This is a genomic window from Oceanospirillum sanctuarii (genome assembly GCF_002150805.1).
GTDB lineage: Bacteria > Pseudomonadota > Gammaproteobacteria > Pseudomonadales > Halomonadaceae > Oceanospirillum > Oceanospirillum sanctuarii.
The window spans coordinates 1-57022 of record NZ_MTBA01000007.1 but is presented as its reverse complement, the minus strand read 5'-3'; the positions used below and the strand labels follow the sequence as shown (position 1 = coordinate 57022).

Below are 57022 nucleotides of genomic sequence, written 5' to 3'. Positions count from 1 at the left end.
ATATAGCCTTTGTGACCTCAAATATCGATGCCGTCATCGCACGGCTAGCAGAGGCTGGTTTCGAGATCAGTAAAGATGGCGCTGATGAACCTCACCGACGCAATGTCTACTTTCTCGACCCGGATGGTTACGAAATCGAGTTTGTGCAATACCTGAGCGACCTGCCGGAAGAGCGCAATGCCGCACCAAAATCTGTCACAGAAGAAGCGGAAGCCTTCAGTAAAGCCGTCTATCGGTAACACATTGAAAAGCGGTTTATTCGGCAAATTCTACCTACCAGTAGACACCCTAAGCGAGACCAGAAATGCTCGCTTAGGGTGCGCCAAAACAAACCGAGGGAGATGGAAAGAAAGAGTGAAAACCGAGCAATCAGAAAGCCAGTTCCGGGCTCTGAAGTTGGCTCTGGTGACATTTACGCTGCCAGTTACGCTCAAAGAAGTAGTAGGCCACGGTATTAAAACAAGGCTCCACAGCAGCAACCAAACCACCCACCAAAAAGTCACCGGACAACAGGTAACCCACAGTGAAAGCTACGCCAAAGTGAACCACGGCAAAACTACCGGTTTTGATACGGGCTGATGCTGCCAGCTTTAACATCTGAAAACGGCTCCAGACCTTTTCGTGGAAGTAGAAAGCAACCGTGTTAACAGCCGGTTCCAGCAAAGCAATTAAACTACCGATGATGATGTCACCGGTCAGCACAAACGCCACGGTGAACGCAATCGTGAAGTGAATCGCCGCAAAATTCAGTGCCTTTTTCATGTCGCCCGCCTTGCCCGGTGAACCGGAGCTATCATTGAATACAAGTGTATTATTGATAAAGCTTCTTATTTGCGACACTCGATAGTTTCGATGGGGCTGATAGGTTTTAGCTATTTTCGAATTTTAATTCTATAGGCCATATCAGAGGCCTCAAAACGCTGAATAGGCCAGCCAGAAAACATAAACACAGGAAAACCAGCCTGCGGCAAAAGCCAAACTACGTGGCATAGCAAAGTTAGCGATATAAAAAATGGAGTGCAGGATTCGGGCAGCCAGGAACAGGTAAGCAGGCACCGTAAGGGAGTTCAGATCCAACGGAGAAGCCACCGCGATCAGGGTCACAACGGCAAATACCAGAAGTGCTTCCCAGGCATTTTTCTGGGCTGCCACGACCCGCGCACCAGCTCCGGTGACCGCCGCCTGCTGCATCCTTGGGTTGTGGTTATCAAACTTACCTAATTCAGCCACACGAAAGTGAATAGCCACTCCGGCCAGAACAATCGGCAACAGCGAAACGATGAAAAGTACTAACAGAATATCGGGCATAGTTATGTCCTTAGTGACAGTGCCTTGAGGTGTTCAGGCATTTTAACCTAGCCAGTGGAGAGGTGAAGGTAATTAGCAGATCCAAAAACCGATCCTCCACCATTCCCAAACCACAAAAAAAAGCGGCTTAACTTGCGTTAAGCCGCTTTTAGAACCCCTCAGTTCTTTCGCTGTAAGTAACGGGTACTTAAAGCGCCTGCTGTGTTTTCAGCTCGTCACGTACCTGAGTCAGTTTACCGCTGAGGTAATTCAGCAGTACGCCGTACATAGGCACAAACAGGAATAGGGAGATCAGGATCTTGAACACGTAATCCACCATGGCGATCTCAGTCCAGTGCTCAGCCATAAAGGCGTCCGGGCTGTTGTAGAAGGCGATGGCGAAGAAGGCCAGTGTATCCAATGCGTTACCCAGAATGGTGGACAGGGTTGGTGCCACCCACCAAGGGCCCGCCTGACGCAGGCGATTGAAAACGTGAACGTCCAGAATCTGTCCCAGCACATAAGCCATAAAGCTTGCGATGGCGATTCGGGCAACAAACAGGTTGAACTCGGTCAGCTGAGCAAAGCCCTGAAACGCGCCTTCAAAGAAGAGTACCGACAAACCATAAGAGACCAGCAGCGCAGGCAGCATCACTTTGAAGATGATCTTACGTGCCATCTGAGCACCAAAGATGCGGACGGTTAAGTCAGTTGCCAGAAAGATAAAGGGAAAACTGAACGCACCCCAGGTGGTGTGAAAACCAAACAGGGTGAACGGCAGCTGCACCAGATAGTTACTTGAGGTAATGATCAGCAGGTGGAAACCCACCAGCCAGGTCAGCGCTTTGCGCTGTTGAGCAGATGTGAATGCACTCATCAGTGACACCTTTTTATTAGTTGGGGTGAGGGAACCCAAGTGAACTTGTACCGGACAGAAAGAACTCGGCTAACCTGATCAGGTTGTGCATAACAGGTATCGCTTGCGGGGCTGTTGATAAGTCATCATTTACCCTGCAGCGCCCATGGCTGTTCAGTTCTGCCTTCGGCTATAACGGCCGCGCATTATACAGAAGTGAGCCTGAGACAAAAGTCTTAATCGAATCTTTTTTCGCTTTTTCTCTCAACCACCCAGTTTAGCTGTACCGCATTTTTGCCATGCGCTTTCAGAAGCCGTACCGATTAATTTTTCTGACTTTCAGGCAAAAGGATTCACCTTTTTAGGCTGGTATGTCTGTGTGATTGCTCTATCATTCTCGCCTCCCTCCTGTGTCGGCGACGACTCAAAAAGAATCCAACAGACAGTTCAATACGAGTACGGCTATGTTTGCATTTTTCGAACGCCTGATTGCCGCTTTTCCCAAGGAAGAGCCCCAACAACCACCGGCAAAACTGCTGCAGTTTGTACTGCATTACACCAAAGGCATGGGTCTGCCGCTGATTCTGATGGCGGTACTGACTGCAGGTGTTGCGGTGCTTGAAGTGACCCTGTTTGGCTTTATGGGTCAGCTGGTGGACTGGCTGTCGGCACAGGATCCGAAAACCTTTCTGGAGAAGGAAGCCTCAACGCTGTTCTGGATGGCGCTGGTGCCTTTGGTTGCGCTGCCGCTAACCGGGTTGCTGCACTCTCTGGTTGTGCATCAGAGTCTTTTGGGTAACTTCCCGATGGCGATCCGCTGGCAGGCACACCGCTATCTGCTGAAGCAGAGTGTTTCTTTCTACTCCAACGATTTTGCCGGCCGTATCGCCACCAAGGTGATGCAGACCGCACTTGCCGTACGCGAATCGGTCATGAAGCTGCTGAACGTGCTGGTTTATATCGCGGTCTCCTTTATCGCCATGCTGGTACTGGTGGCACAGGCGGACTGGCGTCTGATGATGCCGGTACTGGTCTGGCTGGTTCTCTATATCGCCATTCAGGTTTATTTCGTGCCTAAACTGAAGGCGATCTCCACCGAGCAGGCGGATGCGCGCTCCATCATGAGCGGTCGTATTGTCGACTCCTACACCAATATCGCCACGGTAAAACTTTTCTCCCATACCAATCGTGAAGCGGATTTTGCCCGCGAAGGGATGGATCAGTTTATGGACACCGTGTACGTACAGATGCGTCTGGTGACCTGGCTGAACTTCTGCGTGCAGGGCATCAACCACCTGCTGGCCTTCTCCATTGCCGCACTGTCGATCTGGCTGTGGATGGAAGAGCTGGTGGGCGTGGGCGCGATTGCTATCTCTATTGCGCTGGCGCTGCGTCTTAACGGCATGTCCCACTGGGTAATGTGGGAGATCAGCGCGCTGTTCGAGAATATCGGTACCGCTGTCGATGGCATGAACACCCTGTCCAAGCCACTGCAGGTGCAGGACGAACCGGAAGCCAAACAGCTAACCGTGGATAAAGGCGGCATCGATTATCAGGATGTGATCTTCCACTACGGCGAAGACAAACCTGTGATCCCGCAGCTGAATCTGAATATTCAGCCCGGTGAAAAAGTCGGTCTAGTCGGCCGTTCCGGTGCCGGTAAATCGACATTGGTAAACCTGCTGATGCGCTTCTTCGATGTGGAGTCAGGCCAGATCAAAGTGGATGGTCAGGATGTGCGTGAAGTGACTCAGGATAGCCTGCGCGCCCAGATCGGTATGGTGACGCAGGATACCTCTCTGCTGCACCGCTCCGTGCGGGATAACATTCTCTACGGCCGCCCGGATGCCACCGAAGAAGAGATGATCGCTGCGGCCAAGAAGGCCGAAGCCCATGAGTTTATTCTGGGACTTACCGACCCGAACGGCCGCAAAGGTTACGATGCCCATGTGGGTGAACGGGGCGTAAAGCTCTCCGGTGGTCAGCGCCAGCGTATCGCCATCGCCCGGGTGCTGCTGAAAGATGCGCCGATTCTGCTGCTGGATGAAGCCACCTCCGCACTGGATTCCGAAGTGGAAGCCGCCATTCAGGCCAGCCTCTACACCCTGATGGAAGGCAAAACCGTGATCGCTATCGCCCACCGCCTCTCCACCATCGCCGCCCTTGATCGTCTGGTGGTACTGGATAAAGGCGAGATTGTGGAACAGGGCAGCCATGCTGAGCTGATCCGGCAGGATGGTATCTACGCTCAGCTTTGGGCGCACCAGACTGGTGGCTTTTTGGGTGAAGAGTAGGGAGAAGAGTAGATCGAGGAATAAGCCGCTCGATAAACCTGTTTAGCCCCAACAACAAAGCCCCTTGTCACCGAACGTGACAAGGGGCTTTTTGTTTGCACCGTATCAGCGATCGGTCAGAAACCTTCCAGTACGATCTTGCCGATGGTTCGCCCTGCTTCCAGATCCGCATGAGCACGCTTCAGATTATCCGCATTGATTGCGCCATAGTGCTCGCCCAGCGTGGTGTTCAGCACGCCGTTATCGATCAGTTCAGCAACCTCATTCAGCAGCTCCCGCTGCTTGTGCATATCTGCGGTCTGATACATGGAGCGGGTGTACATAAACTCCCAGTGCAGAGAGACCGATTTGGTTTTCAGCAGACCGATATCCAAAGGTTCAGCCGGATCATCAATCAGAGCAAATTTACCCTGCGGGGCGACTACCTTGGCGATCTCAGCGAAATGCTGTTCGGTAGCATTCAGACTGATCACATGGCTCACCTCCGACACACCAATACGCGCCAACTCTTCACTAAGCGGTTTGCTGTGATCAATCACATAATCAGCCCCCAGTGCACTCACCCATTGCTGGCTTTCGCGGCGTGATGCCGTACCTATCACCAGCGCACCGGTCAGCTTTGCCGCCAGCTGAACCAGAATCGAACCAACACCACCGGCGGCACCAATAATCAGAATCTGCTGCCGGGCTGAGTCGGGCTTGGCGGAGGCCGTCTTACTGCTAGCGGCATAGTCTTTTGCAAAACCCAGACGATCAAACAGCAGCTCCCACGCGGTAATTGCTGTTAAAGGCACGGCTGCCGCCTGGGCGTTCGTCAGTTTGGCCGGTTTACGTCCGGCGATACGCTCATCCACCAGCTGAAACTCGGCATTACTGCCGGGGCGGGTCAGGTCTCCGGCATACCAGACAATATCACCTGCTTTATAGGCGGTAACCTCATCGCCAACGGCAACCACTTCACCGACAGCATCCCAACCCAGAACCTTATAACCGCTTTCAGGTGCAACCCGGGTGCGGATTTTGGTATCCACCGGATTCACCGAGATAGCAGCCACCTGCACCAGCAGATCATGGCCTGTGGCTTCCGGTACAGGCAGCTCAATATTTAACAGGGATTCAGGATGGCTGATATCGTGGGTCTGCTGATAACCGATCGCTTTCATGGGGTTGTCCTCCGTTCTATGTACAAATCTTGTAGGGGTTAACAAAACTCGGGACATTGTGCGCGGGCTTAAATAAACTAAAAACAGGACAAACCTTTAATCACTTTCAAAATAAATTTGATAATGAACACTCAGGATCTTCTGCTGTTTGCCCGCACCGCAGACACTCTAAGTATTACCGCTTCCGCCAATCAGCTGGAGATGACACCTGCTGCTGCCAGTGCCGCCCTTAAGCGACTGGAAAAACAGCTGGAGACGACTCTTTTTGTTCGCTCCACCCGCCAGCTGCGCCTGACGGCAGAGGGCGAGCGCTTTCTGGTTTACTGCCGACAGGCACTGGATAATCTGGAAGCGGGTAAAGCATCCCTAACAGAGATGCGGGGTGAGATCGCAGGTGAGCTGAGGTTGTCCGTACCCTCCGATCTGGGACGGAACCTGATTCTGCCCTGGCTGGATGAGGCGATGGAGCACTATCCGAATCTGTCTCTGCAGCTGAATATTGGCGATAACCTGTCGGACTTTTATCTCGACCGGATCGATGTCGCGCTGCGCTATGGCGAGCTGGAAGACTCCAGCGCTATCGCGTTTCCTATTATAGAGGTTGAGCGGATTCTGTTTGCGTCCCCTGAGTATCTGACCCAACACGGCACACCACAAACACCGGAAGACCTTAAAGCCCATAACTGCCTGCTCTACCGACTGGGTAATCGGGTATTTGATCTCTGGCAGCTGGCGGATGAAAACAGTCAGTACCGAGTTCAGGTACAGAGCAATCGGGTGAGCAACGATGCCGAAGTGGTACGCCGTTGGGCGCTGAATGGGAAGGGAATCGGCTTTAAATCCAATCTGGATCTGCAACCGGATCTTCTGGCAGGAAGGCTGGTTCAGGTACTGCCGGGTTACAGATCAGAATCAGTACCTTTATGCCTGGTCTGCCCCAGCCGAAAGCAGGTCACACCTGCGGTGCTGATGTTACGGGATCTGTTACGGGAAAAATGCCAACAGGCGCTGCAGCAGCTAAAAAAGGAGGTCTGCTCTGAAGTGACGGCCAGAATGCTCAGGGATTACGATGGGCGTAACCGGAACTGAAGGCCTGCTGTTCAAACTGAGCAATCAGCCCCTCCTGCTTCATTTTCTTCAGCACGAGGGATAATTTAGCCGCCAGCTCTTTATGCTCCGGCTGCAGAAAAGCATGCACGGTAAACTCATCCAGCTGCCCTGCTACAAAAAGCTTCTTGCCCTGAAACTCGGAACGGGTCATGGCAAAACGGACGCCGCCTTCGAACTCGACAAAAATATCCGAGCGATCAGCAAAGAGTTTTCGTAAGCCAAGCGTCCAATCGTTCACCAGAGAGATGGGAGCCAATAACTCCCCCTTTTCCAGCTTCTGCTCAATCAGCGCACTACCTCTCAGGTAGTCCACCCGATACCCCGTCTGTTTCAGATCCTGCCAGCCGGAAATTTTCAGAGTTGGGCTGTTGGTAAAGGCCATAATACGGATTGTCAGCGGGGATTCTGTCACAGGTATAAGATGAGGATGTTCCTGAAGAAAGCTCTTGGTTCGGGCCAGATCGCCATCAATCTCTCCCTCTTTAACCAAAAGACTGCTGCGCTTGGCCGGGTAATAATTTATTTCCAGTTTACGACCAATGCGCCGAAAGGCTTCATCATAGATCAGGCTTACCAGGCGGCCGTAATAATCAGATTTGCTCTGAATAATCCCCATCACCACCGGTTGTTCTGCAGCGACCTTACCACCGGACTGAAACAGAAAAGCAAGAACTAAAGCAGCTAACAGAGTCAGAAATACCGAATGCCGGAAAGATTTCATGCAGTCTCCCCCTTCCGATTGGCACCTAAAAGGCCGCATGAGATTGACGGCCTGTCCTATCGCTAATCTGATTAAACATAGCACAGGCCTGAGAACTGTCCGGTTAATCTAATATGTGCAACGCTTCCTGTTGGTAGCGCTCAATCACACCTTCCTGAGCCATTGCCTTAAGAACATCAGATAACTCTGCAGCTAACTCCCGATGCTTGGGCTGAAGGTAGACATGACCTTCAAAAGCTTCCATAAATCCAGCCCGGTACAACTTCTTCCCGCGGAACTCACTCTTGGCCATCACGTGATTGATGCCTCGTTCCATACCGATAAAGAGATCGGTACGACCGGCAAACAGCTTGCGTAAGCCCAAAGTCAGATTATCAACCTGCGTCAGCTGAGCTGAGGGACCGATATCTTTCAGCCTATACGAGGCCATCAGATCGCCACGCTGATATTCGATTCGTAGTGAACTCCAGCGCAGGCTATCCCAGCTATTTACCTTGATATTGGGTAGTTGGCTGTATGCGTTATAACGCACCGAAACCGTGGCCTCGGACACCCGAATCATCTCTGGAAACTGTTGATGAAAAGCATCGGTGCGCCCTACATCGCCATCCACCATAGCATTTCGGTGCAGTACCTCTGCCCGTCGAAGGGGGGCATATCGGATCTCCAGTTTTCGCCCCAGTCGCTGAAACGCATCCTGATAGATAAGTTCGGCCAGCACGCCAAAGTAGTCGTGTTTCTGATGGGCGGAAACCAGTACTATCGGCAGTCGGTCATCCGGTTTGGAGATCGTGTCATTATCTGAAAAACGGGTAAGTACCGTGGGCTGTCCCGCCTGAGATAAGTCTGGCAAAAGCGGGAACAGAAAAACGAACAACAAAAAAGGTCGAAGCAGAAGATTCATCAGGGTCATCCCTGTGCATGCACTGACTCTAGCGGAAAGAGTGAACACCACAGACTGACGGCAATGCTCAGCCTGTGGTTTTGATTCAATGGCCGGATCAGAAGGTCAGCTTATTTCACCTTCATAATGCCTAACAGTACACAAAGCAGTCCGCCGCCCATGGCCGCATAGGCTTCAATTGGCGTATCGCCACTCAGAGCACGAGTCACTTGTGAACTTGCCGAGTCGTAAACATCGTATCCCCAGAATGCCAGTGCAACGCCGACAATAATCAGAACAATACCGATAATTTTATTATTAGATTTCTTGCTATTGGATCTGCTCATGCTGCTTCCTTATGCGTGATATCAAACAGGTTTAAACCCATCTTTGAGTGATTGCTTTAAAGATAGCACAAGCATAAAAGGCTTATGGGTAAGTGTATTGAACGATTTGGTAACAGCTTTTCGCAGATGCGTTACGCACTTTTTATCTCGCTCTCTTGAAGCCAGACTTCCGTAAACTCACTAATAAAATCCAGCACAGCACGAATAGCGGGTAACTTGCGGTTATCCCTGTGACAAGCCAACCAAAGCGGCACTTCCCTGTGGGCGGGTAATCCAACCTCCTGCAAGCCCTCTATACGAAGACCAAACTGACGCTGCAAACTCATCAGACCATGACCCCGTCGACAGGCATCGATCATAAACTCGATATAGTTACTGCGCAGTGCAACCTCATTATCTTCAAAGTGGCGCAGCTGTTCCGGGCTGGTACGGTAAGCCGGATGTTCAAACTTCAGCAGTTTATGTCCCTTAAGAGGCACCGAGGGGTCAAGGGGATAACGTTCCAGATAATCCGAGCTGGCAAAGTAGTGATACTGAAAGGTGAAGAGCCGCTTCTGCACAATATCCAGCTGTTCCGAGCGGACATAGCGAATCGCAATATCCGCTTCCATGTGCGACAGACTGATCAGGTCATCGCCGGTTAACAATACCAGCTCGATACCGGGATATTGCTGATAGAAGCGCTCCAGCATAGGGGCAATCAGATAACGCAGCACCATATCGGTGGAATGAATAACCACCCGTCCCTGCAAGGTATCCCGGCTTCGGTTAGCCCGCTTTCGGGCGATATCCAGTACATGCTGTTCTATCTTTCTGGCCTGATCGATCAGCAGCTGTGCCTCGGGAGTAAAGGTATATCCGGTACGCTGGCGCTCCAGAAGCGGGACACCATAATCCTCTTCCAGCTGACGCAGACGGCGGGAGATAGTCGTCTGATTCACACCCAGTTGTGAGGCTGCCGCAGACTGGCTACCGGTATCGGCCACTGCCAGCAAAATCCTGAGATCATCCCAATTCATATCATGCATATTTGCAGCACCCTACTGCTTTTTTATCGGCTATTCATGCGTAAACGCATAAATTAAAGTAGCCGGACAAACAGAGCAAGCGCGCCTGCTCCTGAAAACCAAGCCACGATTTCAGGAGAAAGAAGATGTTGAATGTGATCAGACTTATATGGAAAAAACTTTGCGGAAATTTATTTCAGCCGTCGGATGATCGCTGGCAGGATCAGTCTGACCATATCAAGCGGGACAGCTGGCAGGACATATAATTGACTTACCAACGCTTATTGGCTGTGAAGTAATCCCGCAGAAAATCCACAAACGCCACAATACGCGCAGGCAGAAACTGCCGGTGCTGATAGACCGCGTAGACATTAAAGTCATGACCGGGGTAATCCGGAAACAGCTGAACTAATCGCCCCTCTTTGACAAAAGGTGAAGCGATAAAGTCCGGCTGCTGAATCACGCCCATCCCCTGCGCTGCAGCTTCGCAAAGAGCACGGCCGTTATTCGCCGCCAGCGTCCAGTTGATCCGTACCTTCTGACGCTGGCCGTCTTTGTCATGGAATACCCAATAGTTTCTGTCCTGAGTGAGATAGGTGTAGAGCAGGCAACGATGCTGCTGCAGATCCTGTGGGGATTTCGGCGTGCCGTGCTCTTTCAGATACTCCGGTGAGGCGTAAACCCCGCCCTGACATTGGGTCAGCTTACGCGCGACCAGACTGGAGTCCGACAGATTAGCGATGCGGATCGCAACATCAAAGTTATCCGCTGTGAGATTGCGCTGACGGTCATCCAGTTCCAGCTCGATACGCACCAGCGGATAAGCTTTCTGAAACGCCTGAATCGGTTCGATCAGGTGCAACAGGGTAAAGTCCATGGGCGCAGTCAGACGCAACAACCCACGGGGATCATGCCCCTGTTGCGTCACGGAAGATTCCAGTTCCTCAATCTCGCTTAACAGGCTACGACAACGATTGTAGTAATAGAGGCCTTCATCGGTGGGATTGACCCTTCGGGTGGTACGGTTGAGCAGCCGGATACCCAGCTCCTTCTCAAGGGCTGCAATATGTTTACTCACCATCGCGGTGGATATACCCAGACTACGACCGGTGGCGGCAAAGCTTTCCAGCTCGACCACACGGCAATAAACCTGCATAGCTGTATATTTATCCATATATTATTCCTGACCGGTAAAAACTTTACCCCAACGAAACAGAGCAAAAGCCTCGAGAGCCTGCATGATGCGGCCTGTAGCGTCTTTAATCATCACCATGAGTCTTTTAAGTAAAGACGCGACCTGGCTCAAAAAACAGGCAAACGAGAGTAGGACACTTACTTTGCCGAAACATTATTAACCAAAAAGAAACAGTGAATACCTTTTATGAGCCATTATCATAGCAATACTTGTTACCTACAATGGCATCATCAATCGCAGCCCGGCCCATTCCGATCGCTGCCTGTTACTTATCAGCCTTAACCTGTTTAGCTTAATAGCGTTAAGGGTTACTACCGGAATAGACGACCATGATTAAATCTCTGATTAAACCTGCTCTGCTGTCTGCTGCGCTGATCTCAAGCACCGCTTTTGCTGCTGACTACAAAGTAGATCCATCCCACACGGCTATCCTGTTCAAAATTAACCACCTGGGTTTCAGTGAAACTGTAGCGCGTTTCAACACAATGGAAGGCGAGTACAGCTACGATGAGAAAAACCCGACTGCATCCAAGATCTCTGTGACTATCGATGCAGACAGCCTGGACTCTAACCACGAAGCTCGTGACAAGCACATTAAGAGCCCGGACTTCCTGGATACTAAACAGTTCCCGGAAATCACCTTCACCTCTACGGCTTACAAAGGCTCTGCAACTGAAGGCGTTCTGAGTGGCGACCTGACTCTGCACGGCGTAACCAAGAAAGTTGATCTGAACATCGTAAAAATCGGTGAAGGTCAGGATCCTTGGGGTAACTACCGCAGCGGTTTCAACGGCACTGTAACCATCAAGCGTTCTGACTTTGGTGTTGATCAGATGCTGGGCGGTATCGGTGATGAGATCAAAGTTGAGCTGTTCATCGAAGGCATCCGCAAGTAATTTCGGACATGGGTAATCACTGATTACCTTGCCTTAAGAAAGCGCCCACGGGCGCTTTCTCTGTTTAGAGGCACTGAAGCTGTCTCAGGAATACGATCTTAAGCGCAAAACCTGCGCCTCTGTTAAGGACACCCAAGTATGTATGGTGAATCCGTTTCTCCGCTGATGATGCTGCTGCCGATTGTGGTTTATCCCATGCTGGCAGCTCTGGTGATCAGCTTTGGCGTTTTTAAGCTGGAACAATCCGGCAAAGGTAAAATCGCTTACTGGCTGGCACCTCTGGTGATCTGGCTGGCCTGGTTAGCAGCCGCTCAGGGTATTCATACCCGCTGGAACTTCCCACCTCGTCAGGCGATGGACTGGTTGCTGCTGATGCCTCTGATTCCGGCGCTGGCGATTCGCACGCCACGAAATATCCGTATGGCAGGCTTTGGCGTTGCTCTGGTGCTGAGCTTTGCTGTAGTCGCTCAACCGATTGTCGGCCGTATGTCTCTGATTGAGATGATCAGCCATGCTATTGGTGGCCTGCTGGTGGCCGGTATCGCTGTGATGGGCTCTGAACGTCAGAACAACAGCTTCCGCTTCCCGGTCAGTCTGATTGGCATGATGACCATGTCTGCACTGGTGATTGGCATCTCAAGCTCACTGTCGCTGGCGCAAATGGTTGGCGGTATCTGTGCCGCACTGGGTGCAGTCTGGTTGCTGACCCGCGTGGTTAAAGCAGAACAGCGTACTCAGCTGGTCATTGCACAGGGCGCGATGGCGGTTTGGCTGATGGTACTGGCTTACGCCCACTACTACGCTGACGTGAGCATCTGGGCACTTCTGCTGCTGGCTCTGCCGCTGCTGATGAAATGGCCTTCCGCTCAGGACAACAAACAGCCCTGGTGGAAAGCGCTGGCAGAAACTGTGGTTGCCAGTGTGATTCCGGGTCTGTTGGCGATCTGGTTAGTTTGGCCTGAACAGCCACTGTACTGATCCCTAACGCTATACCCGCTTCAAAGATTTACCCGTTTTACTCGCAAAAAACCATTTGGCAGGATCCTGTTCAGTTAGCATCTTTTATGATGCGTTGAGCACCAGATCCTGCTTTTTTTTGCGGCAAATTGTCGCTGCGACACTCTGCCTAATGTGACATCAGGCCACATTTTCATTCTTACTCCGATCTCTAAAATCCTCGCCAACCATTAGCAGTTGCTAATTCCGATTCCTCCCGATACGGATGCACAATCCGCAAATCTAACCTGTGTTCGTATCGGCGGAATTAGCGCGACTTCATAATAAGATCTGGTAAGGATATTTGTTTCATGACTCCCGCACGTTCCCTGCTTTCTCTGGCGATCACTGCCGCTCTGACCGGTACATCTTTCTCTCTGGCTTACGCTGAAACCACTCCGCAAACATCTCCTGTTAAGGCCTCGGAATCCGGTCTTGTTATCGAGATCACCAAAGGTCAACAGCAGGAGATCCTGAGTCAGTCTCTGGAAAGTGTGCAACCAGCTCCAGTGACCGATGGCGGCGAACTGCTGAAGAGTATCAATGGTATCTCCGGCACCCGTATGGGCGGGCGCGCAATCGATCCGATTATTCGCGGCCAGAAACAAACGGCGGTGAATGTTTTACTTGATGGTGCTTATCTGCACGGCGGCTGCCCTAACCGTATGGACCCGCCCACCACTTATACCGCAGTGGACAGTTATGACTGGATCACCGTGATCAAAGGCAACCGCACGGTTCAGTACGGCTCTGGCGGCTCCGGCGGTACGGTGCTGTTTGAGCGAAAATGGCCAAGCTTCTCTGACAAACCGGTTACAGGCTCCGTCAGCAGCAGCTACGAAACCAATGGCGAGAAATGGGAACTGGCAGCGGATGTTGCCGCAGGGAGTGATCAGGGTTATATCCGCGTGATCGGTCATACCGCAGAAGGCGATAACTATGACGATGGTAACGGCGACGAAGTCCGTTCCGCGTATCAGAGCCAGTCCGGCACCCTGATGGCCGGTTACGCCATCAGCAATAACACCCGTCTGCAGGGTAGTTTTGAAAAAACCGAGGAAACCGATGTGCTCTTCGCCGGTGCCGGTATGGACAGCCCCTATGCCCGCGCAGAAAACATTCGCCTGAAGCTGGATCATACCTTTACTGAAGGTAGTCTGAAGACCCTGAAGGCCGAGCTCTACCGCAGCGATGTTGAACACATGATGGACAACTACAGCCTGCGTGAATTTACCGCCAGCATGAAGATGGATGCCCCTTCAACGTCCGACACTCAGGGTGGTCGTCTGGTACTGACCGGCGTGACCAACCGTATCGACTGGCTCGCGGGTTTCGATCTGCAGGACAACACCCGAAACGCCAACCAGCAACTGCCAACCATGATGGATAAGATCGCAGGGATTCAGTGGCCGGATGCCAATATCCGCCAGATCGGAGTCTTTGCTGAAGCAGAAAAAGCCATTAACGGCAGCAACCGACTCAAAGGTGGTCTGCGGGTCGATCAGGTTGAAGCCAGTGCCAGCCGCTCTGATGAAGCCTTTACCGGAGGCGGTTTAGCAGGCAAAACACCGGAAGATCTCTACGGCACCAGCAAGGTGAAGCAGACAGAAACCAATATCGGCGGCTTTGCTCAGTGGAGTCACAACATCAACGCTCTGTTCCAGTGGGACACCATCGTCTCCCGCAGCGTGCGCACCGCTGATGCCACTGAACGCTACATTGCTACCTCAAAATGGATCGGTAATCCTGAACTGGAGCCGGAAAAGCATCACCAGCTGGAAGGTATTCTCTCGGTCAATATGGGAGCCGCCAAAGGCTCGGTCAGCGGTTGGATGAATAAGGTCGATGATTATATTCTGCGCTCTAATGTGACCGGTAAAGATCGCTATACCAATGTGGATGCCACCCTGATGGGCATTGAAGCGGAGGCCAGCCATCGCATCAACGCGAAGTGGCTGTTTAGTACCCAACTGGCCTGGATTCAGGGTGAAAACGATGACAACGGCGAAGCCCTGTCACAGATCTCACCACTGGAGCTGCGGGCTAAAGCACGCTATCTGCAAAACAACTGGCAGGCAGGACTGGAGCTGGTATCCGCAGCCAAACAGACTGATGTCTGCCTTTATGATGACACGGACTGCGGCGGTCAGGATGTGCGTGAAACACCTTCCTACTGGGTAGCGAATCTGGATGCCCGCTATCAGGTGCTGGATAGCCTGACGCTGGATGCCGGTATCAACAACCTGTTCGACAAAGCCTACACCCTGCATGAAAGCCGCAATGACAGCTTTAACCCTGATCCGGTTCAGGTGATGGAGCCGGGGCGCAGCCTGTGGCTGAAGGCGCATTACAGCTTCTGACCCCGGGCTCCTTACCAAAGCGCTGGTATCTCAGGGGCTATCCCACTTTCCTTTTCAACACTCAGCCATGCCGGAAACGGCATGGCTTTTTTTGTTTTCCCTGCTCCCAGAGAAAAATCGACTAATCTTGAAAATAAAACGGCACCCGCTGCACTCATCGTAACCAGCAGGCGGCCTGAGTAAAACAACCACCGAAGGATCTGCCGATGAGCGAGTTGAGCCAATTTTCCTGCGAGGCCTGCCGGGCCGATGCACCCCGGGTTACCGGCGATGAGCTGGAGCATCTGCTAAACGAAATTCCGGAATGGCACCTGATGGTGGATGAGGATATCCGCCAGATCTGTCGCGTTTACACCTTTAAGGATTTCCGAACCGCCCTGAACTTCACCAATGCTGTTGGTGACTTAGCGGAAGCAGAAAACCACCACCCCGAAATCGTCACCGAATGGGGTAAGGTTACCGTCCGCTGGTGGACTCATAAGATTATGGGGCTGCACAAAAACGACTTTATTATGGCCGCCCGTACCGATGAAATTTACGAGCAGGGGTAGCCCTGCTCCCACTTATCAAGCCAGCAAATGTCTACTGTTCACCGAATGACTGTTAACCGCTTTCTATTAATTAACTAGCGGGTTACCAGCCTCCCTAAGGAGCACTTTGTCACAGGTTAGTCAGCCACCGGCAAACCTGATCCGCTTTTGCTCCCCAAGCCACTGAATTTGACGAAAAAGCGCGTGCTCAGAAAATGATGCGGGATCTGTGCCGCAAGGCCAAAACCTACGACCTATCTCTGAGTACAACCCCGTCAAAACCCGTCACAGATCAAAATAAATACCTGTTGATTCAAACGGTTACCCCGAAATTATGCTGACGAAAAATACCGGTATAACGAGGGCAAAAGCAGATGTATTTCGCTACAAAAACAGCGTCTTTGTAACGGTTTAGAGCAAATGTTTTTTAATTGTAATTTAATAGATACATCATAAAGTCATTATTCTATTATTTGACTCAGCCACCCGTTTGACCGCTCAAAAGGCGGAGAGAACGGAACCCCCAAAAATGGATTAGCAGGTGGATATTATGCGTGCGGACTATATCAACCCTGTGCTCTACTCGGTGATGGAAACGCTCAACCGTATCACTCACCACAAACCTCATCCGGGCCGTATTAAGCTTAAAAAGCACGAACTGGCTCAGGGCGCTGTTACCGGTCTGGTGAATATGCAGATCAACAACCATGTTGGCTCATTGGCTTTAAGCTTCAGCCGTGATCTGATTCTGCATATCGCATCGGAACTCAGTCATCATCAGGTACGCCATATCGATAACACTGTACTGAATGTTGCCGGTCGCCTGACTTATCTGGTCTGCAGCGAAGCCCGCCAGTATATGCAGGATAAAGAAGCGCACTTTATGCTGACTGCGCCTCAGGTGTTTCAGGGTTTCCGCCAGCGGATTCACCACGCCAGCCACGACCCAAAGCTGATGATGCAGTTTGAAACTCCTGCCGGTATCTGTTTTTCGGAGTTCAGCATTGCCGGTCTTGGTGAGATACAGCAGGGCGTTCGTCTTCAATAAGACATGTAACCCCTGATAAAAACAAAGCCAGCACATGGCTGGCTTTGAGGGCTATTGGAACCGGTTAGCACATATAGCTCATTAAATGCGTTGAATTAACCGGACACCCGCTCCAGTCGCTTCAGGTTATCCTCTAACCAGAGCGCCAGATTCGCCTTCTCAAAACGGTTTAAGCCGTTCAGTGTCCAGGTATCTTTTGCCTTGTCAGCCTCCTGCTTTTTGCCCTCTTCAATCCAGAGACAACGGAACCCTGTCAGATCTTCAGTCTTGTCCTTAGCGAGCAACGGCAGACTTAAACTCTGCAACATCGGCTGCAACGCTTCATCCTCACTGCAGACACCATCCCAGCCTTGCTGCCATAAGGTTTCATCCAGTTTGAGCGCATAGGCGGTAATGGCATTCAAAGCCTGCTGCTGATTTCGCTGAATCACCGCCTGATGCTGAGGCCAGATGCGGGCATAATCATCCGCCAGAATCGCCGTCATCATCTTAAGGTTGGCACTGTTCAGCCAGAAGAAATCCAGTGCCTGCTCATCGACGGAACGGCTGATTCGTGCCCCCTCCGGTTTGATCTGCACAGCAAAGTCCACCGGAATCACACCAATATTGCGCTGGCGCAGAGTGGGATAAACCGCACCCTGCGGCCAGACCGAAGCCACTTCAGCAACCGCCTGATAGGCGGGCAGAGCAGATAACTCCTCCGGCAGTTTTTTATCGATCCAGTAACCGATACGGCTGACGGGATAGCGTTTGGACGGCAGGTAATCCACCTGCACACCGGTATCGGCCAAGAGAGCACGACTTAACAGATGCGCAACCGGCAAAACCGTTGCCAGATTCTCGGTTTGTTCTGTTTGGGTGAGGGTTCGGGCCTCTGCAGCCCATGATTGACGACTCATCAACAGAGAAGCAGAACCCAGCACCAATACCGCCAGCAACAGCGAAGGCAGATGACGCTGGATCTGCTGCCACAGGGATTTTTCCCGGGCGTCAGGCAGCAGAGTTTCTTTTGTGCGATGAGATGTAGATGCGTGTTCAAACATAAGGACTCCGCTACAAAATGGGCGTATCGGTACGATTAAAAAAGCTCAGTAAAAGATTCAAAAGCTCTCGAAAAACTTAAAAAAGGCTCGAAAAAAACACTCAGGCAAGTCGCTGACTCCAGCCCAGCTGACGAAACAGCACTACCAGCAGAAACACACTACTGGCCAGCAGCACAATGGCCGCTCCGGATGGAATCGGTATCTCCAGCGCCATCGGCAGAACCACACCTGCCACGCAGCAACCGGTTGAGATCATCAGCGTGCGGATAAAGAAACTGCGCAGATTCGAACTGATCAGACGAGCTGTGGTTGCCGGAATCAACAGCAGTGCCCCCACCAGAACCGCCCCGATAATTTTCACGGCAGCAACGGTAATCAGCGCGATCAGCAGCACAAAGCCGTAATCCAGCAGGGTGACGTTGGTTTTGCGGCCACCGGCTCCCTGAACCCGCGCCAAGTCAGGCTGAAGTGCCGACATCAGCGCCTGATTGCCGTAGCGCCAGATCAGCACCCAGCTGATAACACTGATACCACCCAGCAACATCAGGTCAGCTGGTGTGACGGTCAGAATGGAACCAAAGAGCACATTCTCCAGAATATGCACGTTCACCTTCTTGGCGACATAAAGCAGAAGCGCAGCACCCAGGGCGATAGCAAAGGCAAGAAATACACCCACCAAAGCATCGTAAGGCACCTGAGTACGGCTTTTTACCCAGTGCAGAATCAGGGCAAAACTCATACAGAAACCGAACAGTGCGGCCACAGGCTGAGTCGCGGGCTCTCCCAGCAGAATACCAACGGCAACACCGGTAAGCGCACCATGGCCAACCGCTTCGGAGAAAAAGGCCAGCCGCTTTACAACAACCAGCGTGCCTAATGCACCCAATAAAGGCCCCACCATCACCGCAGCGATCAGGGCGTAGGTGACAAAGGGGTACTGAAATACTTCCGGCAGCCAGCCTGCGGCCACAGCATCGGCCAGTAATTGCTGTAGGCTCATAGGGTCACCTTCTTTTTCTGATCGGCTTTCTTATCAACACCGGAAACCGTCATTCGACCATCAAGTACAGCACCTTCAACCTCAGCACCTTCAACCTCAGCACCTTCAACCTCAGGGCCACCAACAACCCGCCCATCAATCACGTGTCCATCAACAACCCGAACCTCATGATCCGCATAGGCTTCTACAAAAGCCGGATCGTGATGCACCATCACCAGAGTGCAGCCATCCGCTTTCAGTTGGAGAATCAGTTGCAGAATCTGCTGCTGTGCTTTCTGGTCAAGACCGTTCATGGGCTCATCCAGAAACCAGAGGCTGGCTCCCTGAGCCAGTGCGCGGGCGAACAGCAGACGCTGGCGTTCTCCACCGGACAACTGACCAATTTTGCGCTGGCTCTTCTGATCCAGCCCAACGGTAGATAGCAAAAGAGCCAGACGCTGCTGCTCCTTGTCCGCTGGGCGACGGAAAAAGACCTTAGGCTGAATGCTCGCCAGCAAATAATCTTCCACCGTGATCGGCAGCGTGGCATCAAAGGCTTCCAGCTGAGGAATATAAGCAACCTTCTGCGATTCCTGCTGAGCCTCACGCAGGTCACGTTCCGAACTACTATCCAAACCGCTATCCAAACCAACAGGCCAATGCCAGAAGATATCCCCCTGATGAGGCATCAGCCCCGCCATACATTTCAGCAGTGATGACTTACCGGCACCGTTGGCTCCGGTCAGCATGTGTAGCTTACCCGCTGCCAACGTCATGCTGACCGGTTGGAACAATTGATGCTCACCAAAGCTGAGACTGAGCTGATCCAGTTCAATGGATGGGCCTTTAACTTCATGCCCTTCGACCATAAAACCGGCATCAGTGGATGCATAAGCGTTCATCAGCCCTCCTTACCGCTTTCTTTACCGGCATCAGACAAGGCCTGATTCAGTGCCTGGGTTAAGGTGATCAGGTTCTGCTCCATCTCCCGGTAGACCTTATCTTTTTCGAATTCACCAAAGGTCATGTGGGAGAAGTGATAAAGACGCACACCAGTGGACGCTTCAATGGTTTTCACATAACGGTTATCCATATCCAGCTCGGTGAACAGCAGATTCACGTTGGCTTCGCGGATGCGTTCGATGGTTTTCTGCAGCTGAGTCGCACTGGGTTCAACCCCATGGGCGGGTTCGATCACGGTATCGATGCTGATACCGAACTCCTGCAGAAAGTAGCCATAAGCGTTGTGGGTACTGGCGATTCGGATACCGCTCAGATCTTTACCCTGAAAAGCTTTCAGATGCTGGTTTTTCAGCTGACGCAGCTTACGGGCAAAGCCCATGGCATTCTTCTGATAGAAACGGGCATTAGCCTGATCCAGTTGCCCCAGTTCACGGGCGATGGTGTAGATCTGGCGGATAGCCGCATCAATAGAAACAAAACTGTGCGGGTTCCAGGCGTTACGGGTATTGGCTGCGGCCAGCAGAGGTACATCTTTGTTGGCGTAGATCAGCGTCAGCTTGTCGGCCAGTGCGGGTTGGCTGGAGACCAGCTTTTCTACCGCGTGAACCGCAAATTCGTCATGGCCAATGCCGTTCAGTACCAGGGCATCCATCTTCATCAGACGATTCAGATCCGATGGCTGCAACTCGTAGCTGTGCGGGTTAAAGCCGGATTCCACCAGCGGCAGGATATCCGCCCGATCACCGACAATTTCCGCCACATAGCTATAGTAGGGATGCAGCGCGATACCCACCTGCAGACGTTTATCGCTGGCTACGGCTGCAGGAGAAAAAATGGCTGCTGCCACCAGAACAAACAGGGTCAACGCAGACATCAGTAGATAAGACAATCGGGAAGCGTTTACAAAGTACACAAGAGGCTCCTGCCGGACGAGGCCGACTAAAATTCTGAAAGTTGATGTTGCCAATGAGAACCCGGATGGCAGGGGTCGCTTTCGGTAGAGAGGTTGCTGTCGTTCGTGGAATTACTGTCAACCGATGGGTTACTGGCGATAGCGGAATGACGACTGAACAGTTGCGCGGGTTGGCTCAGATGCTCCCCCATCAGCAACAAAAAATGGCCGGAGTTTCCGGAAACATTTTCACCGATAAAGCAGCCGGGCTCCGGGTTCAGCCAGCGGAAACTGACGTTGCCACTGCGATTCAGAGAAGAACCGGCAAAGGGCGGAATACCATAGGATTCAAGGGTGGCCAGACTTGGCCATTGCGGATTTTCTTCCGCACTTATCATCCTCTCTTCCGCTGCCACGTCTCCCTCATCCAAAGCACCCTCTACTGAAACACTCTCTCCTGAAACACCCTCTGCCAAAAAGCGTATCTCGCTGGCGGCGGTACTGAGCTGAGTCAGCAGGGCTTTCTGTTCAGTATTCAGTTCAAGATGCGCTGCGGCCTTGGGCACGGGTGCCTGATTCAGCCAGACGCCGCCGGCGCTGATCAGCAGAATCAGCGCCAGCGTCAGGAAAGCCCAAAGGCTTTCCTGTTGGCCGTTATTCGGTCGAACCCGTTGCGATCTCATGCGGGCGCTTTGCATACCGGAATCAGAGCTCGTCATAGTCGATCTCAACCGGTTGTTCGTGGCCGGAATCAAAACGTATGTAGTACTCGCCGGCAGGGGCGCTGAAGGTGACGGAGGATGCGGCATCTGTAGTCAGTTTCAGCAAGACCTGATCATCGTAATCCAGCACAGTCACCGGCTTATTTACACTCAGACTGCCATCACTGAAGCCTGTCTCGCAGTGCACACTACCCGACTGCTGTTCGCAGGTCATAATGGGAAAGTGTGCCTGTGCCAGAGGGCTGACAAGCAGACTGGCAAACAGCGCCGACAGCAGAGTCAAAGCCCCAATAAAGCGGCTTAGGCTTAACCTGATATTCTGACTTAGAGATCTCATCGCTCCGTCTCCTGTTTATGGCAGCTGGGCGTCAAAGGTCAGGTAAAGCAGCGAGCTTTCGCTGTCAGCACGGTCTGACTTGCGGTCATGTTCAATCTTGGCCGCCAGATACCAGGGGCCTACAATCTCCGGAGTAAAGGTCAGCATGCCATTACTGTCGGTTTTCAGTTTCTGCATCATGCGATCGTTGCGGTATTTGGTGCTGTTCGGAGTCAGCTCCACCTCAACACCCTCGGCAGGTTTGCCATCAACAAAAAACTGAAAGCTCACCGCTTCTCCGGCAACCACATCGCTTGGGTGAGTTGGGCCTGCCAGCTCAAGACCTTTTCCGGTCAGCTCCAACACCTTGTTATCCGGTGCCTGCCAGGTGATGTAACTCACGGTGCTGACGTTAAACTGACGGGTAATCACATCCTGTGCGCCATCCGGTAACTGACTCGCTGCCTCTTGCTTATCGGCAAAGATACGCTTGGTAGCGCCACGCTTATTGGTATAGAAGGTGAAGTAAACCGTTGGACGGGCAAGCTCAAGCTTCCAGGTGCCGGGCTGGTCGATCTCAAGATCAAACACACTGCGACGCTGACCTTTGTAGTAACTGCCCAGACGCTGCTTGCCGCCTTCCGGCGTATAGATTGAAAGACGATCCAGACCCAGCGCCTTATCAGGACTGAAAATGGTGTGGGATGCAGAAGCATCGACCGTAATCCATTCCGCTTTTTCACCGGACAGGTTGTACTCATGGGGCAGCAACCACATAGGGTGGGCGTTGGCCAGACTGCTGGCACCCAAAGTCATCAGGGTTGCCAGAGCAGCTTTTTTGCTCCACTTCTTCAGACGTGTATGAAACATGGTGATTCTTCCTTTGCGCTTAATCGGCTTGTTCAATAGATACCGGGCCTAACTCTTTGCCCGCTTTAATGCGATAGGTTTTATTGATGTCCGGCAGCGTGAATTTCTGCTTCAGCAGGGATCGGCTGCCATGCTCGCGGGAAGCTTCCAACACCAGCTGATACTCACCTTCAGCAACAGGGTTACCGGTGCTGTCGGTGCCATCCCAGCTCAGGGAATACTGCCCCGGCCCCTTGGTAGCGCCGGTTGCTCCATCAATATCACCGTCCTGATAACGGCCGGTTTTACGCCACCAGCGGCGCAGGTCTTTCAGCCATTTTTTATCGCCATGCCAGACCGCCAGGGTTTTCACCGCCTTGCCGGATGCATCTTCAACCCAGACGGCGGTATAAGGCCGCTGGTACTGACCGGTCTGAATCTCCGGCAAACTAAAGGTGATCGACAGCGCTTCCGGGCTGTTAGCCTCTGCGGCATGAAGGGGCTGCGCAGTCAGAGACAGGAGTGAAATACCTGCCACGATGCCTGCGAAACCGGCACGCCAACCTTTATTCTGAAAACCCTTGTGTGTCATAAAATGCAATATCCTCTTCGGTTTAAAGCGTGTGCCAGTAGAGAAAGAGAAAGAGAACCAACCCGACACCGCTGACAGAAAAAGCTCTGCGACGGCGTTTCTTCTGCGGCAGCAGTAACCAGAAGCCGCTGAGGGTAAACAGGAGTAACACCAATGCAGAAAAGTCGATAAAGCCGCGCCAGAGATCCCCGGTATGACGGCCTTTGTGCAGGTCATTGAGCTGATGAATAAGGCTGGCGTCTTTGCGCTCCAGCATCAGCGTGCCTGCGGCCAGATCAAACTCGGCAATGCTGTAGCCTCCCGGCTGCTGAATATCAGCAATCAGAAACTGCTCCTCGGCATCCCATTCCAGACGCAACTCCTGCCCCTGAACCTGATAAGCGTCCCGAATCCACTGCAAAAGCGGTATCGCAAGCTGTAACGGCTGTGCTGTTTTAGCCCCTTGCGGATTCTTCTCCGCCTCCAGATCCAGCAGGTGCTGCACCTGATCCAATAAAGCCTCAGGAACATCCGCTTCAATAAGCAGAGCAGGCTCGGAGGAACGAAACCAATCCGGGTGATTCAGCGTGATGCCGGTCAGGGTGAAAAACAGCATGATGAAAAGCATCACCATGGAGCTGTAGATATGAATCACCCGAACGGTGCGGGCAGGAAAGAGGGCAGCGATTTTGTCGAGCACGGAATAGCCTATAACGTCAAATATGCGATTGATAACAATTATCAATTAAAGGCTATTGTGGGGTGAAAGCGGTCACGGGAAAATGAAATTTACACTCTTTACTTTAGCGATTATTGATCAGCAACAGGGCAACGTGACGGTCACTTTCAGACCGGCACCGGGAACATTCTCCGCCTGCAGATGGCCGCCTAAACGCAGCACCTGTTTACGGGCAATCGCCAGCCCCAGACCAAAACCACCGCGTTTGCGGGCGCGGGCTTTATCCAACCGGAAGAAGGGGTGAAAGATTTTATCCAGCTGAGCCTCAGGTACTCCCCTACCCTGATCCGTAATACTGATCTGAATCTGAAGCAGTGTGCCCGCTTCGTCTGATTCTGTTGAGCCCGCGGCTTGTGAGGATTGCGTGGGTTGTAAGCAAACACTGACTTTCAGTGCTCCGCCCTCAGGGCTATGGATCAGACCATTGCGGATAATATTTTCCAGACTCTGACTCAGAGCCAAAGCATTGCTCTGCTTCAGCAGCAAATCATCAGGATAGTCCCGGACGATCTGACGACCGCTGAACTCAAACTCGGCATCATCACAGATCACATCCAACAACCGATCCAGCTGAACCTCTTCCTGCAGATGCTCCGGCAGGTAACGGCGCTGTTCATTGTCCAGCCAGGCAAGGGTCATGGCATCATCGATCAGCTGATTGATCAGATTGATCTCCCGATCCAGCTTTTCTCTGCGCCGCGTCTCCGGCCAGTCACTGTCCTGTACCAGTTTCATCCGCGCCAGCGGGGTACGCAGCTCATGGGACAGATCACCAATCAACTGACGCTGAGAGCTGACCAGCAGCTGAATGCGCTCAGCCATCTCATCGAAAGAGGTCGCCAGCTGCGCCAGCTCATCCTGTCGATTACCCAGCTGCGGTCTAACCGGCTGGGCAAACTCTTTGTAAGCCAGATCCTTAGTGGCGTCTTTCAGGATATTGATCGGACGGATCAGATGGCGATAAAGCCAGTGGGTAAAGATAAAAAGCACACTTAAGGGCAGCAGCCAGACCAGCGCCACATGCCAGAACATCAGATTCGGTCGGGGGTGCATTGCCGATGGCAGGCGAATAACCAGACTGGCAGCATGCTCCTGAAAAGGAATGCCGATCAGCACCTCTTTCCAGACGCCATGTACCGGCCAGGCCAGCTTGCGCTGAAAGCTGAGGCGGGACTGATAAGCCTCCGGCACCCGGGTGCCCAAAGCGGTATGCAGCTCGGGGGTCAGCACCGCAGCCCAGGTTTGATGTTTCGCCTCAATCTCATCTATCAGCTGATGCATACCGGCCTGATCCTGCTGGCGATAAAAGACCTCAGCCCGAAGGGCATAATCCTTGAGCACCTGCTGATCAACAGGGTCAATACGGGTCAGATGACGGGACAGAGAGTCCTCGGCCTTGTGCATGAGGCTGAATAAAACCAAACTGCCCAGACAGATGCCCAGTACCAACAGGATGTAGAGGCGACGACTCATCAGTAGCGGTATCCCTGACCACGAATGGTCTGAATCAGACCGGCTTCCGGCAGGTAGCGGCGAATCTTGTTGCGCAGATTGCTGATATGCATATCCAGACTGCGGTCGTAACGGCTGAAAGCGCGGTTCAGTACCAGCTGGTAAAGGTAGGGCCGACTCAGCACTTCATCTTTCTGCTTCATCAGCTGCCAAAGCAGTTCAAACTCCACCGGCGTCAGATCCAGCAGCTTCCAGGGCTGATCCTGAGCCGAACGAACACGGGCCTGTTTCTCTTTTCGGCTTAACAGCAGGTAGTGATCACTCAGTTCTGAACTGTCATCAGAATGCTGGGCAGCGTAACAACGACGCAGCAATACCTGAATTCTCAGTACCAGCTCCGGCACACTGAAGGGCTTGGGCAGGTAGTCATCGGCCCCGGAATGAAAGCCGCGAATCCTGTCCTGCTCCTCACCAAGGGCGGAGAGAAGAATCACCGGAGTATCCTTCTCAGCAGCGCGCAGGCGGTTCAGCAAGCTCAGGCCATCCAGCTCCGGCAGCATAATATCCAGCAGAATGACCTGATGATTGCCGGAAAGCGCGGTAAGCAAACCGGACTCACCATCACAGCACAAATCAACCGTATAACCCTGTTGCTGCAGGGAAGATACGATCAGACTGCTGACTTCCTCATCATCTTCCACCAGCAAAATTCGGGCTGGCTGACGCCCATCTGGAACCGTCTTATCTGAACCCTTGTTGAGTTCATCCAAATGTTCCGGATCAAATTTAGCGTTCATCACCCACCTCGTTGCTGATTAACCGGCCTGTGGATTCAGGCCTTTAGCTGCATGAAAAGTGGGTGCATTATATTTAATTGATAATGATTATCAAAAACAAAAGTTAATCACACGCAATAAAAAAGGCTGCACAGAGGCAGCCTTTTCATTCTGATGCCGGTTCAGACCGGTATCAGCCGTAGTTAGGGTCGCTGCAGAAAGGGTTACTCTCGCGCTCACGGCCAAAGGTAGACATAGGGCCATGACCGGGTACAAAACGAATATCGTCACCCAGCGGGAACAGCTTTTCACGGATGGAACGGATCAGATCACCGTGGTTACCCTTCGGGAAATCGGTACGGCCAATGGAGCCCTGAAACAGTACATCACCGACCTGAGCAAACTGAGCACCTTCGTGATAGAACACCACATGACCCGGCGTATGTCCCGGACAGTGGATCACCTGAAAGCTCTCTTCCCCGAGCTTCACCTCATCACCATCTTCTAACCAGCGGGTCGGGGTAAAAGGCTGCGCCGCCGGGAAACCAAACATCTGGCTCTGCTGTGCCAGCGCTTCCAGCCAGAACTCATCTTCTTTGTGCGGGCCGATGATCGGCAGATTCAGCTTTTCCGCCAGCTCACCCGTACCACCGGCATGATCAATATGACCGTGGGTCAGCCAGATCTGACTCAGCTTAAGTTGCAGCGCCTCAACCCTTGCCAGAATCTTATCCAGATCACCACCGGGATCGATCACAGCAGCATCTTTACTGGAATCACACCACACCAGCGTGCAGTTCTGTTGAAAGCCGGTCACCGGGATAATTTCATATTGCATGGGGTCGTCTCTGGTTATTTATGGTTATAAACGCTGGTTTACTCAGTTCAGCCCAAACGGAGAAACGAGGCTATTGTCCCCTGTGCCTGCACGCAATTCAATCTTCTGACCTAAGACTTTTTTACAATTACTTACATAAAACCAAGCAAGTTTTCTCTCTGAAATCAGATTCATCGGAGAAAAGATTAAGAAGTGTTAACTCGCTTGAATAGCCACCCAATTCCGGCTAGGTAAAGAATGTAAATGATAATGTTTTTTATTTACAAAGAATCTAACCTCTCGCCCCACGCTTAATCGAGCAGATCAATTTTGTGAATCCGGGGACAACCGGATCGAAACAACAAGATAAGGGGCTAACGAATGAAAACTGTTTTTCGTCCTGTGTTACTGGGGCTGAGTGCAGCGGTTGCTGCTGTTGTTCACGCTAATGATCAGGTGAATATGGACTCTGTGGTGGTGACCGCTGCAGGTTTTGAGCAAAAGCTGACGGATGCACCGGCCAGTATCTCTGTTATTACCGAAGAACAGTTACGTTCACGCCCTTACATGACTTTGCTGGATGCGGTGAAAGATCTGGAAGGTGTTGATGTGGGTGAAACCCGCGACAAGACCGGTCAGGGCACCATCTCTATGCGCGGCATGGGTTCCGATTACACTCTGGTACTGGTCAATGGCCGTCGTCAGAACAACCACGGTGATATCTACCCGAATAACTTTGGCGGTAACCAGTTCAACCATATCCCACCGCTGGATGCGATTGAGCGTATCGAAGTGATTCGCGGTCCTGCTTCAACACTCTACGGCGCTGATGCCATGGGTGGTGTGATCAACGTAATCACCAAACGGGATGCCGAGCGCTGGTCCGGCTCTGTAACCACCAGCCGCACCATTCAGACCAATGATGAATATGGTGATGACACCACGGTAGATTTCTCCGTGATGGGGCCGGTACTGCCGGGCAAGCTGATGATGGGTCTTCGCGGCAGTATGTATGATCGTGAAGCATCGAACCCGGAATATGCTGATGTGACCGACCCGACAGGCACGTCTCATACCCGTGAGCTGGGCTTTGGCAGCGGTGGTAAAACCGTTGATAACACCAATAAGGCCGCTGGTCTGAGCCTGATCTTTACCCCATCTGATCAGCACACCATTACCTTCGATTACGATACCTCTGTGCAGGTTTACGATAACGATGAAAGTCAGGTCGGCACTACCGACAATATTGATGATCTTTGGAGTCGAAGCCGTTCCGGTTACAGCGATGAGCAGGAGTTTACCCGCGATCAGTTCGCCCTGAGCCACGAAGGCCAGTGGAGTTTTGGCCGCAGTACTGTGACGCTGAATCATGTAAAAACCAACAACAACGGACGTACTCTTCCCCTTAGTGCGGCAGATCGTACCAAGCTGGATGATATGAAGAGCACCACCTGTGGCGGTCTGACCGAAGCGGAGTGTAAAGCCAAAGTTGCCGAAACCTTCCTGCCACGCCCGAAACGAACGCTTCAAAGCGCGGAAACCAGCCTGAACAGCAAGCTGGAACTGCCCTTCCACGAAGATCACTTTGCTGTCGTGGGTGCAGAAATCACTCAGGGCGAGCTGAAAGATGGCGTATTCGGTATGGAGGATGGTAGTGACAGTGCTATTCAGGATTTCATCACCGTGTCTGTATTTGGTGAAGACAACTGGTACGTCACCGATGCCATGACACTGACCGCCGGTGCCCGTTACGATCACCACGATACCTTTGGCAGTCAGATCAGCCCCCGCCTGTACAGTGTTTATGCTCTGGATGACAGCTGGACAGTTAAAGGTGGCGTGAGCACAGGTTATAAAACACCGAAAACCACAGATCTGTATGACGGCATCATGGGCTTTGGTGGTCAGGGCACGGTGCCGCTGTATGGCAACCCGGATCTGAAAGCAGAAACCAGTATCAGTTCAGAAGTTGCTCTTTACTGGCAGCATCCGGTGAAACGTCACAGCTTTAACGTCACCCTGTTTGAAAACAACTTTAAGGACAAAATCAGCTCACAGGCTTGCGACTCCGCAGCGGACTGCGGCATCGAAGGTGACTACGTTGACGCCGGTTACTCCTCATACAGCAGCAGTAGCAGCAAAAAAATCAATATCGACAAAGCGACCATCAAAGGAATGGAGCTGGCCGGTAGCTATGAGATTCTGCCGGTACTGGCGGTACGCGCCAACTACACCTATACCGACAGTGAACAGCTAAGTGGCGAACAGAAAGGTTACCCGCTGACTGGAACTGCGGAACACATGGCTAATGCCACACTGGACTGGATGGCGTCTGACAGCCTGAATGTCTTCCTGACACTGGAATCCCGCAGCAAACGCTTCCGTGGCTTTGGTCGAGGCAATACGCTGAACGAAGGTAAAGACGGTGGTATCTACTACGAGGATTACGAAGTACTGCATCTGGGCGCAGCCTGGCAGGCACTGGATAACCTGACTCTGACCGGTCGTATCAACAATCTGCTGGATGAGGACTTCAGCAGTCATACCGCATCCTTTGACGATGCCAATAGTGATGGCGACTACAACGATGATGACGAAGTCACCTTCTACGACGATTACAACAACAAGGATAAATCCCGCAACTTCTGGATCTCTGCCAACTTAAGCTTCTGATCCGGCCTCTGCCAATCGAAAATTTTGAGCGCCCTGCAGGAAACTGAGGGGCGCTTTTTTGATTTTCAGCCACTGTCAATTCGTCCATCTGACCGGTGAAAAAAACGGCATATAGTTGGCAACTTTTTCCCTATGGGTTAGTCTCAAGATGTACACATTATTTATTACCGGTTTACGAACCCGTTTCGGACAACAGGTAGCACACGATCACGCTGCAAGGGTTAAAGAAAATATTAAAGGTCTCGCACCTTTAAAACCCGAACAGCTCGTTGTACAGGAGAGTTTCCTATGGCCTTAGAAATGATGGTTTCTTTGATTTTAACTGCGGTAATTGGCACCGGCCTATGGATGAGCCTGCAACAGATGGCACAGAAGCCTAAAGCGATTCGCATTAAAGCGGATCATGTTCGTAAAGATCGCTGGGACAACCCGAATCCCCGTTGATTCTCCCAGCGTTAGTGATTACTGATTTTATTTTCGGCTATCGATTTGGCCAAAAATATAAGCAACACAAAAAAGCGATGCACCTGCATCGCTTTTTTTATTTCTGATCCATTTCACGCTTCTTCGTCAGAAACACTGCCGCCCTAAACTAAAGGAGATAGAATCAGGCATCTCTCTGCTACCATTAAACCAGAAGCGGCCATTTTGGGTATCTGCATGCTGCCAAACAGCTTTAAATCTTTATCAGTGCTACTTTTCTTACTGGTAACCAGCCTCCCCGGAAGTCTTGCTCTGGCTAAGGCTGATAGGCCAGACAGCCAGATGACCGGCAGACCTGATGCTCCGATCCGAATCTGCGTTGATCCCAACTGGATGCCTTTCGAAAAAATTGACGAGGAAGGCAATCACATCGGCATCTCTGCTGACTTTATGCGCTATTTTAGCAAAGCACTCGATATAGAATTCCAGCTGGTTGAAACCCGAAGCTGGCAGCAATCGCTGGATCTTACCCGGGATGGCCGCTGCCAACTGCTTCCCTTTATCAATAAAACGGAAGAGCGCGGCTCCTATCTGAACTTCTCTGATGTGTACTTTGAAAGCCCCGTGGTATTGGTCACTCATGAGGATAGAAAGATTAAAGGTGGTTTTCAGGGGCTGAACGGCAAAACCCTTGCCGTTGTTAAAGGCTATTCCTACGAAAGCTTTCTGGCGAAAAATTACCCTGATATAACAGTTGTCCATGTGGAAAGTATGGATCAGGCACTGACTCTGGTTTCCGAGCAAAAAGCCGATGCCACTACTGCCGCGCTTTATATGTTTCCGTTTCAGGTTCAGCAACTTCGAATCTCTGATCTTCATGTTGCCAGTGCGACAGAACTCGCTAACGAGATAAGAGTTGGCGTCAATAAAGATTCCAGTTATCTCTTGCCTCTGTTTAACCGTGCGATTGCCGAAATTCCTCAGCAACTGAAAAACGAAACCATTCTGAAGTGGACGCCAAAGAAGCCTCATGCCGACGATCACTTTACAACACCGCTTTATTTTCTGCTGATCATCGTCGCTATTATTCTGGCGCTCTGGCTAACCTGGAAAGCGAATAAACAGCTCAGAATACATAATCGCAAACTGAAAAAGATGGCATCAACCGATGCCCTGACCGGCGTTGCCAATCGCAGCCGCATCAGTCTGATGATCGAACGGGAAATTGATAACGTCCGTCAGACCGAGGGGCATTTCTCGGTGATCATGCTGGATATCGATCACTTCAAAAAGATTAACGATAACTTCGGTCATGATGCCGGTGATAAAGCCCTTTGCTTTGTCACCAATCAGGTCGCGGCCAGTCTGAGATCAACGGATATTATGGGCCGCTGGGGTGGTGAAGAGTTTGTCATTCTGGCACCGGCAACTCATCTGGATCAGGCGGTGATTCTGGCAAATAAATTGCGCAATGCGGTTAAAGCTCAGCAACTGGATCATCTTGGAGTGATTACCGCAAGTTTTGGCGTTACCGAATACCATCCCGGTGATAGTGAAGACACCCTGATGAAGCGGGTTGATAAAGCCCTGTACGATGCCAAGGCTGCAGGACGGGACAGAGTAAAAGCCTTCTGCAAAAAGGTTTAGCCCCTTCGCACTTCCTTCTATCTGCCAGATAACAATCGACAGATAACAATTTACAGATAAAGCACTGCAGACAATAAAAAAACGCCGGATCAGAGATCCGGCGTTTTTAGTTCAGGCGCTACCTGCATTTGACGAAGGCGTACGCAGCCTAACGGGCGATACTCTGCATAATCTGACGAACACTGCTGATCAGATTATTGGAGGCTTCTTTCGTGCGGATCGAAGACTCCGTTGCTTCTGCAGCGGCTTCATTCACCGAATCCAGATTGTTGCGGATCTCTTCCGAGGCGGCACTCTGCTGAGTCGCTGCCGCTGCAATCATCTGGCTCATATCGGTAATGGACTGCATGGTCTGGCTGATGGCATCCAGTGTTTCACCGGCAACCTGAGCCTGATCGACACAGCCACTGGCGCTTTCCTGACTGGAACGCATCACACGAACCACTTCTTCGGTTTCTTTCTTCAGACGTTCCAGCGTGCCATAGATCTCACCAGTGGAATCCTGAGTCCGTTGTGCCAGTGCACGAACTTCGTCAGCAACCACGGCAAAGCCACGGCCCTGTTCACCGGCACGAGCGGCTTCAATCGCAGCGTTAAGTGCCAGCAGGTTAGTCTGGTCGGCAATCTCAGTAATCACCGAGATAGCTTTAGCGATATCGTCAGTGGCCTGATGCAGGCTCTCAACCTGAACAGAAGCCTGCTCGATAGCAGATGCCAGGCGGTTAATGGATTGCGCAGTATCATTTACGACACTACGACCCTGTTGCGCCAGCTCGTTCGCTTGGTGAGTCGCATCAGAGGCTGAGTTAGCGTTGTGAGCGACTTCATCAATCGCACCGGAAAGCTGGCTGATCACGGTAGCAATCTGCTCCACTTCTGCCGCCTGACGGTTAATCGCCTCTGCAGCATGATCTGCGATCTCTGTGGTTTCATCACCAAGCGCATAGAGCTCTTTCGCAGAATGCGTGATTCGGGTGGTCATGGCATTCACGTTAGCTTCACGCATAATCGCCGCCAGATACATCTGCCCCGCTTCATCAGTACAGTTGGCATACATCTCTTTCAGCAGCTCACTGTCGATATAACGCTTAGCACGATCTGTCGCCTTTTTCAGTGGAGCCATAAGAGTACGCAGCAACAGAAGCCCGGTTGCACCAACCGCTACCGATACACCAAGGGTCGCAGGTGCTGACAGATCCAGTGCCCAACTCAGACCGCTTGGAATCAGAGCGGAAGCAAACAAAAGCACAGGTACGCTGGAACTCAGGTTCAGGTCGTAAAGGCTGAAACGCTTGCCACCTTTGGCAACACGCTCATAAATCGCCTCGGTACGCTTGACCAGACTCTGCTTGGGTTTGGAACGAACGGACTGATAACCGATCACCTGACCGTTATCAAAAATAGGAGTTACAAAGGCATTTACCCAGTAGTGATCACCGTTCTTACAGCGGTTTTTTACCACCCCCATCCAGGGTTTGTTTTTCTGCAGGGTGGCCCACATATCAGCAAATACAGCTGGCGGTACATCCGGGTGACGCACCATGTTATGGGCTTTGCCCATCAGCTCATCGCGGGTAAAACCTGAGATATCAACGAAGGCATCGTTTACGAAGGTGATCTGACCTTTCAGGTCCGTGGTGGAAACCAGAGGCAGATCATCGGGAAAGCTCTTCTCGACCTGGGTGACAGGTAAGTTCTGTTTCATGGCGCAGCATCCTGTTGCTCATAAAGGTTGTCGTCTAATTGCCATTCGCCGGCCTTTAAGAAGGCTCTGTATTTGTGGTTTTAGTGACTTTTCATCACTTTATTATGATGGCAATCAAGTCTGAAACAATTTGTTACACAACTTTACTTTTCTGACAAAATCTTACATTCGTTTTTTCGGAAGTGCCAGAAAAACCACAAATAACTGAAGGCTTAATTAATCCTTTGATCCGGAAAATCCCTTCCCGGCTTGCATACACGCCTACGGGGCATGTTATCCTGCCACATTAAACGCTAAATACAGTTAAAGCAAAGGGGCACCCCATGCAAATTCAGGACAACGCAGTTGTATCCATTCATTACACTCTGACCAACGAAGCTGGCGATACTATCGACTCTTCTGCAGGTGCAGAGCCGCTGGCATACCTGCACGGTGCCGCTAACATTATTCCGGGTCTGGAAGACGCTCTGGTAGGTAAAGCAGTTGGTGACAAGCTGAATGTTACTGTTGCTCCTGCAGATGGCTACGGCGAGCACATCGCTGAGCTGGTTCAGGAAGTTCCTGCCGAGATGTTCCAGGGCGTAGACGAAGTACAGGTTGGTATGGAGTTCCACGCGGAATCCAACACCGGTCAGCCGATCGCAGTAACCGTAACTAAGGTTGAAGATGGCAAAGTAACCATCGATGCAAACCACCCTCTGGCTGGTGTTACTCTGAACTTCGACGTTGAAGTTGTAGAAGTACGTGAAGCCTCTGCAGAAGAGCTGGACCACGGCCACGTTCATGGCGCTGGCGGTCATCAGCACTAATTAGTGCTTACCAGTACAAGTCAGTCTTCTTTTCTCTGAAAAGAGCACTGAAACAAAAAACCCAAGCCAAGGCTTGGGTTTTTTTATGCCGTTAAAAAGATCCTTTCAAAATAAAGATCCTTTCAAAACCACGGGAACCTCTGAAAGCACTCCGTTATGGCAGCGCTTTCTGTACCACTTCAAACAGATCTTTTGACAGCTCTGCAGCTGCGATGCGCTTCAGCTCGGTCTGCATCAGCTGCTGGCGTTTGCTGTCCATCTTCTGCCAGCGGGTCAGCGGGGTGATCAGGCGGGAAGCGATCTGCGGGTTCATCGCATCCAGCTCCAGCACCACATCCGCCAGGAACTGATAACTCAGGCCATCGATACTGTGGAAGTTCACGCGGTTCTGGTTGCAGTAAACACTGACCAGAGAGCGCACCTTGTTCGGGTTCTTCAGGCTGAAAGCGGGATGCTCCATCAGCGCCTTAACGCGAGCTAAGGCATCCGGATGCGGACGGCTGGCCTGAACCTGGAACCACTGATCCATCACCAGTGCATCATCCTTCCACTGCTGCTCAAAGCTTTCCAGAGCCGCTTTGGCTTTCTCATCCTGCTTGGAGTGCACCAAAGCGGTAAGCGCCGCATGCTGATCAGTCATATTGTCTGCTGTTGTAAACTGCTGCCAACTGCGCTCGACAGCGGCTTCGGTTTCCAACGCCATCAGGTAAGACTGACAGATATTTTTCAGGCGACGCTTGGCGATATCTTCTGCCACCGGACGGTATTCACCACTCAGCTGGTTTGCCACAACCGCCTGCTCCAGCTCAGAGCTTAATGCCTGCGCCAGCGTTTTACGGGCGATATTACGACAGGCGTGAATCGCATCTACCGGCACTACGTCAAACTGCTCCGCCAGATAAGCTTCACCGGGCAGTACCAGCATTTCTGCCAGAATCGCAGGCTCAAGACCGGCAGCAAACAAACCTTTGTAGGCGTCGATCAGGGCAGAGTCCAGCTCCGGCATCTGACCGGCTTCAAACTGCGCTACCATAGCTTTCAGGGCATCAATCGCCAGACGCTGACCGGCATCCCAACGGTTAAAGCCGTCAGAGTCATGACGCATCAGGTGCAGCAGCTGCGCCTGTGAGTAACCAAAGCTCAGCTTCACCGGTGCTGAGAAACCGCGAAGCAGAGAGGGTACTGGTGCTTCTTCGATACCTTCAAAGATAAAGGTTTGCTCGGCTTCACGCAGATGCAGAACACGATCGCCGTCGCCCTGTTCACCGGATGCTTCACCCGTAGACAGATTCAGCGGCAGATCATCACCCGCTGCATTTAACAGCCCCACTTTCACAGGGATATGCAGTGGCAGTTTCTCTGCCTGATCCTTGGTCGGAGGTGTTTGCTGTTTGATGGTCAGTTTGTACTGTTTGTCAGCCGCATCATATTCACCGCTTACGGTCAGTTGCGGCGTACCTGCCTGACTGTACCAGCGCATAAACTGGGTGAAGTCGATACCGGAAGCATCCGCCATGGCAGCAACAAAATCTTCCACCGTCACCGCCTGACCATCGTGACGCTCGAAGTAGAGATCGGAACCTTTGCGGAACAGATCCGGCCCCAGAAGGTTGGCGATCATACGCACGATCTCTGAGCCCTTCTCATAGATGGTCAGGGTGTAGAAGTTAGAGATCTCAATAAAGTGATCCGGACGCACCGGATGCGCAGTCGGGCCTGCATCTTCCGCAAACTGAGCAGTTCGCAGCATGGCAACATCTTCGATACGTTTTACAGCGGCATCATTCATATCCGCTGAGAAACACTGATCGCGGTATACGGTAAAGCCCTCTTTCAGGGACAGCTGAAACCAGTCACGACAGGTCACACGGTTGCCGGACCAGTTGTGGAAATACTCGTGTGCCACAACGCCTTCGATGCGCTGGAAAGCGCCATCAGTTGCAGTATCCGGACGGGCCAGCACACAGGAGGAGTTAAAGATATTAAGGCCCTTATTCTCCATCGCGCCCATGTTGAAGTCGTTAACTGCCACGATCATGTAGATATCCAGATCGTATTCACGGCCGTAAACCTCTTCATCCCACTTCATAGAGGCTTTCAGGGAAGCCATGGCATGATCGCACTTGGTGATATTTTCCGGCTCAACCCAGATCTCCAGTGCGACGTTACGGCCGCTCATGGTGGTGAAGGTGTCTTTCACCACCTGCAGATCACCGGCTACAAGTGCAAACAGGTAGGCCGGTTTATCAAACGGGTCCTGCCAGGTAACAAAGTGGCGATTGTTGTCCAGATCACCCTTTTCAATCGGGTTACCGTTGGAGAGCAGTACCGGATACTCGGTTTTGTCGGCGATGACCTTAGTAGTAAAGGCCGCCATTACATCCGGGCGATCCGGGTAGTAGGTGATCTTGCGGAAACCTTCCGCCTCACACTGGGTGCAGAACATGGTGTTGGAACGGTACAAACCTTCCAGCGAGGTGTTGTTGGCCGGGTCGATCTCAACCTCGGTTTCCAGCACAAACTGATCCGGTACATTCGGAATAATCAGCTGCTCACCGGTGACCTGATACTGATCGGCACTCAGCACAGCGCCATCAATCGCTACGGAAATCAGCTTAAGTTCACTGCCGTGCAGCTCCAACGGAAGACCCGCATCACGATGGGCATTACGGTTAAAAGAGATGCGGCTTTGCACGCGGGTTTCATGGGGATAGAGATCAAATACCAGATCTACCGACTGCACCAGAAACGCCGGTGGCAGATAATCTTTCAGATAAATAACGTCGTTGTTGTCAGCACTCATAACACACCCATGGTTATCACGACATTGCCCGGATTCGCGTAAAGCTTGCGTCAGGACAAAAGGGTTAAAAAAATTCAGGATTTAACAGAGACAAAGGCCGCTTTGCTTTAGACTAAAGCATCTAATCAAGTTAGAGTACGCCCTTTGTGAAAAAGCTTGTTTATATAAGGGATTAAAACACGCTGTCGATTTATCTGCGAAGTAATCTGCAGACGAAATTTAAACATAAGCACTACACTGTAAAGCGTAGCTGTTTTGGTACTGCTGCAAAGGAATGTGCAGAGCAAAACGAAAGTAATGCAGAGACGATAATTCCTTAGCCCGACGGTAGACGATAAACAGGCCAGCCCTTTTTTATGGATCACACGCAGATCAAAACAGAACAATCACAACTGACACTGCCTTTGAAGGTAGCCTCGGTTTATGTGGTTTTTTCCCTGCTCTGGATCTACTTTTCTGACCGCGTTCTGGAAAGTATGGTGCAGGATCCCGTCATGCTGTCTGAGATTCAGACTTACAAAGGCTGGGCTTTTGTCCTGCTGTCCGGCCTTCTGATTTTCAGCTTGACCAGCCTGGGTCTGAGACAAAAAAATTCCATCCAGAATAAGCTGGACCGACACTCCTCGTTTTTACAGCAGGTGCTGCAGAGCGTCAGCCACGGCATTATTCAGTACCACCCATCCGGTGAGATCGTGTTTGCCAATAAGGCGGCCAGTAAGATCTATGGTTTTGATGGATGTCTGCCGGATCATATCGAAAAGCTCTGCCTTTCCTCCTTTGATGCGCGCCACCTGACCACCAGCATTACTGCCCTTGCCAGTGAAAAGGAACTGGAAGGTGAGCTTCGCCTGCCCCAGCGCCACAATAAGGGTTACACCTTTACCGCTCACTTTCAGTGGTCAGTGACTCTGGATGAGAAAGGGCGTGTGGAGAATATAACCATTGCTGTCAGTGATATCAGCAAACAGCAGAAGCATCAGGAAGCGATGGATCAGGCAGCACTGGTGTTCGAGATGTCCGATGAAGCCTACCTGATTACCGACGTGCACAGCCGGATTCTGAATATCAACCCGGCCTTCACCAAAATTACCGGCTTTGAGCTGGAAGATGTTAAAGGCAAAACGCCGGAGATGTTCCAGTCCGGTAAACATGACAGCAGTTTCTACGAAGCGCTATGGAACCAGCTTCTGAGTCGAGGCCAGTGGCAAGGTGAGATCATCAACCTGAATAAACAGGGCGAAGAGCAGCATATCTGGCAGAAGATCATGGCGATGAAAGATGCCAGCGGCAATGTGCAGAAATATATCTCTATGATGTATGAGATCAACAGCCTGAAAGATACAGGGCTGGATGATCTGACCCAGCTGCCTAACCTGCCTCAGCTGAGAGATCGTATTAACAGCCTGATTCCTAACGCTGAAAAGAACAAAGAACACTTCTGTATCGCCTATCTGGATCTGGATAATTTCCAGGCAGTGAATGACAGCTTTGGTCATCAGGTGGGTGATCAGCTGGTACAGGCGGTGGCTCAACGTCTGTCTGCAATCGTCTCCAAGGATGATGTTATCGCCCGTCAGGGTGGTGACGAGTTTATTATTCTGGGTCGCAATCTTGGCGACTCCCGTTGCAGCACCTCCTTTGCTACAGGACTGCTGAGCGCCTTTGAAAACCCGTTCGATGTTGAAGGCCACCGCCTCTTTATTACTTCAAGTATCGGTCTGTGCTGCTACCCTGAAGACGGCTCCAGCAGTACTACTCTGCTGCGAAACGCGGATACTGCACTCTATCGGGCTAAGGATATCGGTAAGAATAACTTCCAGTTCTACACCTCCCAGCTGACCAGTAATGCGATTCAAAAAATGGAGATCGAACTGGAACTGCGCCGCGCTCTTAATGAAGCACCGGAAGAGTTTGTAGTCTTCTATCAGCCGCAGATCGACCTGAAAACCGGACAAATCTGCAGCGCCGAGGCTCTGGTGCGCTGGCAGCAGGGTGATAAGCGCATCGGCCCGGATCTCTTTATTCCTGCGGCAGAAGCCACCGGCCTGATTATCCCGCTGGGCCTTCAGGTACTGGAACAGTCCTGTCTTGATTTCCTTCGCTGGCAATCACTGGATATGGAGCTGGAACGGGTTTGCGTAAACGTCTCGATGGTGCAATTGTTGCGCAGTGACTTCTACGAAGACCTGCTGAATATTCTGCAACGGACGGGGATGCCTGCGGCGGCGTTAGAGCTCGAGATTACAGAAACCGCTCTGATGAAGGAGAATGATCAGGTGGTTCAGGTACTGCATCAACTGCAGGAGATCGGTATTCAGATCGCTATTGATGACTTCGGCACCGGCTATTCATCACTGGGTCGTCTGCAGAGTCTGCCGGTGGATCGCCTGAAAATTGATCGCAGTTTTATGCCGGAAAGCGCTGAAGACCAAAACGATCATGCACTGATCTCTTCGGTTATTGGTCTGGCAAACAGCCTGAATCTTGAGGTTATCGCCGAAGGCGTAGAGACCGAGTATCAGGCAGAGCTTCTGATCCGAAGCCAATGTGAAATGGCACAGGGATACCTCTACAGCCAGCCGCTACCAATGACGGAGTTTATCCACCTTTGTCAGCAATATGCCCAGTCAGCGGCAGCCAGTTGATTGAGCGGCTTCTCTCAATACCTATTAAGCTCTCAATAAAAACGCCCGCTGATGCGGGCGTTTTTATTGGCGATATCTCTTAATCTGTAAGACGAACCCTATTCCTGATCAGCAGTCCCCGGCTGACACTCACCGCAGAAACTCCCTGCAACCCAGAAACCTGCCAGCATCGCCGGAATAAAGATCATCGCCTCAGAAGCATTGATCGCAGCGGTGACCAGAGCTGGCCCCGGACAATAACCAGACAATCCCCAGCCGATTCCAAACAGGCCGGAACCGATCAGCAGGCGACGATCCACAGGAGCCATACCCGGCAGATGGAAGCGGTAGGTCAATACCGGCTGCTGACGTTTCAGCACCAACGGAAAACAGATCGCCGTGACCACTACTGCGCCACCCATTACCCACATCAGCGCAGGCTGCCAATTAGCGGTAATATCCAGAAAGCCCTGAACCTTAAGGGGATCTGTCATACCGGAAACCACAAGGCCGGTACCGAACAAAGCTCCGCAGAACAGAGAGGCAAAAATAGCTTTCAGATTCATACCAGCACCCCACTGATCCTCAGAATCAGAACCGTCAGAATACCTGTGGTCATAAAGCATAGGGTTGCCATCAGGGAGCGCCAGGAACGACGGCCCAGTCCGCAAACACCATGGCCACTGGTACAACCATTGGCCAAACGGGTGCCAACACCTACCAGAAAACCGGACAGCGCCAGCAACCAGACAGGAAAACCTTCCCGAGGCATGGCTACGGCATCTCCCATAAGCTGATAAGTGATGCCGCCAGCAAGAATCATTGCCAGCAGAAACAAAGCTCCCCGGATATTTTTACCACTGTAGGAAAGGCTCAGCAGATTCGCACAGATACCACTGATACCGGCAATACGGCCATTTAACAGTAGTAGCAAAGTTGCGCTCAGGCCGATCAGCAATCCGCCGACAAGAGCATAAGCATCAAAAAAAGCACTCATGATTGAACTCAACAGGTAAATTACAGAAGCGACTGGCCTGAGCCGATGAGCTTATTCAGCGTCAGCCACTTCCAGATCCACATGGTAGGAGCTGAATTTACGGATATTCAGCACACCGGTATCCAGAATCAGATACTGACCCTTAATACCCTTCAGAACACCTTCCACTTCCGGAGTTTTATCCAGATTCAGTGCGGTTACCTTTTCAGGATGCTCTTCAACGGGATAACTGAAAACGAAAGGTCGCGCATCCGGCAGCGGATAGATAGCATCAAGACCATGTTCTGCCTGAAGCGCAGCGATATCATCTTTTGCCAGTTCCAGCAGACGATCACGCTCCGCCAGCAGGTCGATCTCCGGGTTGATGCCTTTAAGCATATTGCGCCAGTTGGTGCGATCTGAGGTGTGCTGGCGAATGGCATCTTCCACAAGGCCGGACTGCTTACGGGTTTTCACCCGAAAGATCGGCAGCGCATTGATCGCGCCCTGATCCATCCAGCGGGTTGGCACCTGAGTTTCGCGAGTGATGCCCACTTTAAGACCAGAAGAGTTAGCCAGATAAACGATATGATCCTGAAAACAGAACTTCTCGCCCCACTCAGGTTCACGGCAAGTGCCGGCATCGTAGTGGCACTTCTCCGGGCTCATAATACAGGTATCGCACTGCGCCAGCTTTTTAAAGCAGGGGTAGCAGAAGCCCTGTGAATAACTCTTCTTGGTTTTTCGGCCACAGTGACAGCAGTTGATCGCACCGTGAAAGCTGAGTTTCAGCTTTTTACCCAGAAGCTCATTCAGGGAAATTTTTTCATCCCCCAGTTCCAGCTGGTAACTCACCGGCTGGGTATCCTGGGTGTACATCTTATGTAGCTGACCGGAAATGAGGGTCATAGTTACTCCTGAACTCAGATCCGTGATTACTGCATAATTTTGATGATATCAGTGTGCTCTTTATCGCTCTCACACTGGTCTTCCATAAAGCCCACACGATCCTGAGCTGGCATATCATGCTGAAATTCAAACAGGATGACCGCTTCCATGCAGAGCTCAACCTGCTCTTCGGTCAGACGAACACCATTCGGCCACTTGCGCAGCTCTACCGCCTGACGCAGGCTGGCGTAAATCTCAGGGGTCATGTTTTTGATCATATCTTGCAGGGTCATGGGGAAACTCCATCAAAAATAACTGCAGGCAATGACTGAATCGCAATACCTGACTTGAATACAGGGGATTATATCCCATCTTCCACCCGCTAGGTGACTGCAGGCAGATAAAAAGACCTTAGAAAAAAGTCATTAAAAAATACGCAAACTGTGACGGATCAGAGCCTGCACTCATCAGCATCACTCTGATACCAGAATCTTACTGACCACCAAAACGGGACTTACCGGACAGGGTTACACTGATCAAAGCCCAGAGACTACCGCTCACCAAACCTCCCACATGGGCAGCATTGGCGATTTCACCCAGTCCCAGCATAGATGCACCACCGACCAGACAGAACACCAGCCAGATCAGCAGGAAAACAAACACGGGCTTACGGATATAAAAGATGGGCTGGCGGGCAAAACGATCCCAGAACCAGCAGTAACCTAACAGGGCATAGACTACGCCTGACAAACCGCCAAAGAGAATATCTCCCATCAGATACTGAGCGAGGTTCGCGCTGATCCCGCTGACCAGAAACAACAACGCCAGATTAAACGTGGACTGTTGACGCTCTATCATACGGCCCAGCTCCCACACCCAAAGACTGTTAAAAATCAGATGCAGTGCGCCAAAGTGCAGAAAAGCCGGTGTCAGCAAACGCCAGACTTCACCGGTCTGCAATGTCTGCCATAAAGGCAGATACGCCAGACCATTTCTGACCTGTTCGAAGGGGACGATGGTAAGAGATGCCAGCCAGTTTGGCTGCGGTTCAAAACTGATCATGGCGGTGACCAGACCGCTGATCAGCAGAATCAAAGCGGTTAGCGGCCAATGTCCGGCAGCCTGCAGGCCGGCTTTCAGATTCAGCGTTTGCTCACTGCTTTCTGGCTCAATCGTGTAAGCCAGCTCGCCTCGGTGCCAGTCCTGAACCAACTGCATCAGTTGCGGGTAATCTTCGGGCTTTGCCAGAAAGATCTCCTGCGTACGGGAGGTCTGTCGGATCTGGTGTCCAATTTTACGTACCCAGAGCTCGCGGCTTAACTCCGACAGATCCTGATCTACAGGTAATTCCAGAACTTTAATCATGGCGTTAGCTTCACTTCGACTATGGTTGGCTTAGCTTTGAATAATGTTGGCATCACATTGGAAGATTATTCCGCAGACATAAAAAAATCCGGCAGCATGGTACGTGCTGCCGGATTAACTCGCGGGAGGAACATCCTGTCACTCTTAATAACAACGGGTCCGGTCAAAATAAAACAGGATAAGATGGAACCCACTCTCCCGTATCCATCAATCGATACCGCAGGCATATATACCACTGTCAGTTTTGAGAACCACAGGTTAAACGAACAACCGACGTTCACGAATAACCATACTGTTAGTATGCGTCCATTTTTCAAAGTTCCAAGTTTCTGTGACAAAAGTTCACAAAAAAGGTAGTTGAAAGACTGCTTTCAGGGATTATTCAGGTCTTTAGCCCCTGTTATTTCCCTTCGCAGCTAAATGGCATCGCTAGCAGTAACGATTACACATCAGGTACGTGATCAGCTTTCATCCCGATCTACAGAGATCCAGACAAAGTTTCTGGCATCCAACTGAGACTCACCACTAAAGCGATAACTGGCCAGCTTACCGTATTTCACAGCACTGTAATCCAGACAGGCAATATTTGGTGTCACCAGTGCAGGTACGCCTTCACACCAGTAATGACCGATAAACAAAGGACGCTCATCTTTCGGGTAATAAAGCAGCGCTTCTTTTTCCTGATCACTCAGTGCCCGATCTTCCAGATTACCCGGCAGGTTATCCGGCTGAAAAATTACATCGCCGTAGGTTTCCGGTTTTTCCGCCCAGAAATGAGTCCGGAAGGTACGACGGGTAAAGCCATCACCACCGTGAATCTGAATGCCTTCCGGCAGGCGAATATGACTGCCCCGCGTCAGGTGTTCCATCAGACGAAAACCAAAACTGTCCGGCTGAACCGATTCGATCAGCAGGTCATAGTTCAGCTTGTCGGTCTGGTATTCGTTCTGCAGGGTTCGGATCAGAGCGTCATCCCAACTGGCATGCACCACACGGAACTGCTCGTTTTCCAGAAAAAGCGGCAGTGTTTTGAACCACTGAAGATAGGTATCCCACTCATCCTGAGCACCCTCAAACTGATCCAGTGTTTCTTTGATCAGGCGGGTATGGCGAGGGTTGTGGCTGCGCAGATAATCATCAGCAAAACCTTCAGGTGCCGGCGTGCAGTAGGTGATCGCGTTGTGCTCATGGTTGCCCATAATACAGGCCGCTTCCCCCGCCTGAACCATGTTATAAACCAGTTCCAGTGATTCACGGATGCGTGGACCGCGGTCCACAATATCACCGAGGAAGATCACCTTACGTTCCGGATGCTGCCAGACGCCGTTGACCTTGCGGTAATCCATCTGCTGCAACAGACGCTCAAGGGTATGAGCGCAGCCATGAATATCACCGATCAGATCGTAACCGGCTGCTTCCGGTAAACGGGTAAAATCAGATTTATTGGTCACCAAAACTGCTACTCCAGCCCAACTTAGTTCGGCAAATTTCATAGAAATTATGGTCAACCGGATGAATCAGACGCAGCTTGTATGGGCGCTTCTTCACATAAAGTACATCACCGGGCTTGGTGACCAGGTGGGTCTGGCCATCGCAGCTGACGTGTGGATAAGCATCGTTATCTTCCGCGATGATAATCTTCACTTCGCTATTGCCATCCACCACAATCGGGCGGCTACTCAGGGTGTGCGGGAACATAGGAACCAGCACGATCGCATCCAGTTTAGGATGCATAATAGGGCCACCACCGGACAGGGAATACGCTGTCGAGCCCGTTGGCGTGGAAACAATCAGGCCGTCAGAGCGCTGGTTGTAAACATACTGACCTTCGATATAAAGATCGAACTCGATCATACGGGCAGATTTACCCGGGTGCAGCACCACATCGTTCAGACCAACGGCGTTACCGACCGGTTCACCGTTGCGATACACCTCGGCGTCCAACATAAAGCGGGTTTCAGTAATGTACTGGCCATCCAGTACTTCACCCACACGCTCTTCCAGTTCGCTTGGTGAAATGTCAGTAAGGAAACCCAGACGACCACGGTTCACACCCAGCACAGGGGTGTTGTACTTCGCTATGGCGCGGGCCGCCCCCAGAAGGCTGCCGTCACCACCGACAACAATCACCAGATCACTGACTTCGCCGATCAGTTTACGGCTGACTTCCTGAAGACCATGCCCCGGCATCACTTCGCCGATCTGATCTTCAATAATAATGTGCAGATCGCGATCCTGAAGGTAACGGATCAACCGCTTCATGGTGTCCACAACCTTAGTGCTACCCAGTCGCCCGATCAGGCCAATATTTTTAAATTGTTCCATCTGCCGTCTTATGATTCGTTGGTGTGGATGTAAGCTTTCCAAAAACGCTGAAAAGCAGGTTCAGACTCGGCTATCACCAAGCTCTTACTATATGTCAGGGTAAAATCCGCGATGAGGAAATCTAAGTAAATATTCCAAACCATCCGGAGATGCCGGAATTGATCTTTGATCCGACTGCGCTTTACTCTATCGGTTTTAATCGTGACCCGAAACATAAATGGCACAGTTTCAGATAAACCAGTAAAGGTGAAAATCCAGTGACACCGGAAACATTTCAGCATCAGGCAGTCAGGGATCTGGTGTGGTTATTAACCACGCCCCGGCTGTGCCATTGTACTGCAGAAAGCTGGCAAATACCCGCCCCCCACTGGGATACCTTGGTACAACTCGATTCCGACCCGCGACCTATAGAAGCCTGGCTCGAAGGTAAAAAAACCACGCTTCTGGGTCATTATCATGAACAGTTATGGCTGTTTTATTTCGACCTGCATCCCGATATAGAGCTGCTCGCCAGCAATCTGATCGTACAGGGTGAAAAGCGCACTCTGGGGGAGTTTGATGTCCTGCTGAAGGATCAGAGAGATGGACTTATCTGGCATCTGGAGCTGGCGATCAAATTCTATCTGGGAACCGATTCAGGCTGGGGGAAACCTGAGGCCTGGAGTCACTGGCTGGGTATTGCCTGCCAGGACAGCATGGAGCATAAATGGCAACACCTGCTGACTCAGCAGCTTAAACTGGGAGAGCAGCACGAGGTTCGGCAATGGCTTGAACAATACGGCGAAACGGCAGGACAATCTCTTATTCCGGACAGAGCCAGTGCCCTGACCCGGGGTTATCTGTTTTACCCGACACAGCTCAGCTCACCACTTCCCGCTCCTGAGATGATGAACCCGGATCATCTTAAAGGCAGCTGGATCACACTCTCTCAATGGCTAAATAACTATCAGACTGGCATAAAACCAGAATGGCGAATCTGCAAAAAACCGCACTGGATGGCAAGTATCGCTCAACCAGAATGGCTAACAGGCACATCCATCGCAGAAACCTTAAGACAGGAACTGATACTCCCTGTATATGAAGCCAGAGGCAATAAAAACCAACTAAGAAAGTGGGACAAGCGACCACAGATGGGAACAGAAGGATTACTGCTGGAAAGGCAGTCAGGCGAACGCCTGTTTGTGGTTTCCGATGGTTGGCCGGGCTATCTCCCTATGCCCTGGCATAGGTTATAGCCCAGCTTAATTTCTAAAGGTTTAAACTCTTAAACACTCAAGCCAATCAGCTTTGAGAAGCGGTCGCTAACTTACCCGCCAAAGCGATCAGGGCAACACCAGTTACCCGCTCAATCCAGTGACTGATTTTCCGGAAGAAAGCCCGAACTTTCTCACGGGACAGAAACAGCGCAAGCCCGGTAAACCAGAGACCTGTCATTACTGTCATCCAAAGCCCATAAAAGCCCTGAATCCAAAGCGGCGTACTTGGGCTGATCACAACAGAGAACAGAGAAACAAAGAAAAGTGTCGCCTTGGCGTTCAGCGCATTGGTCAGAAAGCCCAGCCGCCAGGCTTTCCAGGCTGTTGCGGCACTCTCACCCTCTTCCAGTTCAGCATTTACATCAGCAGCACTCGCTGCCGGTTTCGCCTTCAGACACTGCCAACCCACCCATAACAGGTAAGCCGCCCCCAATATCTTCAGAACGGTAAATGCCGTTGTCGATTGTGCAATCAAAAGGCCCAAGCCTAAAAGCGAGTAGGTCACGTGAACTAAAATACCGCTACCAATACCGATGGCTGTCCAGACACCTGAACGGCTGCTGGCACAGAGACTCTGGCGCAAAATAACCGCAAAATCAGGACCAGGACTGGCTACCGCCAAAAAATGCACCACTACAACCGTCAAAAATTCCGGCCAATACTGAAGTAGTTCCGTCACAGAAAGTCCCTCCTGAATTTAACTGTTCAATTAATTTCTGATCTTTAAAAACAACAAAAGCCAGCAAAGCTGGCTTTTGTAAAAACAGAGCGTTCGCTTAAAAGCGGGTTCCAATACCAATGCTGATACCACCAATGTCAGCACTGCTCTTAGCAACATACTTCATAAAATCGGCATTGGCATACCAGTCGCGCCAAACCGTCAGCTCGGCACCTACACCATAAGAAAGACTGGTGTAATTAGTTGTCTCATTATATTGGGACGCAGCAAAACCCAACAAACCTTTCATCTGTAACCGGCCCAAAGGCAAAGCACCTTTAGCATAAACACCCATGGTGTAATTATGATTGCCGCCACCGAGGGCAAACTGAGCTTCTGCAGAAACAAATTCTTCGAAACGCTGGCCAAAGGTAAAACGGGTTGCAGTGCCAGAGTCAGTACCATCACTCCAATTCAGCATATCAATACCAGCGTAAGCATAAGCCTGCTGATAGATATTAACCCTCGGAGCTGCATCACGGGCTTGACGATAAACCGGAGCGGCTTCGGATGGAATGGAAGCTAGGGTAGCCGCAACGGCTAACGTGCTGGCGATGATACGCTGCTTCATCAGTGAACCTCTGTTTGTATTCTTATATCCCTGACAGCTTACGAGCACTCACGCTGTCGATTTGCTTTTAGATTAACATACTTATCGGCAAGCTTAAGTGTCACTTAAAGCTTATAACGCTACTTTTTGTTTTCCTGAACCAATCACACTTCCTTGACCCTAAAGCTTACTACAGGGTTTATTATAAATGGATCAACCAGAATCACAGGAGCCGACAAATGAGCAGCCTCTATAAGATAGGTTCTCTCGCAAAAGCCTCAGGAGTTACAGTCGAAACCCTGCGCTTCTACGAAAAACAAGGCCTTCTGCCGGAGCCGCATAGATCGGAAGCGGGTTATCGCCTTTATCCGGAAAGCGCGATTAGTCAGGTTGCTTTTATCCTGAGAGCCAAAGCGGTGGGTTTTTCCCTGAAGGATATCGCTGGTCTGCTGGATCTGGAGGTCAACCGTGAACAGGAAACCTGCCAGACAGTTAAGAATTTTGCCAACGAGAAGCTAACTGAGATCGAAGCCAAAATTCAGGAATTGGAGCAGATGCGTGGCGCTTTAAAGCAGATTACCGATGCCTGTTGCGGCGGATCACTGCCCGCAAGCCATTGCACTATTTTAAGCGCCCTGGCCAATGGTCATCAGAAGCAGGAAAAACATGATGCTACTTGCTGAACATTTCTTCGACCTGTTTCTGGATGCAGCCCCCTGGCTTCTGGGCGGCCTGGTGATTGCCGGACTGATACATAGCTTTGTCGGAACAGAAACGCTGGCGAAACATTTGGGGCAGGATAACCTTGCCTCAACGGTTAAAGCGGCCCTCTTTGGAGCGCCCCTGCCACTTTGTTCCTGCAGCGTGATCCCTGCTGCCATGAGTCTGAAACGCAACGGCGCCTCAAAAAGTGCCACCGTCTCCTTTCTGGTTTCTACACCGGAAACCGGAGCGGATTCCATTGCCGTTTCTTATGCTCTTCTCGGACCTTTTATGGCGATTATCAGGCCCATTGCGGCAGTTCTGAGTGCGATTAGCGCAGGACTGCTGACACAATATTTTAAAGATGCACCGACCCCAGAAACAGAGCCTAAAACCGCATCTGAACAAGCCAGCACGAAAGAAACAACCTCCTGTTGCGCCAGTAAAAGCTGCTCTTCCGGCTCCCAAACCAAGGAAGCTGCCAACCCGCAGGAGAACCAAAGCAGCCTCTTCCAGCGCTTTATGACCGGCCAACGTTACGCATTTGTGGATATTTTCAATGATATGGCGGGCTGGCTTTTGGTCGGGCTCTTACTGGCGGCAGCAACGCTGACCTGGGTTCCGGAGCAGTTTCTGACGCAGTGGGGAGATGGTTTTACCGCCATGTTGGTGATGGCTCTGGTGGGTATCCCTATGTATATCTGTGCCACTGCATCCACGCCGATTGCTGCGGGTTTGTTGCTATCCGGACTATCTCCCGGAGCGGTTCTGGTGTTTATGCTGGCAGGCCCGGCCACCAATATGGCGACTCTTGGCATCATTAAAAGGGAATTAGGGGGCAGAGCTGTTGTGACTTACTTAACCGGAGTATTAAGCGTGGCGTTTCTGTCCGGATTCGCAACCAATGCGCTGGTTCATTACTTTAACATCGACATTCAGGCGCAACTGGCGGCCAGTGAAAACCTGCTACCGGAATGGCTGATGCTAGGGTCCGCGATGATTCTGGCGGCGCTTATTATCTATTATGGAAAAACCAGGCTTCGCAAGCAGGCGGTTATCTGAATCAATCCTTCTATCCCGGCAGCCCTATCCCACTACCAGTAACAGCAGGACGCCACTCAGAATAGCGCCCATACCGATCAGCTCAATGGGGGAAGGGCGCTCTTTAAAAAAGAGCACTGCTACCAACAAAGTGAAAACAAACTCGATCTGCCCGACCGCTTTTACATAGGCCACAGGTTGCAAGGTCATCGCAGTAAACCAGCCAACAGAACCCACGACACTGGTCAGTCCCACAAAGGCGCAAACACCGGTTTGCAGCTTCATCGCTTTCCAGTCCGCTGGCGAACGCCAGCCCAGATAAAGTGCGCCGATTAAGGTTTGCAGGATGACCATCACCACCAAAGTCACCGCAGCACCCAGCTGAAAATCAAGATTCAGGCTCAGGCTTGCCTGACGCAACGACAGTGAGGTCAGGGCAAACAGCAGCCCCGCCAAAAGCCCAACACCTGCGGCAGGATCGAGCAAAAAGTGTTTGATTCTTTGCCCCCAACTCAGAGCCTTGCCCCGATCCGATTTGACCAGATAAGCTTTGCCCTGCCCCATCAGGAAGATGCCAACAGCGCCCAGACCAATACTCAACCACGCCAGAAGCGACAAGGTCTCCGACCAGATCAGTACGCCTAAAACCGCCGCCAGCATAGCTTCGGTTTTGACGTAAAAACTGCCCAAAGCAAAATTGCGGAAACGGAACAGCCAGACCATCAGAGCCGTAGCAATCAGCTGACAGATGGCGGCGAACAGGGCATAACCCCAGAACCTGAGCTCCGGATTGGGAATCACAGCCAATGAGGCTTCATCTGAGCCGGACCAGTAAATCAGTACTACCAGATAGATCAGCGCAAAAGGCAGGCCATAGAGATAACGCACCACAGCAGCGCCACTGGCGGTCAGACCATGCCCCAGAGACTTCTGACCTGCGGTTCTGACCGACTGCATCAGAGCCGCCATCAGTGTCAGTGCAACCCAGATACTCATCAGCAAAGATACCTGACTGCTTCAGCTTGCAGAGCCCTTTTCAGCAGGCACATCAGAAGTGTTTTTCGCCCGCGTCGCGGGCACCGGATTCAATCGCTTCGGTCAGCTCAAAAGCCCTTGCCCATTGAAAGGTATTTAACAGCGGCATTCCGGCTTCTGTCATATCCGAGCCGAAACTCATAATGCCATCTTCATGGCCTGCCATAGCAAACACAGGGCTGAGTTTGAAAGCATCCTCCTGCCAGAGCTGCTTAACCGCCTGCGCCATTTTAGGAGTACCATAGGGAACATCAGCCGGGGTTTCCGGCAGAAACAGCTGGCCACGTTTTTGCCAGATTTCAGGGCTGTGGATATGAATCACCGCCTGAATAGTGTCATCCAGCGCGTAAACAGCACCGTGGGTTAACGCCTCTGATGAGGGTTTCACCGGCCCATGGGCAACAATATGATTGGTCGTCGGATCACAGTGCTCAACAATGGCGTAGTGCTCCGGTGTCAGCCGTTCCAGCTCACCGGTCTGGGTGCCGCTGATAATAAAGCCGTTCCCGTAGCGAATACTGATATTGCCATAACCCAGACCACCGTATCGGGCTGGGTCCTGACCGATCAGCCCCAACTGAAACAGTGTCAGACGCCATTGCTGAATCGACACCAGTAGCGCCTCATCACAGGCCACTGACGGGGTGTAATCCAGTTGGTATTTGATAACACCTTCACGCTCAGCCATGGGCTGATCTCCTTCTTTAATCGTAAATCAGCAATCGTCAAAATCAGCTGCGCCATGCCTCAAGCAGAGCTTTAGGAGCCAGATTAAGACCTTTCAGTTGCCAGAGCTCTGAATCCGGCAACCTGTGACCCTGAGTATCTTCCAACCAAGTCTGGCGTAGCCAGGCGCTATGCTGATAATCCAGCTGCAACAAAAGCTGCTGCTGAAAGGGTATCTGCAACACTTCCCCCAACAGCAAGCGAATCACGCCCAGATGGGAAACCAGAATCCCCCCCCGTTCCTGTCGTAACCAATCGCACCACGCCAGAATAACCCGTTGCTGCATCTGATAGGCCGACTCACCATTAGGGAACTGAAAATCCAGTAGGTTCTGTTGCCACTGCTCTATCGCCTCCTGCCCGATATCAGCCCAGCTCTGCCCTTCCCAGAGACCGAAATCGATCTCCTGCCAGCGGGGATCTTCCGCTATCAGTGCAGAAGCATCTCCTGTCAGTGCAAGTGCTTCCGAAGACTTACTCTGCAAAGCAGACAAATGATCCGCAAGTGTTCGAGCGCGCTGTAGAGGACTGGAAAGCAGCGGACTGGAAAGCAAAGGCAGATCAGAACGGAAAGCCATCAGTTCCTGCCAAGCCGAATCGGGGACTTCGGCTGCAGGCAGATCGCTCTGACCGTAACAGATACCGGCTTCGACCTCCGGCTTAAGATGACGTACCAGCAGGTAATCACAGGTTTTGCGTTGCAAAGCGTTAGGACTTGATGCGGTTTCTTGGGACATGGTTCATAACTTGTAGTTTTCGGCTTAAACAAGCGCAGCAGACAAGATCAGATAAATCAGAACTTCCGCCAGTTGTTGAGCACCGCCCAGACAATCACCGGTATAACCACCGATTCGTTTTAGCCAATACCAGCTCAGAAGACGGTGCAGCAGAAAAAGGCCAGCGATCAGAAGCAGCGCCGTTGCCAGAGAAAGAAACAGCAAGCCAAGAGTACCGACAGCGGTAATAAAGCTCAGCTCTCCAGCCGTCATACGATCGCTATGTCCCGAGAACTTACGATCCACCTCATCACGCACATAATTGAGGGTAAACATAAAACTGGCAGAGAAGCTTCGGCTTAACCCATGACCAAGAAGTAACACCCAGGGAATCAGATCCACTGGCAAGAGCGCAAGGGCCGAGAGTTTAATTGCCAGCATCAGGCCTAAACCAACCGCACCATAGGTTCCCAATCGGGAGTCCTTCATGATGCGCAGCACCTGTTCCTTCTGCCAGCCGCCGCCAAAGCCATCGCAGGAATCCGCAAAGCCGTCTTCGTGAAATGCGCCGGTCGTCAGAATACCAACCGTTGTGCTCAACAAGAGCGCTAGCCAGAGGTTTTGCCAGATTCCGTAAAAGACAACAAAAGACAGCGCACAAACCGCACCAACCATCAGCCCGACAACAGGCAAAAAGCGCGCGGCACGATTCAGCTGTAGCGCCTCATCCGGCACCCGTTTTTTCACCGGGATACGGGTAAAAAAGATGATCGCCGCCAGCAGCAGATAGCCCTGTTGCTGGCAGAAGCTTTTTCCGGACCAATCAGCTGGCATCGCTGCTCTCATTCCCCGCATCGTCAGCACCGGATACCAGCTCTTCACCACTGACACCCGCATCAGCAAAAGAAGCCATCTCATTCAGGAAAGCAACGGAAGAAACCACCAACGGATAAGCAACCGCGACACCGCTGCCCTCACCTAAACGCAGATCCAGCTTCAGAAGGGGCTGAACCTTCAGATAGCTCAGCATCTTGCGATGACCGCTTTCATCAGACTGGTGGGTAAACACAGTGTAATCCAGCACTTCCGGGAACAGCGCATGAGCTACCAGCAGAGCGCTGGTCGCAATAAAGCCATCCACCAGTACCAGCATCTTCAGTTCTGCAGCTTTGAGCATGGCACCACAGATCATGGCAATTTCGAAACCACCAAAGCGCGCCAGAATACGCAGTGGATTATGATCCGGATGCCCGCCATTGGACTCAATATAATTCGCCGAAGCCTGCTGCAGAATGGCCAGCTTTTTCAGCACGCCTTTTTCATCAAGACCTGTTCCGCGACCCACACATTCTGCCAGCGGAATGCCGGTCAGATGGTGCATCAGCAAAGCAGCAGATGAGGTATTACCGATCCCCATCTCACCAAAACCGATGACATTGCTACCACCAGCCGCAACACGGGTAACCTGATCGGCACCACGCTGAAGCGCCAGCTTAACCTCATCATCGGTCATCGCCGCCGCATTCAGATAGCTGGCGGTGCTCCGCGCAACACAGGCATCAAACAGTTTAGGATGTTCCGGCAGATCAGCAGCTACACCTGCGTTCACAACTTCCAGATCGATACCGTGCTGACGGCAAAAAACATTGATCGCCGCACCACCACCCAGAAAGTTAAGCACCATCTGAGGGGTGACTTCCTGCGGATAAGGGCTGACACCTTCACTGACAATGCCGTGATCACCGGCAAAAACCAGCATGTGCGGCTTTTTCAGTTCAGGGGTAAGGCTCTGCTGAATTAAACCTACTTTCAGGGCAACAGCTTCCAGCTGCCCAAGGGCGCCCAGCGGCTTGGTTTTGGTGTCGATCTTTTCCTGCAGCTGGGAGGCAATGCGTTTATCGGTTCGGGAGATGGAAAACATAGGGCTCTCTGGAATTAGCGGGTCGTTTTAACAACCTCTTCGGGAAAACAAAACGAGGCTGCGAACAGCCTCTGTTGGAAAAACCTTGTTTGCAGGTTAATCGTCTTTCAGTCCCTTTTTGCCTTCTTCGGTCAGCGTCCAGGGCAGACCAGGCTGTTGTTTCAGGTTCTTACTTTCATTATCAGGTGTCTCTTGCTGAGACTGACGCTGTTCTTCGTCATCCTCCAGCATCGCCTGATAGAAACTGGCAGAATAGCGGCGACCACCGGTGTTGGTCGGTGTCACACTCTTAACTTCAGGCGCGGCTTCCGGAGCCACTTCCGGAGTTTGCACCTGGTCAGAAACCTTTTTCTCAGTTTCAGCGTCCGGGTCAACTTCCGGCTCAACAGGATTTACCGCATCAGGGTTAGCAAAGGCTTCACTTAAAGGAGTGTATGCCAGCTCAGAGCGGGTAGAGTTCAGTTCCGCTTCCTCTTCCGCGAGACGCTTGGCCTCTGCTTCCGCTTTTTCTTTCTTCAGCTGCTCGGCTTCCGCTGCGGCACCCACATACTTGGCAAGAAACTCACGGGATGGCGCAAACAGAGCGGCACCGGTCACCGCTTCGGTGTACTTCAGCATGTGATCGTAATGACCATCGGTATCGCTATAAATCATGCTGGCCAGCATACGGGTAAAGTTATCCGCGAAACGACAATAGGAGACAAAGTAGAGTCCCTGAGCGCTCAGGTTACCGTATGGCATACTCTGACGCAGAATCTCAATGGCAGAGCCTTCTTCATCTTTGATGCCAGCCCGCTTGATATGGGAAGTCAGAGGTTTTTCTTCACCTTCAAACTCGATATTTTCTGCTTTGGTTCGGCCTATCACCTGCTCCTGTTCTTTGACAGGAACACCGTTCCAAACCGGCATGTTGTGAACATAACGCTGCAGGTGAACATAACTGCCACCGGCAAAGGCCTGATCTTCATTACCCACCAAAGCAACCTTGGCCCGGTCTTCACCCTGTGGGTTCTCGGTACCATCAACAAAACCTGTCAGGTCACGGCTGTCCAGATAACGGAAAGTAGGAATCGCTTCCTGCAGATTGGCAATTTCACCCAGCATGCCATCAATTCGGCGGGCAACAATAAAGTTGATATCGTGACGGTCAGAGCGAATCTGGAAATAAAGATCACAAGGTGTTTCCGGCGCTACCCGGGCACCCTGTTTCATTTCCGGGAAGGATTTCAGCGCAGCCGGGCGACCTTCCGGATAGAGGCGATCCCAGGCATCAGAGCTGATGGCGACCACACCATTCAGTGATGGCACATCAAACACACGACCGCACTCGTCGATCATCGATGGGAAGCGCGCCACCATATCCCGAACCAAAGGCAGCAGGTCATCATCGGGGCTCAGTGTGTAAGTGATGTAATAACCAAACTGATTTGATTCGGCCAGAATGCCAGACTGAACATTCTTTAACGTATGATCCTGCATAACCCATCGGTCTCCTGAAATCTGATGCGGCCTATTATGCCATCTCTTAGATTAGACTGCTGAGTGGAAAGCGATCAGAGCGAGGATTTTTTAGTCGCTAATGAAACCTTTGCCCGTTCAGACGGGTAATTGCCAATCAAGGCCATAACCTCTGCGGCCCTGAAGCCCACCAGTGTGAATAAGAAGAATACGGCTACCCTGTGGAATATCACCCTGCTCGACTGCTTGCCAGAATCGGCAAAATAGTTTTCCGGTATAGATGGGATCGAGCGATAGAGGGAAAGCATCGCCACTTAAACACTCTTCGAAATACGCCATCTGTTCCAGAAGGGTATTTGAGACCTTACCGTAGCCGCCGCCATGACCATCCAGCAGCAAGCTCCAGCTCTGCTTGTCCTGCACGCTGCCATTACCGGCGGAATCAAAAGCCAGACGATCCGTAATTTCCTGATTGAGAAAATCCGCGCCTTTTAACACGGGAACGCCGATCAGCTGGTAATCCAGTGTTCGCCCAGCAATTAACCCAGCCAAGGTGCCGCCAGTACCTACTGCACACCAGATCTGATCCGGCTGCCAATTTGCCTCTTTGCAGCTTTGCTCCAGCTGGATCGCAAGCTCTGCTACACCCGGTGCAGCCAAGGGACTACTGCCGCCCTCCGGCACCATAAAATAGTCAGGGAAGGTCTCTGCAAGAGACCGAAGCCAATCAGGATCATTCCGCAAACGATACTCTTTGCGGGTAACAAAGTGCAGCTGGCAACCCCACTGCTTAAGATCCTGAAGCATGGCGCTTTTTGGAATCAGCTCTGGCTCACCACGGATTACAGCAACGCAGGGTAGTTTCAGCTGATAACAGGAATACGCCAATGCATGCAGGTGATTAGACCAAGCACCACCAAAGGACAGCACGCCTCTTGCCCCTTGCTGAATCGCTGCCTCAAGATTGTATTTCAGCTTATAGGCTTTGTTGCCGGAGATAATCGGGTGAACCAGATCGGTTCTCAATACCTTCAGTTCGATCTCTTTTTCTATCAACAGCGGATGAGAAATCGACTGCAAAGGCGGCTCTGCAATCACCCCCTGCCAACACTGAAAATCCGATTCATGTTTACTGCCTGACATATCAGCTGGCAGGCTTTACATGCTTGGCCAAAAAACGATCCAGCGCATTGCCAAACTCCTGACGATCACGCTGATTCAGGGCTGCAGGGCCACCGGTCTGAACACCACTGCTACGCAGATCGGACATAAAGTCCCGTATCATCAGGCGTTCTCGAATATTGTTTTTGGTGTACAGCTCACCACGGGGATTCAGGGCATGGGCACCTTCTTCGATCACCTCAGCGGCCAGAGGAATATCCGCAGTAATCACCAGATCACCGGCGGTCAGATTCTGCACAATATAGTTATCGGCAACATCAAAACCCGGCGGCACCTGAATGGCCTTAATTTTGGAATTAGGCGGCACAGATAATGGCTGGTTAGCCACAAGAATCATCGGCAAATCCAAGCGCTGGGAAGCCCGGAACAAAATCTCTTTAATCACTTTTGGACAAGCGTCAGCATCGACCCAGATCTGCATGGTTATATTATCCCGTTTTTCATAATGAATAGAAAAGCCCGGCTTATTGCCGGGCTTTAATTCTACCAAATTAACAGAACAGTAATTCTACGGATCCTCTGAACCGAAGAAACCGTTTAAGGTATAACTGTCAAGTCTATGGAAGACTCCAGTAACAACCCATCCTGCTCAGATTCCACGACAACCCGTTTAACCACAACATCCGTTACCGTTGTTGGATCGATACCATCACGCTCCAGCATTGAA

At 51.5% G+C, this 57022-nt stretch carries 56 protein-coding genes (1 of these 56 cut by a window edge); 16 read left to right on the top strand and 40 right to left on the bottom strand.

Annotated features, from left to right (window positions below):
• Positions 1-239, top strand: the 3' portion of a protein-coding gene (locus tag BV405_RS13340; protein ID WP_086481394.1) for a VOC family protein. It extends 229 nt beyond the left edge of the window; only the last 239 of its 468 coding nucleotides appear in the window; the start codon falls outside the window, past its left edge; the stop codon is at positions 237-239.
• A 130-nt stretch (positions 240-369) separates the two neighbouring features.
• Here BV405_RS13340 and BV405_RS18100 read toward each other — a convergent pair whose 3' ends face one another.
• The 3 genes from BV405_RS18100 to BV405_RS13325 all read right to left on the bottom strand — a co-directional run bounded on the left by BV405_RS18100 (position 370) and on the right by BV405_RS13325 (position 2164).
• Positions 370-762, bottom strand: a complete 393-nt coding sequence (locus BV405_RS18100) for a DUF2061 domain-containing protein (RefSeq protein ID WP_086481393.1) — start codon at positions 760-762, stop codon at positions 370-372.
• A gap of 150 nt (positions 763-912) precedes the next feature.
• On the bottom strand, positions 913-1308 hold the full coding sequence (locus tag BV405_RS13330; protein WP_086481392.1) for an MAPEG family protein: 396 nt from the start codon (positions 1306-1308) through the stop codon (positions 913-915).
• Positions 1309-1495: 187 nt separating this feature from the next.
• Complete coding sequence (locus tag BV405_RS13325; RefSeq protein WP_086481391.1) at positions 1496-2164, bottom strand: 7-cyano-7-deazaguanine/7-aminomethyl-7-deazaguanine transporter; 669 nt, start codon at positions 2162-2164, stop codon at positions 1496-1498.
• A 443-nt stretch (positions 2165-2607) separates the two neighbouring features.
• Between BV405_RS13325 and BV405_RS13320 the strand changes: the two genes are divergently transcribed.
• A complete protein-coding gene (locus BV405_RS13320) occupies positions 2608-4437 on the top strand; it encodes an ABC transporter ATP-binding protein (RefSeq protein ID WP_086481390.1) in 1830 nt (609 codons plus the stop codon).
• Positions 4438-4553: 116 nt separating this feature from the next.
• Here the strand turns inward: BV405_RS13320 and BV405_RS13315 are convergent, their stop codons facing one another.
• Positions 4554-5600, bottom strand: coding sequence for a zinc-binding alcohol dehydrogenase family protein (locus tag BV405_RS13315; protein ID WP_086481389.1), 1047 nt, complete (start codon positions 5598-5600; stop codon positions 4554-4556).
• A 123-nt stretch (positions 5601-5723) separates the two neighbouring features.
• On the opposite strand from BV405_RS13315, the gene BV405_RS13310 reads away from it, so the two are divergent.
• Positions 5724-6689 carry a LysR family transcriptional regulator gene (locus tag BV405_RS13310; RefSeq protein WP_086481388.1) on the top strand — a complete coding sequence of 322 codons (966 nt, stop codon included), beginning with the start codon at positions 5724-5726 and terminating at the stop codon, positions 6687-6689.
• Here the strand turns inward: BV405_RS13310 and BV405_RS13305 are convergent.
• From BV405_RS13305 to BV405_RS13285, 5 genes are all read right to left on the bottom strand, one after another.
• The gene (locus BV405_RS13305; RefSeq protein ID WP_086481387.1) at positions 6658-7431 is read right to left on the bottom strand and encodes a type 2 periplasmic-binding domain-containing protein; all 774 of its coding nucleotides are present in this window, start codon (positions 7429-7431) and stop codon (positions 6658-6660) included. The two genes, BV405_RS13310 and BV405_RS13305, sit on opposite strands and share 32 nt — an antisense overlap.
• 103 nt (positions 7432-7534) lie before the next feature.
• Positions 7535-8335, bottom strand: coding sequence for a type 2 periplasmic-binding domain-containing protein (locus tag BV405_RS13300; RefSeq protein WP_140054611.1), 801 nt, complete (start codon positions 8333-8335; stop codon positions 7535-7537).
• Positions 8336-8445: 110 nt separating this feature from the next.
• Entirely contained in the window at positions 8446-8661 is a 216-nt protein-coding gene (locus BV405_RS13295) for a DUF3185 family protein (protein ID WP_086481385.1), read from the bottom strand.
• Positions 8662-8792: 131 nt separating this feature from the next.
• Positions 8793-9689 carry a LysR family transcriptional regulator gene (locus BV405_RS13290; RefSeq protein ID WP_086481384.1) on the bottom strand — a complete coding sequence of 299 codons (897 nt, stop codon included), beginning with the start codon at positions 9687-9689 and terminating at the stop codon, positions 8793-8795.
• 250 nt (positions 9690-9939) lie between these two features.
• The gene (locus tag BV405_RS13285; protein WP_086481383.1) at positions 9940-10842 is read right to left on the bottom strand and encodes a LysR family transcriptional regulator; all 903 of its coding nucleotides are present in this window, start codon (positions 10840-10842) and stop codon (positions 9940-9942) included.
• Positions 10843-11192: 350 nt separating this feature from the next.
• On the opposite strand from BV405_RS13285, the gene BV405_RS13280 reads away from it, so the two are divergent.
• From BV405_RS13280 to BV405_RS13260, 5 genes are all read left to right on the top strand, one after another.
• Positions 11193-11759 (top strand): YceI family protein, encoded by a 567-nt coding sequence (locus tag BV405_RS13280; protein WP_086481382.1) that lies wholly within the window; start codon positions 11193-11195, stop codon positions 11757-11759.
• Positions 11760-11897: 138 nt separating this feature from the next.
• Positions 11898-12737 (top strand): hypothetical protein, encoded by an 840-nt coding sequence (locus BV405_RS13275; protein WP_086481381.1) that lies wholly within the window; start codon positions 11898-11900, stop codon positions 12735-12737.
• A 329-nt stretch (positions 12738-13066) separates the two neighbouring features.
• On the top strand, positions 13067-15115 hold the full coding sequence (locus tag BV405_RS13270) for a TonB-dependent copper receptor (protein WP_086481380.1): 2049 nt from the start codon (positions 13067-13069) through the stop codon (positions 15113-15115).
• Positions 15116-15321: 206 nt separating this feature from the next.
• Positions 15322-15666 (top strand): 4a-hydroxytetrahydrobiopterin dehydratase, encoded by a 345-nt coding sequence (locus BV405_RS13265; RefSeq protein WP_086481379.1) that lies wholly within the window; start codon positions 15322-15324, stop codon positions 15664-15666.
• Between the two features lie 529 nt (positions 15667-16195).
• A complete protein-coding gene (locus tag BV405_RS13260) occupies positions 16196-16693 on the top strand; it encodes a chemotaxis protein CheX (RefSeq protein ID WP_086481378.1) in 498 nt (165 codons plus the stop codon).
• A gap of 95 nt (positions 16694-16788) precedes the next feature.
• Here BV405_RS13260 and BV405_RS13255 read toward each other — a convergent pair whose 3' ends face one another.
• The 12 genes from BV405_RS13255 to BV405_RS13200 form a co-directional block, all read right to left on the bottom strand.
• Entirely contained in the window at positions 16789-17736 is a 948-nt protein-coding gene (locus tag BV405_RS13255; RefSeq protein ID WP_086481377.1) for a hypothetical protein, read from the bottom strand.
• 100 nt (positions 17737-17836) lie between these two features.
• Positions 17837-18736, bottom strand: coding sequence for a metal ABC transporter permease (locus BV405_RS13250; protein WP_086481376.1), 900 nt, complete (start codon positions 18734-18736; stop codon positions 17837-17839).
• Positions 18733-19617, bottom strand: a complete 885-nt coding sequence (locus tag BV405_RS13245; protein ID WP_086481375.1) for a metal ABC transporter ATP-binding protein — start codon at positions 19615-19617, stop codon at positions 18733-18735. Before BV405_RS13245 ends, BV405_RS13250 begins: the two co-directional genes overlap by 4 nt.
• Positions 19617-20591 (bottom strand): metal ABC transporter solute-binding protein, Zn/Mn family, encoded by a 975-nt coding sequence (locus tag BV405_RS13240; protein ID WP_245832329.1) that lies wholly within the window; start codon positions 20589-20591, stop codon positions 19617-19619. The genes BV405_RS13245 and BV405_RS13240 overlap by 1 nt, the downstream gene beginning before the upstream one ends.
• A gap of 26 nt (positions 20592-20617) precedes the next feature.
• A complete protein-coding gene (locus tag BV405_RS13235; protein WP_086481374.1) occupies positions 20618-21289 on the bottom strand; it encodes a DUF6162 family protein in 672 nt (223 codons plus the stop codon).
• On the bottom strand, positions 21276-21629 hold the full coding sequence (locus BV405_RS13230; protein ID WP_245832328.1) for a hypothetical protein: 354 nt from the start codon (positions 21627-21629) through the stop codon (positions 21276-21278). Before BV405_RS13230 ends, BV405_RS13235 begins: the two co-directional genes overlap by 14 nt.
• A 15-nt stretch (positions 21630-21644) precedes the next feature.
• Positions 21645-22478, bottom strand: coding sequence for a DUF4198 domain-containing protein (locus BV405_RS13225; RefSeq protein WP_086481373.1), 834 nt, complete (start codon positions 22476-22478; stop codon positions 21645-21647).
• A 19-nt stretch (positions 22479-22497) separates the two neighbouring features.
• On the bottom strand, positions 22498-23049 hold the full coding sequence (locus BV405_RS13220) for a DUF2271 domain-containing protein (protein WP_086481372.1): 552 nt from the start codon (positions 23047-23049) through the stop codon (positions 22498-22500).
• 22 nt (positions 23050-23071) lie between these two features.
• A complete protein-coding gene (locus BV405_RS13215; protein WP_086481371.1) occupies positions 23072-23728 on the bottom strand; it encodes a PepSY-associated TM helix domain-containing protein in 657 nt (218 codons plus the stop codon).
• A gap of 117 nt (positions 23729-23845) precedes the next feature.
• Positions 23846-25240 (bottom strand): ATP-binding protein, encoded by a 1395-nt coding sequence (locus BV405_RS13210; RefSeq protein WP_086481370.1) that lies wholly within the window; start codon positions 25238-25240, stop codon positions 23846-23848.
• Positions 25240-26016, bottom strand: a complete 777-nt coding sequence (locus BV405_RS13205; protein ID WP_086481369.1) for a response regulator transcription factor — start codon at positions 26014-26016, stop codon at positions 25240-25242. The genes BV405_RS13210 and BV405_RS13205 overlap by 1 nt, the downstream gene beginning before the upstream one ends.
• Positions 26017-26188: 172 nt before the next feature.
• Positions 26189-26833, bottom strand: coding sequence for an MBL fold metallo-hydrolase (locus BV405_RS13200; protein ID WP_086481368.1), 645 nt, complete (start codon positions 26831-26833; stop codon positions 26189-26191).
• Positions 26834-27193: 360 nt separating this feature from the next.
• Between BV405_RS13200 and BV405_RS13195 the strand changes: the two genes are divergently transcribed.
• The 3 genes from BV405_RS13195 to BV405_RS13190 all read left to right on the top strand — a co-directional run bounded on the left by BV405_RS13195 (position 27194) and on the right by BV405_RS13190 (position 31555).
• The gene (locus BV405_RS13195; RefSeq protein WP_086481367.1) at positions 27194-29485 is read left to right on the top strand and encodes a TonB-dependent receptor domain-containing protein; all 2292 of its coding nucleotides are present in this window, start codon (positions 27194-27196) and stop codon (positions 29483-29485) included.
• Between the two features lie 288 nt (positions 29486-29773).
• Positions 29774-29929, top strand: coding sequence for a hypothetical protein (locus tag BV405_RS17710; protein ID WP_176330160.1), 156 nt, complete (start codon positions 29774-29776; stop codon positions 29927-29929).
• 321 nt (positions 29930-30250) lie between these two features.
• Positions 30251-31555, top strand: coding sequence for a diguanylate cyclase (locus tag BV405_RS13190; protein ID WP_176330159.1), 1305 nt, complete (start codon positions 30251-30253; stop codon positions 31553-31555).
• A 148-nt stretch (positions 31556-31703) separates the two neighbouring features.
• Here the strand turns inward: BV405_RS13190 and BV405_RS13185 are convergent, their stop codons facing one another.
• On the bottom strand, positions 31704-33260 hold the full coding sequence (locus BV405_RS13185) for a methyl-accepting chemotaxis protein (protein ID WP_086481365.1): 1557 nt from the start codon (positions 33258-33260) through the stop codon (positions 31704-31706).
• Positions 33261-33583: 323 nt separating this feature from the next.
• On the opposite strand from BV405_RS13185, the gene BV405_RS13180 reads away from it, so the two are divergent.
• Positions 33584-34069: an FKBP-type peptidyl-prolyl cis-trans isomerase gene (locus BV405_RS13180; protein WP_086481364.1), complete on the top strand. Its 486-nt coding sequence runs from the start codon at positions 33584-33586 to the stop codon at positions 34067-34069.
• Positions 34070-34223: 154 nt separating this feature from the next.
• On the opposite strand, the gene pepN is transcribed toward BV405_RS13180, so the two are convergent.
• Positions 34224-36872: an aminopeptidase N gene (pepN, locus tag BV405_RS13175; RefSeq protein ID WP_086481363.1), complete on the bottom strand. Its 2649-nt coding sequence runs from the start codon at positions 36870-36872 to the stop codon at positions 34224-34226.
• Positions 36873-37228: 356 nt separating this feature from the next.
• On the opposite strand from pepN, the gene BV405_RS13170 reads away from it, so the two are divergent.
• A complete protein-coding gene (locus BV405_RS13170; RefSeq protein ID WP_086481362.1) occupies positions 37229-39517 on the top strand; it encodes a putative bifunctional diguanylate cyclase/phosphodiesterase in 2289 nt (762 codons plus the stop codon).
• Positions 39518-39615: 98 nt separating this feature from the next.
• On the opposite strand, the gene BV405_RS13165 is transcribed toward BV405_RS13170, so the two are convergent.
• The 7 genes from BV405_RS13165 to BV405_RS13130 all read right to left on the bottom strand — a co-directional run bounded on the left by BV405_RS13165 (position 39616) and on the right by BV405_RS13130 (position 45050).
• Entirely contained in the window at positions 39616-40062 is a 447-nt protein-coding gene (locus BV405_RS13165) for a YeeE/YedE family protein (RefSeq protein ID WP_086481361.1), read from the bottom strand.
• On the bottom strand, positions 40059-40493 hold the full coding sequence (locus BV405_RS13160) for a YeeE/YedE family protein (protein ID WP_086481498.1): 435 nt from the start codon (positions 40491-40493) through the stop codon (positions 40059-40061). The genes BV405_RS13165 and BV405_RS13160 overlap by 4 nt, the downstream gene beginning before the upstream one ends.
• 51 nt (positions 40494-40544) lie before the next feature.
• Positions 40545-41381 carry a DUF2797 domain-containing protein gene (locus tag BV405_RS13155; RefSeq protein WP_086481360.1) on the bottom strand — a complete coding sequence of 279 codons (837 nt, stop codon included), beginning with the start codon at positions 41379-41381 and terminating at the stop codon, positions 40545-40547.
• Between the two features lie 26 nt (positions 41382-41407).
• Positions 41408-41653, bottom strand: coding sequence for a YeaC family protein (locus tag BV405_RS13150; RefSeq protein ID WP_086481359.1), 246 nt, complete (start codon positions 41651-41653; stop codon positions 41408-41410).
• 199 nt (positions 41654-41852) lie between these two features.
• Positions 41853-42725, bottom strand: a complete 873-nt coding sequence (locus BV405_RS13145; RefSeq protein ID WP_086481358.1) for a rhomboid family intramembrane serine protease — start codon at positions 42723-42725, stop codon at positions 41853-41855.
• A 461-nt stretch (positions 42726-43186) separates the two neighbouring features.
• Positions 43187-44176: a metallophosphoesterase gene (locus BV405_RS13135; RefSeq protein WP_245832327.1), complete on the bottom strand. Its 990-nt coding sequence runs from the start codon at positions 44174-44176 to the stop codon at positions 43187-43189.
• Positions 44166-45050 carry an NAD(+) kinase gene (locus tag BV405_RS13130; protein ID WP_086481355.1) on the bottom strand — a complete coding sequence of 295 codons (885 nt, stop codon included), beginning with the start codon at positions 45048-45050 and terminating at the stop codon, positions 44166-44168. Before BV405_RS13130 ends, BV405_RS13135 begins: the two co-directional genes overlap by 11 nt.
• 257 nt (positions 45051-45307) lie before the next feature.
• On the opposite strand from BV405_RS13130, the gene BV405_RS13120 reads away from it, so the two are divergent.
• Positions 45308-46285, top strand: coding sequence for a DUF1853 family protein (locus BV405_RS13120; RefSeq protein WP_086481353.1), 978 nt, complete (start codon positions 45308-45310; stop codon positions 46283-46285).
• Positions 46286-46331: 46 nt separating this feature from the next.
• Here the strand turns inward: BV405_RS13120 and BV405_RS13115 are convergent, their stop codons facing one another.
• Together BV405_RS13115 and BV405_RS13110 are read right to left on the bottom strand one after the other, a co-directional pair.
• Positions 46332-46985 (bottom strand): LysE family transporter, encoded by a 654-nt coding sequence (locus BV405_RS13115; RefSeq protein ID WP_086481352.1) that lies wholly within the window; start codon positions 46983-46985, stop codon positions 46332-46334.
• Between the two features lie 97 nt (positions 46986-47082).
• The gene (locus tag BV405_RS13110) at positions 47083-47595 is read right to left on the bottom strand and encodes an outer membrane beta-barrel protein (protein ID WP_086481351.1); all 513 of its coding nucleotides are present in this window, start codon (positions 47593-47595) and stop codon (positions 47083-47085) included.
• 218 nt (positions 47596-47813) lie between these two features.
• On the opposite strand from BV405_RS13110, the gene zntR reads away from it, so the two are divergent.
• Positions 47814-48257: a Zn(2+)-responsive transcriptional regulator gene (gene zntR, locus BV405_RS13105; protein ID WP_086481350.1), complete on the top strand. Its 444-nt coding sequence runs from the start codon at positions 47814-47816 to the stop codon at positions 48255-48257.
• Positions 48241-49338, top strand: coding sequence for an SO_0444 family Cu/Zn efflux transporter (locus BV405_RS13100; protein WP_245832326.1), 1098 nt, complete (start codon positions 48241-48243; stop codon positions 49336-49338). The genes zntR and BV405_RS13100 overlap by 17 nt, the downstream gene beginning before the upstream one ends.
• A 24-nt stretch (positions 49339-49362) precedes the next feature.
• Here BV405_RS13100 and BV405_RS13095 read toward each other — a convergent pair whose 3' ends face one another.
• From BV405_RS13095 to BV405_RS13060, 8 genes are all read right to left on the bottom strand, one after another.
• Entirely contained in the window at positions 49363-50313 is a 951-nt protein-coding gene (locus BV405_RS13095; protein ID WP_086481348.1) for an EamA family transporter, read from the bottom strand.
• A gap of 52 nt (positions 50314-50365) precedes the next feature.
• On the bottom strand, positions 50366-51040 hold the full coding sequence (locus BV405_RS13090) for a class II aldolase/adducin family protein (RefSeq protein WP_086481347.1): 675 nt from the start codon (positions 51038-51040) through the stop codon (positions 50366-50368).
• 43 nt (positions 51041-51083) lie between these two features.
• Positions 51084-51815 (bottom strand): histidine phosphatase family protein, encoded by a 732-nt coding sequence (locus tag BV405_RS13085; RefSeq protein ID WP_086481346.1) that lies wholly within the window; start codon positions 51813-51815, stop codon positions 51084-51086.
• Positions 51816-51839: 24 nt separating this feature from the next.
• A complete protein-coding gene (locus BV405_RS13080; protein ID WP_176330158.1) occupies positions 51840-52628 on the bottom strand; it encodes an adenosylcobinamide-GDP ribazoletransferase in 789 nt (262 codons plus the stop codon).
• Positions 52618-53715 (bottom strand): nicotinate-nucleotide--dimethylbenzimidazole phosphoribosyltransferase, encoded by a 1098-nt coding sequence (gene cobT / locus BV405_RS13075; protein ID WP_086481344.1) that lies wholly within the window; start codon positions 53713-53715, stop codon positions 52618-52620. The genes BV405_RS13080 and cobT overlap by 11 nt, the downstream gene beginning before the upstream one ends.
• A 96-nt stretch (positions 53716-53811) precedes the next feature.
• Entirely contained in the window at positions 53812-55194 is a 1383-nt protein-coding gene (locus tag BV405_RS13070) for a Dyp-type peroxidase (protein WP_086481343.1), read from the bottom strand.
• Between the two features lie 117 nt (positions 55195-55311).
• Positions 55312-56316, bottom strand: coding sequence for a 1-aminocyclopropane-1-carboxylate deaminase/D-cysteine desulfhydrase (locus BV405_RS13065; RefSeq protein ID WP_086481342.1), 1005 nt, complete (start codon positions 56314-56316; stop codon positions 55312-55314).
• 1 nt (position 56317) lies between these two features.
• Positions 56318-56776 (bottom strand): YaiI/YqxD family protein, encoded by a 459-nt coding sequence (locus BV405_RS13060; RefSeq protein WP_086481497.1) that lies wholly within the window; start codon positions 56774-56776, stop codon positions 56318-56320.
• Positions 56777-57022 lie beyond the last annotated feature (246 nt).

What these genes read in the sequence shown, in the direction of transcription:
- BV405_RS18100 (WP_086481393.1), bottom strand. Translation starts at nt 762, where the DNA reads ATGAAAAAGGCACTGAATTTTGCGGCGATTCACTTCACGATTGCGTTC.
- BV405_RS13330 (WP_086481392.1), bottom strand. Translation starts at nt 1,308, where the DNA reads ATGCCCGATATTCTGTTAGTACTTTTCATCGTTTCGCTGTTGCCGATT.
- BV405_RS13325 (WP_086481391.1), bottom strand. Translation starts at nt 2,164, where the DNA reads ATGAGTGCATTCACATCTGCTCAACAGCGCAAAGCGCTGACCTGGCTG.
- BV405_RS13320 (WP_086481390.1), top strand. Translation starts at nt 2,608, where the DNA reads ATGTTTGCATTTTTCGAACGCCTGATTGCCGCTTTTCCCAAGGAAGAG.
- BV405_RS13315 (WP_086481389.1), bottom strand. Translation starts at nt 5,600, where the DNA reads ATGAAAGCGATCGGTTATCAGCAGACCCACGATATCAGCCATCCTGAA.
- BV405_RS13310 (WP_086481388.1), top strand. Translation starts at nt 5,724, where the DNA reads ATGAACACTCAGGATCTTCTGCTGTTTGCCCGCACCGCAGACACTCTA.
- BV405_RS13305 (WP_086481387.1), bottom strand. Translation starts at nt 7,431, where the DNA reads ATGAAATCTTTCCGGCATTCGGTATTTCTGACTCTGTTAGCTGCTTTA.
- BV405_RS13300 (WP_140054611.1), bottom strand. Translation starts at nt 8,335, where the DNA reads ATGAATCTTCTGCTTCGACCTTTTTTGTTGTTCGTTTTTCTGTTCCCG.
- BV405_RS13295 (WP_086481385.1), bottom strand. Translation starts at nt 8,661, where the DNA reads ATGAGCAGATCCAATAGCAAGAAATCTAATAATAAAATTATCGGTATT.
- BV405_RS13290 (WP_086481384.1), bottom strand. Translation starts at nt 9,689, where the DNA reads ATGCATGATATGAATTGGGATGATCTCAGGATTTTGCTGGCAGTGGCC.
- BV405_RS13285 (WP_086481383.1), bottom strand. Translation starts at nt 10,842, where the DNA reads ATGGATAAATATACAGCTATGCAGGTTTATTGCCGTGTGGTCGAGCTG.
- BV405_RS13280 (WP_086481382.1), top strand. Translation starts at nt 11,193, where the DNA reads ATGATTAAATCTCTGATTAAACCTGCTCTGCTGTCTGCTGCGCTGATC.
- BV405_RS13275 (WP_086481381.1), top strand. Translation starts at nt 11,898, where the DNA reads ATGTATGGTGAATCCGTTTCTCCGCTGATGATGCTGCTGCCGATTGTG.
- BV405_RS13270 (WP_086481380.1), top strand. Translation starts at nt 13,067, where the DNA reads ATGACTCCCGCACGTTCCCTGCTTTCTCTGGCGATCACTGCCGCTCTG.
- BV405_RS13265 (WP_086481379.1), top strand. Translation starts at nt 15,322, where the DNA reads ATGAGCGAGTTGAGCCAATTTTCCTGCGAGGCCTGCCGGGCCGATGCA.
- BV405_RS13260 (WP_086481378.1), top strand. Translation starts at nt 16,196, where the DNA reads ATGCGTGCGGACTATATCAACCCTGTGCTCTACTCGGTGATGGAAACG.
- BV405_RS13255 (WP_086481377.1), bottom strand. Translation starts at nt 17,736, where the DNA reads ATGTTTGAACACGCATCTACATCTCATCGCACAAAAGAAACTCTGCTG.
- BV405_RS13250 (WP_086481376.1), bottom strand. Translation starts at nt 18,736, where the DNA reads ATGAGCCTACAGCAATTACTGGCCGATGCTGTGGCCGCAGGCTGGCTG.
- BV405_RS13245 (WP_086481375.1), bottom strand. Translation starts at nt 19,617, where the DNA reads ATGAACGCTTATGCATCCACTGATGCCGGTTTTATGGTCGAAGGGCAT.
- BV405_RS13235 (WP_086481374.1), bottom strand. Translation starts at nt 21,289, where the DNA reads ATGACGAGCTCTGATTCCGGTATGCAAAGCGCCCGCATGAGATCGCAA.
- BV405_RS13230 (WP_245832328.1), bottom strand. Translation starts at nt 21,629, where the DNA reads ATGAGATCTCTAAGTCAGAATATCAGGTTAAGCCTAAGCCGCTTTATT.
- BV405_RS13225 (WP_086481373.1), bottom strand. Translation starts at nt 22,478, where the DNA reads ATGTTTCATACACGTCTGAAGAAGTGGAGCAAAAAAGCTGCTCTGGCA.
- BV405_RS13220 (WP_086481372.1), bottom strand. Translation starts at nt 23,049, where the DNA reads ATGACACACAAGGGTTTTCAGAATAAAGGTTGGCGTGCCGGTTTCGCA.
- BV405_RS13210 (WP_086481370.1), bottom strand. Translation starts at nt 25,240, where the DNA reads ATGAGTCGTCGCCTCTACATCCTGTTGGTACTGGGCATCTGTCTGGGC.
- BV405_RS13205 (WP_086481369.1), bottom strand. Translation starts at nt 26,016, where the DNA reads ATGAACGCTAAATTTGATCCGGAACATTTGGATGAACTCAACAAGGGT.
- BV405_RS13200 (WP_086481368.1), bottom strand. Translation starts at nt 26,833, where the DNA reads ATGCAATATGAAATTATCCCGGTGACCGGCTTTCAACAGAACTGCACG.
- BV405_RS13195 (WP_086481367.1), top strand. Translation starts at nt 27,194, where the DNA reads ATGAAAACTGTTTTTCGTCCTGTGTTACTGGGGCTGAGTGCAGCGGTT.
- BV405_RS17710 (WP_176330160.1), top strand. Translation starts at nt 29,774, where the DNA reads ATGGCCTTAGAAATGATGGTTTCTTTGATTTTAACTGCGGTAATTGGC.
- BV405_RS13190 (WP_176330159.1), top strand. Translation starts at nt 30,251, where the DNA reads ATGACCGGCAGACCTGATGCTCCGATCCGAATCTGCGTTGATCCCAAC.
- BV405_RS13185 (WP_086481365.1), bottom strand. Translation starts at nt 33,260, where the DNA reads ATGAAACAGAACTTACCTGTCACCCAGGTCGAGAAGAGCTTTCCCGAT.
- BV405_RS13180 (WP_086481364.1), top strand. Translation starts at nt 33,584, where the DNA reads ATGCAAATTCAGGACAACGCAGTTGTATCCATTCATTACACTCTGACC.
- pepN (WP_086481363.1), bottom strand. Translation starts at nt 36,872, where the DNA reads ATGAGTGCTGACAACAACGACGTTATTTATCTGAAAGATTATCTGCCA.
- BV405_RS13170 (WP_086481362.1), top strand. Translation starts at nt 37,229, where the DNA reads ATGGATCACACGCAGATCAAAACAGAACAATCACAACTGACACTGCCT.
- BV405_RS13165 (WP_086481361.1), bottom strand. Translation starts at nt 40,062, where the DNA reads ATGAATCTGAAAGCTATTTTTGCCTCTCTGTTCTGCGGAGCTTTGTTC.
- BV405_RS13160 (WP_086481498.1), bottom strand. Translation starts at nt 40,493, where the DNA reads ATGAGTGCTTTTTTTGATGCTTATGCTCTTGTCGGCGGATTGCTGATC.
- BV405_RS13155 (WP_086481360.1), bottom strand. Translation starts at nt 41,381, where the DNA reads ATGACCCTCATTTCCGGTCAGCTACATAAGATGTACACCCAGGATACC.
- BV405_RS13150 (WP_086481359.1), bottom strand. Translation starts at nt 41,653, where the DNA reads ATGACCCTGCAAGATATGATCAAAAACATGACCCCTGAGATTTACGCC.
- BV405_RS13145 (WP_086481358.1), bottom strand. Translation starts at nt 42,725, where the DNA reads ATGATTAAAGTTCTGGAATTACCTGTAGATCAGGATCTGTCGGAGTTA.
- BV405_RS13130 (WP_086481355.1), bottom strand. Translation starts at nt 45,050, where the DNA reads ATGGAACAATTTAAAAATATTGGCCTGATCGGGCGACTGGGTAGCACT.
- BV405_RS13110 (WP_086481351.1), bottom strand. Translation starts at nt 47,595, where the DNA reads ATGAAGCAGCGTATCATCGCCAGCACGTTAGCCGTTGCGGCTACCCTA.
- zntR (WP_086481350.1), top strand. Translation starts at nt 47,814, where the DNA reads ATGAGCAGCCTCTATAAGATAGGTTCTCTCGCAAAAGCCTCAGGAGTT.
- BV405_RS13100 (WP_245832326.1), top strand. Translation starts at nt 48,241, where the DNA reads ATGATGCTACTTGCTGAACATTTCTTCGACCTGTTTCTGGATGCAGCC.
- BV405_RS13095 (WP_086481348.1), bottom strand. Translation starts at nt 50,313, where the DNA reads ATGAGTATCTGGGTTGCACTGACACTGATGGCGGCTCTGATGCAGTCG.
- BV405_RS13090 (WP_086481347.1), bottom strand. Translation starts at nt 51,040, where the DNA reads ATGGCTGAGCGTGAAGGTGTTATCAAATACCAACTGGATTACACCCCG.
- BV405_RS13085 (WP_086481346.1), bottom strand. Translation starts at nt 51,815, where the DNA reads ATGTCCCAAGAAACCGCATCAAGTCCTAACGCTTTGCAACGCAAAACC.
- BV405_RS13080 (WP_176330158.1), bottom strand. Translation starts at nt 52,628, where the DNA reads ATGCCAGCTGATTGGTCCGGAAAAAGCTTCTGCCAGCAACAGGGCTAT.
- cobT (WP_086481344.1), bottom strand. Translation starts at nt 53,715, where the DNA reads ATGTTTTCCATCTCCCGAACCGATAAACGCATTGCCTCCCAGCTGCAG.
- BV405_RS13070 (WP_086481343.1), bottom strand. Translation starts at nt 55,194, where the DNA reads ATGCAGGATCATACGTTAAAGAATGTTCAGTCTGGCATTCTGGCCGAA.
- BV405_RS13065 (WP_086481342.1), bottom strand. Translation starts at nt 56,316, where the DNA reads ATGTCAGGCAGTAAACATGAATCGGATTTTCAGTGTTGGCAGGGGGTG.
- BV405_RS13060 (WP_086481497.1), bottom strand. Translation starts at nt 56,776, where the DNA reads ATGCAGATCTGGGTCGATGCTGACGCTTGTCCAAAAGTGATTAAAGAG.